Annotated in this window: 45 protein-coding genes and 2 pseudogenes; 22 read left to right on the top strand and 25 right to left on the bottom strand. The window is 68.8% G+C overall.

Annotation, left to right across the window (positions count from 1 at the left end):
* Both NL1_RS26745 and NL1_RS26740 read left to right on the top strand, forming a co-directional pair.
* The coding region (locus NL1_RS26745; protein ID WP_156095066.1) for an amino acid permease at window positions 1-423 on the top strand (423 nt) is incomplete at its 5' end.
* 76 nt (window positions 424-499) lie between these two features.
* Window positions 500-1,858: a serine hydrolase domain-containing protein gene (locus NL1_RS26740; protein ID WP_067844837.1), complete on the top strand. Its 1,359-nt coding sequence runs from the start codon at window positions 500-502 to the stop codon at window positions 1,856-1,858.
* Between the two features lie 89 nt (window positions 1,859-1,947).
* On the opposite strand, the gene NL1_RS26735 is transcribed toward NL1_RS26740, so the two are convergent.
* The 3 genes from NL1_RS26735 to NL1_RS26725 form a co-directional block, all read right to left on the bottom strand.
* On the bottom strand, window positions 1,948-2,559 hold the full coding sequence (locus tag NL1_RS26735) for a hypothetical protein (RefSeq protein WP_067844835.1): 612 nt from the start codon (window positions 2,557-2,559) through the stop codon (window positions 1,948-1,950).
* Window positions 2,560-2,674: 115 nt separating this feature from the next.
* Window positions 2,675-3,709 (bottom strand): aspartate-semialdehyde dehydrogenase, encoded by a 1,035-nt coding sequence (locus NL1_RS26730; RefSeq protein WP_067844833.1) that lies wholly within the window; start codon window positions 3,707-3,709, stop codon window positions 2,675-2,677.
* A gap of 77 nt (window positions 3,710-3,786) precedes the next feature.
* On the bottom strand, window positions 3,787-5,052 hold the full coding sequence (locus NL1_RS26725; RefSeq protein WP_067844831.1) for an aspartate kinase: 1,266 nt from the start codon (window positions 5,050-5,052) through the stop codon (window positions 3,787-3,789).
* 165 nt (window positions 5,053-5,217) lie between these two features.
* Between NL1_RS26725 and NL1_RS26720 the strand changes: the two genes are divergently transcribed.
* Complete coding sequence (locus tag NL1_RS26720; protein WP_067844829.1) at window positions 5,218-5,631, top strand: secondary thiamine-phosphate synthase enzyme YjbQ; 414 nt, start codon at window positions 5,218-5,220, stop codon at window positions 5,629-5,631.
* Window positions 5,632-5,634: 3 nt separating this feature from the next.
* On the opposite strand, the gene NL1_RS26715 is transcribed toward NL1_RS26720, so the two are convergent.
* Both NL1_RS26715 and NL1_RS26710 read right to left on the bottom strand, forming a co-directional pair.
* Entirely contained in the window at window positions 5,635-6,210 is a 576-nt protein-coding gene (locus tag NL1_RS26715) for a dihydrofolate reductase family protein (RefSeq protein ID WP_067844827.1), read from the bottom strand.
* Between the two features lie 47 nt (window positions 6,211-6,257).
* Window positions 6,258-6,833: a dihydrofolate reductase family protein gene (locus NL1_RS26710; RefSeq protein WP_067844825.1), complete on the bottom strand. Its 576-nt coding sequence runs from the start codon at window positions 6,831-6,833 to the stop codon at window positions 6,258-6,260.
* A 70-nt stretch (window positions 6,834-6,903) separates the two neighbouring features.
* Here NL1_RS26710 and NL1_RS26705 point away from each other — a divergent pair, with 70 nt between their 5' ends.
* From NL1_RS26705 to NL1_RS26690, 4 genes are all read left to right on the top strand, one after another.
* Window positions 6,904-7,479: a TetR/AcrR family transcriptional regulator gene (locus NL1_RS26705; RefSeq protein ID WP_067844823.1), complete on the top strand. Its 576-nt coding sequence runs from the start codon at window positions 6,904-6,906 to the stop codon at window positions 7,477-7,479.
* Window positions 7,480-7,538: 59 nt separating this feature from the next.
* Window positions 7,539-7,724, top strand: coding sequence for a DUF1918 domain-containing protein (locus tag NL1_RS26700; protein WP_067844821.1), 186 nt, complete (start codon window positions 7,539-7,541; stop codon window positions 7,722-7,724).
* A gap of 274 nt (window positions 7,725-7,998) precedes the next feature.
* Window positions 7,999-8,454, top strand: a complete 456-nt coding sequence (locus tag NL1_RS26695; protein WP_067844819.1) for an SRPBCC family protein — start codon at window positions 7,999-8,001, stop codon at window positions 8,452-8,454.
* A 105-nt stretch (window positions 8,455-8,559) separates the two neighbouring features.
* Window positions 8,560-9,774, top strand: a complete 1,215-nt coding sequence (locus NL1_RS26690) for a low temperature requirement protein A (protein ID WP_067844854.1) — start codon at window positions 8,560-8,562, stop codon at window positions 9,772-9,774.
* A 13-nt stretch (window positions 9,775-9,787) separates the two neighbouring features.
* Here NL1_RS26690 and NL1_RS26685 read toward each other — a convergent pair whose 3' ends face one another.
* The 5 genes from NL1_RS26685 to NL1_RS26665 form a co-directional block, all read right to left on the bottom strand.
* Window positions 9,788-10,636, bottom strand: coding sequence for an ion transporter (locus NL1_RS26685; protein ID WP_067844817.1), 849 nt, complete (start codon window positions 10,634-10,636; stop codon window positions 9,788-9,790).
* 91 nt (window positions 10,637-10,727) lie between these two features.
* The gene (locus NL1_RS26680) at window positions 10,728-12,371 is read right to left on the bottom strand and encodes a GMC oxidoreductase (RefSeq protein ID WP_067844815.1); all 1,644 of its coding nucleotides are present in this window, start codon (window positions 12,369-12,371) and stop codon (window positions 10,728-10,730) included.
* Between the two features lie 82 nt (window positions 12,372-12,453).
* Window positions 12,454-14,130 carry an alpha/beta hydrolase gene (locus NL1_RS26675; RefSeq protein ID WP_245673541.1) on the bottom strand — a complete coding sequence of 559 codons (1,677 nt, stop codon included), beginning with the start codon at window positions 14,128-14,130 and terminating at the stop codon, window positions 12,454-12,456.
* 93 nt (window positions 14,131-14,223) lie between these two features.
* Window positions 14,224-14,403 carry a DUF1272 domain-containing protein gene (locus NL1_RS26670; RefSeq protein ID WP_067844811.1) on the bottom strand — a complete coding sequence of 60 codons (180 nt, stop codon included), beginning with the start codon at window positions 14,401-14,403 and terminating at the stop codon, window positions 14,224-14,226.
* A gap of 49 nt (window positions 14,404-14,452) precedes the next feature.
* A complete protein-coding gene (locus NL1_RS26665) occupies window positions 14,453-15,220 on the bottom strand; it encodes a sulfite exporter TauE/SafE family protein (protein WP_067844808.1) in 768 nt (255 codons plus the stop codon).
* Window positions 15,221-15,488: 268 nt separating this feature from the next.
* Between NL1_RS26665 and leuA the strand changes: the two genes are divergently transcribed.
* Entirely contained in the window at window positions 15,489-17,282 is a 1,794-nt protein-coding gene (gene leuA / locus NL1_RS26660) for a 2-isopropylmalate synthase (protein ID WP_067844806.1), read from the top strand.
* A 39-nt stretch (window positions 17,283-17,321) separates the two neighbouring features.
* On the opposite strand, the gene NL1_RS26655 is transcribed toward leuA, so the two are convergent.
* Window positions 17,322-17,678, bottom strand: a complete 357-nt coding sequence (locus NL1_RS26655) for a hypothetical protein (protein ID WP_067844804.1) — start codon at window positions 17,676-17,678, stop codon at window positions 17,322-17,324.
* A 177-nt stretch (window positions 17,679-17,855) separates the two neighbouring features.
* Here NL1_RS26655 and NL1_RS26650 point away from each other — a divergent pair, with 177 nt between their 5' ends.
* Window positions 17,856-19,607, top strand: coding sequence for a MinD/ParA family ATP-binding protein (locus NL1_RS26650; RefSeq protein WP_067844852.1), 1,752 nt, complete (start codon window positions 17,856-17,858; stop codon window positions 19,605-19,607).
* Between the two features lie 111 nt (window positions 19,608-19,718).
* Here NL1_RS26650 and NL1_RS26645 read toward each other — a convergent pair whose 3' ends face one another.
* On the bottom strand, window positions 19,719-20,615 hold the full coding sequence (locus tag NL1_RS26645; RefSeq protein ID WP_067844851.1) for a LysR family transcriptional regulator: 897 nt from the start codon (window positions 20,613-20,615) through the stop codon (window positions 19,719-19,721).
* Between the two features lie 123 nt (window positions 20,616-20,738).
* On the opposite strand from NL1_RS26645, the gene NL1_RS26640 reads away from it, so the two are divergent.
* The 5 genes from NL1_RS26640 (at window position 20,739) to NL1_RS26620 (ending at window position 26,576) form a co-directional block, all read left to right on the top strand.
* Window positions 20,739-21,671, top strand: a complete 933-nt coding sequence (locus NL1_RS26640) for an EamA family transporter (protein ID WP_156095065.1) — start codon at window positions 20,739-20,741, stop codon at window positions 21,669-21,671.
* A gap of 258 nt (window positions 21,672-21,929) precedes the next feature.
* A complete protein-coding gene (locus tag NL1_RS26635; RefSeq protein WP_084510969.1) occupies window positions 21,930-23,651 on the top strand; it encodes a hydroxysqualene dehydroxylase in 1,722 nt (573 codons plus the stop codon).
* A gap of 110 nt (window positions 23,652-23,761) precedes the next feature.
* Window positions 23,762-24,394, top strand: a complete 633-nt coding sequence (locus NL1_RS26630) for a pyridoxamine 5'-phosphate oxidase family protein (RefSeq protein ID WP_067844798.1) — start codon at window positions 23,762-23,764, stop codon at window positions 24,392-24,394.
* 258 nt (window positions 24,395-24,652) lie between these two features.
* A complete protein-coding gene (locus tag NL1_RS26625) occupies window positions 24,653-25,873 on the top strand; it encodes a MurT ligase domain-containing protein (RefSeq protein WP_067844850.1) in 1,221 nt (406 codons plus the stop codon).
* Window positions 25,866-26,576: a type 1 glutamine amidotransferase gene (locus NL1_RS26620; protein WP_067844796.1), complete on the top strand. Its 711-nt coding sequence runs from the start codon at window positions 25,866-25,868 to the stop codon at window positions 26,574-26,576. Before NL1_RS26625 ends, NL1_RS26620 begins: the two co-directional genes overlap by 8 nt.
* 11 nt (window positions 26,577-26,587) lie before the next feature.
* Here the strand turns inward: NL1_RS26620 and NL1_RS26615 are convergent, their stop codons facing one another.
* The 3 genes from NL1_RS26615 to NL1_RS37860 are packed head-to-tail and all read right to left on the bottom strand — an operon-like array spanning window position 26,588 to window position 30,388.
* Window positions 26,588-27,502, bottom strand: a complete 915-nt coding sequence (locus NL1_RS26615; protein WP_067844848.1) for a transglutaminase family protein — start codon at window positions 27,500-27,502, stop codon at window positions 26,588-26,590.
* Window positions 27,499-30,231 carry a circularly permuted type 2 ATP-grasp protein gene (locus NL1_RS26610; RefSeq protein WP_067844849.1) on the bottom strand — a complete coding sequence of 911 codons (2,733 nt, stop codon included), beginning with the start codon at window positions 30,229-30,231 and terminating at the stop codon, window positions 27,499-27,501. Before NL1_RS26610 ends, NL1_RS26615 begins: the two co-directional genes overlap by 4 nt.
* Window positions 30,232-30,250: 19 nt before the next feature.
* Window positions 30,251-30,388 (bottom strand): hypothetical protein, encoded by a 138-nt coding sequence (locus tag NL1_RS37860; protein ID WP_156095064.1) that lies wholly within the window; start codon window positions 30,386-30,388, stop codon window positions 30,251-30,253.
* A 232-nt stretch (window positions 30,389-30,620) separates the two neighbouring features.
* Between NL1_RS37860 and NL1_RS36860 the strand changes: the two genes are divergently transcribed.
* Window positions 30,621-30,824 carry a hypothetical protein gene (locus NL1_RS36860; RefSeq protein ID WP_084510968.1) on the top strand — a complete coding sequence of 68 codons (204 nt, stop codon included), beginning with the start codon at window positions 30,621-30,623 and terminating at the stop codon, window positions 30,822-30,824.
* Between the two features lie 48 nt (window positions 30,825-30,872).
* Window positions 30,873-31,517 carry a hypothetical protein gene (locus tag NL1_RS26600; RefSeq protein ID WP_067844792.1) on the top strand — a complete coding sequence of 215 codons (645 nt, stop codon included), beginning with the start codon at window positions 30,873-30,875 and terminating at the stop codon, window positions 31,515-31,517.
* Between the two features lie 99 nt (window positions 31,518-31,616).
* Here NL1_RS26600 and NL1_RS36855 read toward each other — a convergent pair.
* The 3 genes and pseudogenes from NL1_RS36855 to NL1_RS26585 all read right to left on the bottom strand — a co-directional run.
* Window positions 31,617-32,144, bottom strand: a pseudogene (locus NL1_RS36855) (LysE family translocator); the annotation flags it as partial.
* A 74-nt stretch (window positions 32,145-32,218) separates the two neighbouring features.
* Window positions 32,219-32,827 carry a recombination mediator RecR gene (gene recR, locus NL1_RS26590; RefSeq protein WP_067844788.1) on the bottom strand — a complete coding sequence of 203 codons (609 nt, stop codon included), beginning with the start codon at window positions 32,825-32,827 and terminating at the stop codon, window positions 32,219-32,221.
* A 15-nt stretch (window positions 32,828-32,842) separates the two neighbouring features.
* Window positions 32,843-33,184, bottom strand: coding sequence for a YbaB/EbfC family nucleoid-associated protein (locus NL1_RS26585; protein ID WP_084510967.1), 342 nt, complete (start codon window positions 33,182-33,184; stop codon window positions 32,843-32,845).
* A 160-nt stretch (window positions 33,185-33,344) separates the two neighbouring features.
* Between NL1_RS26585 and NL1_RS26580 the strand changes: the two genes are divergently transcribed.
* Genes NL1_RS26580 through NL1_RS26570 form a run of 3 tightly spaced genes read left to right on the top strand, consistent with a single transcriptional unit; the run spans window position 33,345 to window position 35,115 of the window.
* The gene (locus tag NL1_RS26580; protein ID WP_245673540.1) at window positions 33,345-33,884 is read left to right on the top strand and encodes a hypothetical protein; all 540 of its coding nucleotides are present in this window, start codon (window positions 33,345-33,347) and stop codon (window positions 33,882-33,884) included.
* Window positions 33,885-33,930: 46 nt separating this feature from the next.
* The gene (locus NL1_RS26575) at window positions 33,931-34,749 is read left to right on the top strand and encodes a MerR family transcriptional regulator (RefSeq protein WP_067844782.1); all 819 of its coding nucleotides are present in this window, start codon (window positions 33,931-33,933) and stop codon (window positions 34,747-34,749) included.
* 15 nt (window positions 34,750-34,764) lie between these two features.
* The gene (locus tag NL1_RS26570; protein WP_067844780.1) at window positions 34,765-35,115 is read left to right on the top strand and encodes a VOC family protein; all 351 of its coding nucleotides are present in this window, start codon (window positions 34,765-34,767) and stop codon (window positions 35,113-35,115) included.
* Window positions 35,116-35,189: 74 nt separating this feature from the next.
* Here the strand turns inward: NL1_RS26570 and NL1_RS26565 are convergent, their stop codons facing one another.
* Window positions 35,190-35,624 carry an SRPBCC family protein gene (locus tag NL1_RS26565; RefSeq protein WP_067844847.1) on the bottom strand — a complete coding sequence of 145 codons (435 nt, stop codon included), beginning with the start codon at window positions 35,622-35,624 and terminating at the stop codon, window positions 35,190-35,192.
* Between the two features lie 224 nt (window positions 35,625-35,848).
* Between NL1_RS26565 and NL1_RS26560 the strand changes: the two genes are divergently transcribed.
* Both NL1_RS26560 and NL1_RS26555 read left to right on the top strand, forming a co-directional pair.
* Window positions 35,849-37,291 carry an FAD-binding oxidoreductase gene (locus tag NL1_RS26560; RefSeq protein WP_084510966.1) on the top strand — a complete coding sequence of 481 codons (1,443 nt, stop codon included), beginning with the start codon at window positions 35,849-35,851 and terminating at the stop codon, window positions 37,289-37,291.
* A complete protein-coding gene (locus NL1_RS26555) occupies window positions 37,288-38,604 on the top strand; it encodes a class I SAM-dependent methyltransferase (RefSeq protein WP_067844776.1) in 1,317 nt (438 codons plus the stop codon). Before NL1_RS26560 ends, NL1_RS26555 begins: the two co-directional genes overlap by 4 nt.
* A gap of 46 nt (window positions 38,605-38,650) precedes the next feature.
* Here NL1_RS26555 and NL1_RS26550 read toward each other — a convergent pair whose 3' ends face one another.
* Together NL1_RS26550 and NL1_RS26545 are read right to left on the bottom strand one after the other, a co-directional pair.
* Window positions 38,651-42,181 carry a protein kinase domain-containing protein gene (locus tag NL1_RS26550; protein WP_067844845.1) on the bottom strand — a complete coding sequence of 1,177 codons (3,531 nt, stop codon included), beginning with the start codon at window positions 42,179-42,181 and terminating at the stop codon, window positions 38,651-38,653.
* 247 nt (window positions 42,182-42,428) lie between these two features.
* Window positions 42,429-43,070, bottom strand: a complete 642-nt coding sequence (locus tag NL1_RS26545; protein ID WP_084510965.1) for an SgcJ/EcaC family oxidoreductase — start codon at window positions 43,068-43,070, stop codon at window positions 42,429-42,431.
* Between the two features lie 145 nt (window positions 43,071-43,215).
* Between NL1_RS26545 and NL1_RS26540 the strand changes: the two genes are divergently transcribed.
* The gene (locus tag NL1_RS26540) at window positions 43,216-43,656 is read left to right on the top strand and encodes a MarR family winged helix-turn-helix transcriptional regulator (RefSeq protein WP_067844774.1); all 441 of its coding nucleotides are present in this window, start codon (window positions 43,216-43,218) and stop codon (window positions 43,654-43,656) included.
* A gap of 18 nt (window positions 43,657-43,674) precedes the next feature.
* Here NL1_RS26540 and NL1_RS26535 read toward each other — a convergent pair whose 3' ends face one another.
* From NL1_RS26535 to NL1_RS38255, 4 genes and pseudogenes are all read right to left on the bottom strand, one after another.
* The gene (locus tag NL1_RS26535) at window positions 43,675-44,766 is read right to left on the bottom strand and encodes an esterase-like activity of phytase family protein (RefSeq protein WP_245673538.1); all 1,092 of its coding nucleotides are present in this window, start codon (window positions 44,764-44,766) and stop codon (window positions 43,675-43,677) included.
* Window positions 44,767-44,898: 132 nt separating this feature from the next.
* Window positions 44,899-47,049, bottom strand: a complete 2,151-nt coding sequence (locus NL1_RS26530) for a 3-hydroxyacyl-CoA dehydrogenase NAD-binding domain-containing protein (RefSeq protein WP_067844772.1) — start codon at window positions 47,047-47,049, stop codon at window positions 44,899-44,901.
* A gap of 39 nt (window positions 47,050-47,088) precedes the next feature.
* On the bottom strand, window positions 47,089-48,303 hold the full coding sequence (locus NL1_RS26525) for an acetyl-CoA C-acetyltransferase (protein WP_067844770.1): 1,215 nt from the start codon (window positions 48,301-48,303) through the stop codon (window positions 47,089-47,091).
* Between the two features lie 335 nt (window positions 48,304-48,638).
* Window positions 48,639-49,058, bottom strand: a pseudogene (locus tag NL1_RS38255) (DNA polymerase III subunit gamma/tau); the annotation flags it as partial.

Genomic DNA, 49,058 nt, shown 5'->3' with positions numbered 1-49,058 from the left:
GCGGTGGTCGCCGCGGCGGGCTCGCTGCTCGCGCTCGTGCTCGGCGTCTCGCGCACGACGCTCGCCATGGCCCGCGACCGCTATCTGCCGCACGCGCTCGCCGCCGTGCATCCCCGCTTCGGCGTGCCGCACCGGGCGGAGCTGGTCGTCGGCGCGGTGGTGGCGGTTGTCGCCGTGAGCTTCGATCTGCGTGCGGCCATTGGCTTCTCGTCGTTCACCGTGCTGGTCTACTATCTGGTCGCCAATGTCTCGGCGGGCACGCTCACGGCGGCGGAGGATCGGCCCGCGCGCTGGATTCCGGTGGTGGGAGCGCTCGGATGCGTGGTCGTCGCGGTCGCGCTGCCGATCGCGTCGGTGCTCGCCGGAGCCGGGGTCCTCGCGCTCGGCGCCGCGCTCTACGCGGTGACCCGCCGGGCGCGCTGAGCCGCCGCGATTTTCGTGCCGCGTGCCTCCGCCTGTTGGCCGGTCTGCACGGGTCCGGGGCGCTAGCCTCATGTCCATGGGGCGTTTCTGTGGTTTCCTCGCCGGAATCGCGGCGGTGTCGCTCGTCTCGGGAAGTCTCGTGGGCGCGACCGCACACGCGGCCCCGGCGGCGACCGCGAAACAGGTCCGCTGCGAGGTCAGCTCCGGCCGAGACGCGCAGCGCGCGGACCCCGAACAAGCCGGATTCGACCCCGAACTGCTCGCCGCCGCACTGGAGTTCGCCAGTCACCGAAACCGCTTCAACGTCCAGGTCTTTCGCCACAACTGCCTGATCGGTGAGGGACCGAACAACGCGGAGAGCGGCAACGTCGCCTGGAATGTCTGGAGCGTGACCAAGAGCGTGGTCTCACTGCTCGCGGGCATCGCGTGGGACCGCGGCCTGCTCGATTTGGACGCCCCGATCGACAAGTACCTGCCCGCGGGCCTCGGCGACGCGGCGCACCGCTCCATCCGGGTCGAGGACCTGCTCACCGAGACCTCCGGCATGACGGTCGGCGTGCTCACCGAGGGCATCACCGGAGTCATCCCCATCGATCCACACAGCGCGGTGCAGGCACTCGGTGTGCCGCTGGACAATCCGCCGGGCACGGCCTTCAGCTACAGCCAGCGCAACGTCGACCTGCTGACCTTCGTCATCGAACTGGCCATCGGCGAGCCGTTTCAGCAGTTCGCGCAGCGCGAGCTGTTCGACCCGCTCGGCATTCTCCGCAGCGACTACTACTGGGCCAAGGATCGCGCCGGAAACACCTACGGCTACGCGCATCTGATGATCCCGCCGAACGATCTTTCCAAGCTCGGCCTGCTGGTGAGCAACGAAGGCCGCTGGGGCGCAGACCAACTCGTGTCCGAAGACTATCTCCGGATGGCGCTGACGCCGTCGCGGGCGAACCCGTGCTACGGCTACCTCTTCTGGCTCGGCCCCGACTGCGCGGAATCGCCCTCGTTCCTGCCGCCCGACGCGTACATGATGGCCGGGCTCGGTTTGCAGAACGTCTTCGTGCTGCCCTCGCTCGACCTGATGGTGATGTGGACCGGCGTCTTCGGCAATGTCAGCAGCCAGGGCATCTCCGGCATCGTGCAGAACACCGATGAACTGCCGTACGAGTTCTTCCGCAGGCTGTTCGCCGCCATGCCCGACCGCCCCATCCCCGATCCCGGACCGTACGTCGAGCCGCCGCTGCGGTTGGACCCGCGCCGATTCGTCGACGCGAACCTGCTGCTCGCGGTCTTCGGTATCGGCCCGGCCGCCTACCCGGGCTGCAATGTCTTCGCCTGCTTGAACTATCAGCTCGCACCCCCGTTCGCCGATGTGCCCCCCGGCTGCTTCGTCCTGCTCTGCCTCGGCGACAACCCCCGAACGCCCGGCATCCACTGATCTCATCGCCACAGACCATCCACACTCCCCACAGCGGCACCGCCCGTGTACCGCGTGAAAACGCGCTGTGGCCCGGTCGGGGTTGTGGGTCACCACATGTCGAGGAGCAGTCCCCAGCGGCGGGTGTCGGCTTCGTGGACCACCTCGCCCCAGTCGCGCAGGAGGCGCTCGAAGATGGCGGGGGTGGTGATGCGGTGGCGGTGAGCGGTTTCGCGGTCGAGATGCGGGTGCAGGTCGGGGATGCGGGGGGCGATGCGGCCCCACAGGTTTGCCAAGGTGGCCAGGTGGGCCGGGGAGTGGGCGAGCCAGGCGGTGGACCGGATGACATCGCTGTGCCCGCGCCACGGCTGGTGTGCCGCGGGTTCGACGGGGAGGTCGGCGCCGTAGAGACCGCGCAGGAACAGATCGGTGTCGGCGATCAGCTCGGCCGTCTCGGGCGGGGCGTCCCACGGCACGAAGAGGCGGGCGTCGCGCCACACCGCCTCGAATTCGGTGTGCAGCGCGGCGGAACTGTAGGCGTGGAAGCGGTACTCGGCGATCCAGTGCTCGGCGCGGTCCAGCCAGCGCAGGCCGATCGGGTAGTGCTGGCGGTGGTCCTCGTCGGGCCACTCCAAGTCCGCGAACCGCCGCGGCGCCCGCTCGGTCACCGTCCGCGCCAGGCGCGGCCAGTCCGCGATGTGCACGGCGACATACGAACCCACCGGTCACACCTCCACGCCGAACTCGCTTACCGAAGCGATTGTGCCAGCCCCCGAGACGACGACCGGGCCGACCCGATCCGGCGACGGATCGGACGGCCCGGGTCGGCGAACCGGCTCAGCGGTCGCTGAGCAGCACCTCGGCGATCTGAATGGTGTTGAGCGCCGCACCCTTGCGCAGGTTGTCGCCGGAGACGAACAGCGCGAGACCGCGGCCGTCGGGCGCACCGGGATCCTGGCGGATGCGGCCGACGAGGGACTCGTCGGCGCCTGCCGCCTGCAGCGGCGTCGGCACGTCGACCAGCTTCACGCCGGGCGCGCCTGCCAGCAGTTCCTTGGCCCGCGCCACCGACAGCGGGTTGGCGAACTCGGCGTTGATGGACAGCGAGTGGCCGGTGAAGACCGGGACACGCACGCAGGTGCCGCTCACCAGAAGCTCGGGGATGCCGAGGATCTTGCGGCTCTCGTTGCGCAGCTTCTGATCCTCGTCGGTCTCGCCGGATTCGTCGTCGACCAGCGAACCGGCCAGCGGGATCACGTCGAAGGCGATCGGCGCGACGTACTTGTTCGGCGCCGGGAACGCCACGGCGCTGCCGTCGTGCACGAGCTTCTCGGCGTCGTCGATCACCGCGCGCACCTGCGAGGCCAGCTCGTCGACACCGGCCAGACCGGAACCGGAGACCGCCTGGTAGCTGGAGACGACCAGCCGGGTCAGGCCCGCCTCGTCGTGCAGCGGCTTGAGCACCGGCATCGCGGCCATGGTGGTGCAGTTGGGGTTGGCGATGATGCCCTTGACCAGGTTGCGGGTCTGCTCCGGGTTGACCTCGCTGACCACCAGCGGGACCTCGGGGTCCTTGCGCCAGGCCGACGAATTGTCGATGACGGTGACGCCCGCCGCGGCGAACCGCGGGGCCTGCACCCGGGACATGGTGGCGCCCGCCGAGAACAGCGCGATGTCCAGGCCGGAGGGGTCCGCCGTCTCGGCGTCCTCCACCACGACCTCGCCGCCGCGCCACGGCAGCGTCTTGCCCGCCGAGCGCGCGGACGCGAAGAACCGCACCTCGTCGGCCGGGAAGTTACGCTCCTCCAGCAGTTTCCGCATGACGGCGCCGACCTGCCCGGTCGCGCCGACGACTCCTACTCGAATACCCACGTCAGTGTCCTTTCGACATGATCGGGAGCCCTACGTGGCCACGCTCCGCTACCGCCTCCGGGCTTGACCCGATCATGTCAGCGCCCCGTTCCGGCGTGCACCACGGCCACCTCGTCGCCGCCCAGGTCGAAGGCGCGGTGCAGCACCTTCACGGCGTCGTCCAGCTCGGTGTCCTTGACCAGGACCGAGATCCGGATCTCGGAGGTGGAGATCAGATCGATGTTGATGCCAGCGTGGGCCAGCGCCTCGCAGAACGTGGCGGTGACGCCCGGGTGGCTCTTCATGCCCGCGCCGACCAGCGACACCTTGCCGATGTGGTCGTCGTAGAGCACCTGGGAGAAGCCGATCTCGCCCTGGCGCTTGGTCAGCATCTCGACGGCGCGCGCGCCCTCGGTCTTGGGCAGCGTGAATGTGATGTCGGTCTTGCCGGTCTCCACCTTGGAGATGTTCTGCAGGACCATGTCGATGTTGATCTCGGCGTCGGCGATGGCACGGAACACCTTGGCGGCGAAACCCGGCTCGTCCGACAGCCCGACCACGGTCACCTTGGCCTCGCTGCGGTCGTGCGCGACGCCAGTGAGGATTGCTTTCTCCAAGGGGATGTCCTCCATCGATCCGTAAACGTAGGTGCCCAGCTTGTCGGTGTAGGACGAGCGCACATGCACGGGCACGTTGTAGCGGCGCGCGTACTCGACGCAGCGCAGCATCAGCACTTTGGAACCGCAGGCGGCCATTTCCAGCATCTCCTCGTAGGAGACCTGCTCGAGCTTCTGCGCGTCGGAGACGATGCGCGGGTCGGCGGTGAAGACGCCGTCCACGTCGGTGTAGATCTCGCAGACGTCGGCTTCCAGCGCCGCGGCCAGCGCGACGGCGGTGGTGTCGGAGCCGCCGCGACCGAGCGTGGTGACGTCCTTGCTGTCCTGGCTGACGCCCTGGAATCCGGCGACGAGCACGATCGTGCCCTCGTCGAGGGCCTCACGCAGGCGGCTCGGGGTGACGTCGATGATCTTCGCGTTGCCGTGCGCGCCGGTGGTGATCACACCCGCCTGCGAGCCGGTGAACGAGCGGGCCTCCGCGCCGAGCGAGTGGATCGCCATGGCGACCAGCGCGTTGGAGATGCGTTCACCGGAGGTGAGCAGCATGTCCATCTCGCGGGCGGGCGGCGCGGGCGCCACCTGCTGGGCGAGATCGAGAAGTTCGTCGGTCGTATCGCCCATCGCCGAGCAGACGACCACCACGTCGTGGCCCTGCTTCTTCGTTTCGACGATCCGTTCAGCGACGCGCCGGATACGCTCGGCGGTCGCGACCGAGGATCCTCCGTACTTCTGAACAACGAGAGCCACGACTGGGTCCTCCAAGATCGACAATCGGCTGGTAACAGCCACCCAGACTACCGGCCGCCGTCCACGGGATCCGTCGCTACCTCCCAGAGCTGTGCAAAAGCACACACGCCCAGACACTCTCGAATGATCGTCCACGCGCCGCCGCGGACGGGGAATGATGAGGCCATGAAGAGCTCACTGATCGCGGTCAGCACGGGCCGTCGCGAGGTGGTGCACGACCTCACGCCGCAGTGCGCGGAGTTCGCCGCCGCGGCGGGCGGCGACGGGCTGTTGCACGTCTTCGTGCCGCACGCCACGGCCGGTATCGCCATCATCGAACTGGGCGCGGGCAGCGACGACGATCTGCTCGCCGCGCTGCGCGATCTGCTGCCCGCCGACGACCGGTGGCGGCACGCGCACGGCTCACGCGGGCACGGCCGCTCGCACGTGATGCCCGCGCTGATCGCGCCCTACGTCACGGTGCCGGTCATCGGCGGGAAGCTGATGCTCGGCACCTGGCAGTCGATCGCCATGGTCGACCTGAACGTGGACAACCCCGACCGCCAGGTGCGCCTGTCCTTCCTCACCGACGCCGGCTGACCGTCACGCCCTGGTCAGCCAGGTGACCTGGGTGCCGTTGCCGAACTCCTGGCGCCGGGCCGGGGTGAACGACGTCGGCCGGAACGGCCCGTCGAACGCGCGGACGCCCGCACCGGCCGTGACCGGATAGCTCTTGACGACGAGCTCATCGATCTCATCGAGGAGCGCGCCCGCGAGCTTGCCGCCACCGGCCAGCCAGATGTCCATGCCGTCCTCCTTCTTCAACCGGCGGACCAGACCCACCGGATCACCGTCGACCAGCTCGACCGTGGGGTCGTCGATCCGGCCGAGAGTGCTGGAAACGACGTACTGCCGCATATGCGAATACGGGCTGGTGATGCCGACGGCCAGTGCCGGTTCGTAGGTGCCGCGGCCCATCACCAGGGTGTCGAACTTCTTGCAGGGCGCGTCGGCCGCGAGACCGAAATGCGGACGCGCGTGCGTCGGAAGGGTCTCCGGGTACTCGGCGGCGAGCCATTCGGCGAAGTCCGGCGCCACGGGCATGAACTCGATGCCGCCGTCCGGACCGGCGATGTAGCCGTCGAGGCTCATGCCGACGAAGTAGACGAGCTTTCGCATGGGGATCCTGCTTTCTGAGGAAGGTTCGGTTGGCTTCGGCGGTCGATTCAGGCGCGGCTGTACCACGTCACCTGCGCGTTGTTGCTGAATTCCATGCGCCGGGTCGGGGTGAACAGCGTGGGGGTGAACGCACCGGCAAAGGCGGGGATGCCTGCGCCCGCGATCACCGGGTAGCTCTTGATGATCAGCTCGTCGATCTCGTCGGCCAGCTGGGCCGCGAGGTTGCCACCACCGCACAGCCAGATGTCGAGGCCATCCGCTTGCTTCAGCTCCCGCACCAGGGCCACCGGGTCGCCCGCCACGACTTCGACGGCCGGATCACTGCTCGGACCGAGGGTGCTGGAGATGACGTACTGCTTCAGATGCGCATAGGGACTGGTCACCCCCACGGAGAGGGCGGGCTCGTAGGTGCCGCGCCCCATCAGCACGGTGTCCCAGTTCTTGTTCGGCGTATCCACCGGCATCCCCGTCTGCATTCGGACGAAGGTCGGCATCGGCTCCGGGTAGCGCTCATCGATCCAGGCGGACATGTCGTCCGCGAGCGGATAGAAGTCGAACTCCCCGCCGGGGCCCGCGATGTATCCGTCCAGCGAGACGGCGACGTAATAGACAAGCTTTCGCATTGGACCACCTGACGTGTTGTACTCTGACTGAAGTGGTTTGAAGGTAGTACTACGGATGGAGTGGTGTCAAGTGCGGACCAACCCGGAACGACGTCAGGCGCTCATCGATGCGGCGATCGAGGTACTCGCCGACGAGGGCGCGCGCGGACTCACCTTTCGCGCGGTGGACAAACGAGCCGCCGTGCCCGCGGGAACGGCATCGAACTACTTCTCCAGCCGCGACGACCTGCTCACCCAGGTGGGCAGCAGGTTCTACGAGCGATTGCAGCCCAGCGCGGAGACGATGGCCAAGGTCACCGACGGACCGCGCACCCAGGCCAACATCGTCGAACTGATGAAGGAGGTCGTCGCGCGCATCGAGGCCTTCCGCACCGGCTATCTCGCGATGCTGGAACTGCGCCTGGAGGCGACCCGGAGGCCGGAGCTGCGCGCGGTGCTCACCGAGCGGGTGCGCGAGGACCTCGACTTCAACGTGCGCAACCACCTGGAGTCCGGTCAACCCGGCGACGCCGACACCGTCCGGCTGCTCTACCTCGCGCTGAACTGGCTGATCGTGGACCGGCTGACACTGCCGGACATCTTCAGCGAGGAACTGAGCGCACATCTGATCGAGACCGCGGTGCAACGACTCATCCAGAACTCTTGACATTCCGCGAATTCGCCGGAACCTTGTGACCCGCGTCACGCCCATTCGATAATGGACCGATGGAAGCGAACGTTGGAGACCGACTGCTCGTGCACGGACACGTCGTGGGGGAAGGTGATCGCCACGGCGAGATCGTCGAGGTTCGCGGAGCCGAGGGCGCGCCGCCCTACGTCGTCCGCTTCACGGACGGGCACGAATCCCTGGTGTATCCCGGTCCGGACGCGGTGATCGAGCACATGAAGTGACCGCGCGGCGCCTCGCCCCGTCGAGGCGCCGAAGCCGCGCCGCCCGCACAGGCGGCGGGCCAGCCCGCCGACCCCGGCGGGCTGCCGAACCGAACATCGCGCATCTCGACCGCCGCCGATCGACCCACTCCCCCCGGGGCCGACGCGAAAGTCGTTCCCGCCCCGCAAATACCTACTCACCAGTAGTGCGCGCACCATAGACCTCGTTGTTGACGGATCGGAAGAGCGCTGTGCAGAATCGGCGAGTTGATCCACCGGGGGGCGGAGGTATGGCATGCGCACGAAAACCGATATCCGCTTCACCGTCGAGGCAAGTCAGGCCCACGTTCTCGATGCTCTAGCGGCGATCGAAATGCTCCCGGAATGGTCGATGTACCAGGACGCGCGCGTGGCCACCCGCGATGAATACGGCCGGCCGCACCGCGTTTACGTGACCGCCGACGTGCTCGGCAGCTCCGATTTACAGGTGCTCGAATACGAATGGACCAAGAACCGTGCGGCATGGACGGTGGTGGACAGCTCCCGCGGAATCGGCGGCGGCGGCTGGTTCGAGGTCACCGAGGACGCGAACGGAACCAACGTCTGGTACCACTCCGAGTTGTCTTCCCGGCTCCCGCTGCCGGGCCTGCTGATGAAGCGCACCGTGCAACGCTGGAATGAAACGGTGGTGCAGAACTTCATCGAATTCGCGGAGAGCTATCCGGAATCCGAGAGTTTTCATTCCGTATAGCAATAACGAATAATTCGAGCGGCAGAATGACGCCGTCAGCGAAACCCGCGGCCGCGGCCGGTTTTCGAACCGCGCCGAACGCGCGCGGGTGCGACGATGGGCGCCATGATCGGTACCAAACGGGTTCGGTTCCAACCGGTGGCCGAAGGGGCTTCGGTAACCCAGCTCGAGCTGTTCTTCGACCTCGTCTTAGTTTTCGCGTTCACCATGGTGACCTCGCTGGCAGCGAGCGAAACCAGCGCCAAGAACATGCTGCGCGCGCTGCTGGTGATCGGGGTGATGTGGTGGGTGTGGATCGCCTACTCCTGGGTGGCCAATGTGGTCCGCGCCGACGAAGGCCTCACCCGGGTGGCAATGTTCGTCGCGATGGGCGGCGCGTTCCTCGCGGCGCTGACCATCCCCGAGGCCTTCCAGGATAAAGCCGGCGGATGGTTCGGCCCGCTGGTCTTCGCGATCGCCTACCTGATCGTGCGTCTGGTGCACCTGTGGGTGTTCTGGATGGCCAGCGCCGACGACTCCCAGCTGCGCGGGCAGGTCGTGCGCTGGGGATTCGGCTCGATCAGCATCGGCACCACGCTGCTGGTGATCGCCGCTATGACCACCGGCGCGGTGCAGATCGGCCTGTGGATCGCGGCGATCGTCGGCGACATGCTCTGGACGATGCTCGCAGGCGAGGACTGGCGCCTCAATTCGGCCACCCACTTCGCCGAACGGCACGGGCTGATCATCATCGTCGCGCTGGGCGAATCGATCGTCTCCATCGGCATCGGCGTGGCCGGACTGCCGATCTCCTGGCCGATCGCACTCGCCTCGATGCTCGGTCTCGCGGTCTCCGGTCTGCTGTGGTGGGCCTACTTCGACGTCGCGGCGCTCTCGGTGGAACACGAGCTGAAGCGCGCCGAGGGACAACGCCAGATCAAGATCGCCCGCAATTGCTATACGTTCTGGCACTTTCCGATGGTCGTCGGCATCATCGCCCTCTCGCTCGGGCTGAAGAAGGTGCTCTACTACGTCGGCGACTCGTCCGCCCACACCCTGCGCGACGCGCTGTACGGCATCCCGCTCTACACGCTCTACGGCGGCGTGGTGCTCTATCTGATCGCCCTGGTCGGCTTCAAGCACTACGCAACCCGCAGAGTATCCGTGCAGCGAGTGGTCACTGCGGTGCTGCTGCTCGCGCTGATCCCGTTGGCATGCGCGCTGCCCGCGCTGGCCTCGCTCGCCCTGCTCTGCGCGGTGCTCGTCGGGCTGATTCTCTGGGAGACCATCCGCTACGCGCAGCCGCGCGACGAGATCCGGCACGGCGTGCACACCGCCTGACGCTCGGCGCGGTTCAGGCCAGCGGTTTGTCGTTGGCCAGCAGGTAGCGCAGCGTGCTTTCGTGGGCCGTCGGGCCGTAGGCGGCAGGCTCGACGCGCACCCCGTCCCGCACGGCTTGGCGTATCTGATCCACGTTCTCCCTGATCATGTCCGAGACCAGCTCGTCGGTGCGCGGATCGGCGAGCACCTGGAAGACGATGCGGAAGCTGGTGTCGGCGATCAGCCGGATGATGTCGTCGTGGAAGGGGATGTAGCGGACCTTCCCGGCCTGCGGATCCTTCTTGATCAGCTCCAGGATCATCTCGTCCATCTCCGCGCGGTTCTCCTCCAGCGCGGCGGCGATATTGCGGGTGTAGTGCCCGGTGCGCAGCACGTGGGCCACCTCGTCGAGCACCGCGATGGTCATCGGTCGCTTGATCACGTCGACGATGGTCATGACGAACCGGTTGACCACCGCCGCGGTCACCCGGTCGCCGAAAACGCGGTCGGCGACCCGCGCCAGCCGCACCGCGATCACCACCACGCGCAGCAGCCGGAACCCGCGGAACAGCGGGCTGGGCACCGGGATCATGCCGACGACTTCGTACCAGTAGACGAGCGGGAACGTCCACGACCAGTTCGCCCGGCGCCAGCGCCACAGGAACTCCACGGCGAACACCGCGCAGATCGTGTAGTCGACTATCACGATGACCCGATAGGTCTGGTCGGACACCTGGAAGAAGGTGATCCACACGACCAGCGCCACCGAGATCACCGCCAGCGCGAGCATCACGAAATCGGTCCACAGCGCAGGTGGTTTACGCGGGTAGCGGCCCGCGTCCGGCACTCGATCGAGGCCCGGGCTCGTGGTGGGGACTGTCACGGCAAGGATCCCTTCGACGCCGACGGTCCCGCCGAGCGTAATCGGCTCACGGCCCGAAAACGGCCGACCTGACGCAGTTCTCGGCAAATCCTCAGCGGCCGGAGCGGATGATCTCCTCGATATTGCGTTCGGCCAAGGCGGTGATGGTCAGCGAGGGGTTGACCGCGCCCGCGCTGCCCGGCATGGCCGCGCCGTCCATCACGTACAGACCCGGATTCCCGTGCACCCGGCCGTAGCCGTCGGTCGCCGCGCCGAGCACCGCCCCGCCCAGCGGGTGCGCGGTGAACAACGCGTTCGCGTCGTAGCCGAGGGCGCCGTATTCCACCAGCGCGTCGGCGCGTTCGGCGATACGGCGGTCGACGGCGCGGGCGGCGGCGACCACCTCGTCGCGATTGCGCGTCGACCAGGACAGCCCGACCGAATTGCGGGCCTTGTCGTACCCGAAACGGGTGCGCGCCGGGTCGAGCACCATGCCGAGCGAGGCGAGTGCGCCCGTCTCGAAGGGGATGCCGGGGATGTACCAGTTCTCCAGGGTGACCGGCACTGTCGATTGGTCCAGGATGCGGCTGGCGCTCGGTACGCCCTGGCCGTATCCGGCCACCGAACTGGCGCCGCGCGCGAGCACCACGTCGCCGTTGGTGCCCCAGCCCTCGCCGATGTGCTCGTTGAGATCCGGCAGCGTCCCGGTGGCCCTGGCGCGGACCAGCAGCTCGGAGGTGCCGATCGAGCCCGCGCCGAGGAAGAGCCGGTCGCAGGTGAGCGTGCGGGTGCCGAGCACTTCGCCGGTCGGGGCGAGCTTGCTGACAGTGACGGTGTAGCGCTTGCCGGATTCCTTGCCGATGGCGTCGACCCGGTGGCCGGGGAAGATCGCCGATCGTCCGGTGTCCTGCGCGTGGCGCAGATAGTTCTGGTTGAGGTCGAACTTCGCGCCGTTCGAGTTGCCCAGATTGCTGCGCGCCACGGTGGCCGACGGCCGCGTGGCGCCCGCCAGTTCGGCGCGCAGGACGTCCCAGTTGAAGATCGAATCATTGGGCTGGATCTGATATCCGGCCTTGCGCACCTGGTCGTCCCACGCACGGGAGTGCGCGAACGGAGCGGAGCCGTAGATGTCGGCCGGAATCGGGCTGAGCCGCAACATCTGTCGCACCCGCGGGTAGTAGACCCGGTCGAGTTCGTCGTAAGCGACCGAGCCGCGGAAGACCTCGTCGAAGAAGCGGCGCTCCGGCGCGATCATGGCACCGGAGAAGATCACCGAGCCGCCGCCGACCGCCGCTGCCCGCCAGACGTCGATGCCGGGGTATTCGGTGCAGTCCAGCACCCCGCCGAATTTGGAGAAATGCATCGGCACCTTGGTGACGCCCGTGAAATCGGTGCGGTGCCAGAAGCCGCGCCCGTCGGGTAGGTCGTCGCCGGTGAAGATCTCCCGCCACGGGTCGTTCGGCCAGCGCGATCCGCGCTCCAGCACGGTGTTGGCGATGCCCGCCTGGGCCAGCCGCAGCGCGGTGACGGCGGCGCCGAAGCCGGAGCCGATCACGATCGCGGGCGAGTGTTCGGGCGGATCGGGAAGTGGCGCAAAGATTTCCGGGACCCAATCGCGGAACATCGTGTGCCAGACCGGGTCGGCCGCGGCAGGCCGCGTGTCGAGCGTCGAACCCGCAACGCCGAAAAGCGCTGCCAAACCCGCCGCCTTGAAAAAGGCGCGTCTGTGCACCAGGCCACCTCCCTCGTCACGCATGGCCGAGCGCAGAATAGCGCGCTTGACCGGGAGTAGGCCATCTGCTGTGAAACGTCACTGTCTCACGGCGAGACGGCGTGGGTCAGGACGCGAACGGCTGCCGATCGGCGGTGCAGGTCGCGCCGGGCGCGGGCAGTTGCAGGTCGACGAGGTACCGCTCGCGCAGATGCAGGACGCAGTCGCCGTCCGGGGTGTGGCCGTAGCCGTCTGCCACCACGACCAACCTGGCGTTGACCAGCTCCTGCTGCGCCGCTTTGGCGAAGGTCGGCGGCGTCACCGGGTCGAAGCGATTGTTCAGCAGCAGCGCGGGCTTGTCCGAGCCGAGCGTCCACGAGCCGGTGTGACGCTGCGGGTAGCCGTCCTCGGGGGCGGGCCACGCCGCGCACGGCTGACGCAAGGCCAGCCAGAAGGGGCCGAAAAGCGGTGCGGCAGTGCCGATGTCGCGAGAAAGACCCGGCCAGTCGGCGGACCGCCAGCTTGCGCTCTGGTCGGCGCAGGTGATCGCGGTGAAGGCGTCGAGGAAGTCGTAGTCCGGCGCGACCGCCGCCAGGACGTCACGCACCTTCGCCGGATCGCCCGCGGGGCCGCGTTCCAGTTCGACGAGCAGTTCCGCCAGCGCGGGCCAGCCGCGCTCCGGGTCGTAGAGCATCATCGCGTGCAACTGCACGACCTCGCTGTAGCGCACCGGCAACGACTGTTCGCCCGCGCCGACCGTGATCGGTCCTTGCCGCAGGCGCTCGAGCAGGGCGTCGTCCCTGGCGCGCAACCGATCCGCCGCGAGATCGGCGGGCTGGGCGGTGGTGGTCTCGACGCGCTCGGGCCCGGCGCTGCCCGCCTTCTCGGCACGCTCCGGCGGCGCGGCGGGCCGGGTCAGGTCGGACCGCTCGGAGCCACCGGCGAAGGCGCACTTGGCCTTTCCCGCCGCGGCGCACAGCCGCAGGAATTCCGCGCGCACCTCGTCGGTGCCCGCCGCGGTGCCGAAGACGAAGGCGCGGGCGTCACCGGTGTAGGTCCGTGGATCGATCATCGAGGTCAGCTGGAGGGCGCGCACCCGGTCGCCGAACAGCGCGCCGTACACCTGCCCCAGGTAGCTGGCGTAGGACCCGCCCGTGTAGGTCAGCTTCTCCTCGCCGACCGCGCGCCGCAGCAGGTCCATGTCCCTGGCCGCGTCGACCGTGGTGAGGTGTGCCAGCAGCTCGCCGCTGTGCTGCGCGCAGCCCTGCGCGAGGGTGGTCCGTGCGGCTTGCTCGGCGGCGCGTTCCTGCTCGGCGTTCGCGGGCGGGACGAGCGTGGTGTCCCAGAAGCGGCGCTGTTGCTCGTCGTCGGCGAAGCAGCGCACCGGCGCGCTGCGGCCGATTCCGCGCTGATCGAAGGTCACCACGTCGAAACGTTCCCGGAGCTCGCCGGTGAGTATCTCGCCCTGTCGCGCCCAGTCGAGACCGGACTCTCCCGGCCCGCCGACAGCGGCGAACAGGGTGCCGATCCGGCGCTCGGAATCGGTGGCGGGCTGCCGGACCACCGCGAGCTCGATGGTCTTGCCCGCGGGCTCGGCGTAGTTCAGCGGCACCGCGGCGGTCGCGCAGTCGGAACCGCGTAGGTCGTCGTCCGCGCATGGGCGCCACTCGAGGCGCGGCGCCGGGGCCGCGTCGGCCTGCCTGACCAGCTCGGAGACGGCCGACGCCTGCTCGGTCCAGGTACACCCAGTCAGCGACGGCGCCGCCGCGGCGAGCACGATCAGCACGAACTTCCACCTACGCACGTCGACCATCCTGTGCCCCGGCCCCCGCGCGCGTCGTCATCCTTAGTGACGAATTCGCCCCTGAGATCCCCCATTTCGCCGGTCCGCGCCGAGTCATCCGGCCGTCCGCCGCGGCCTGGCCACCAGTTCACCCGAACAGTTCGGGCACACGCCGTCCATCGCACGGCCGCACGCGGCGCAGAACGTGCACTCGTAGCTGCAGATCACCGCCGGGCCGTCCGCGACGAGCGCCGCACCGCAACGCTCGCACGCGGTACGCATCTCGAGCGCCATGGTTCTCCTGTTCGTTCTGCGGGTGTACACGGTTCAGGGCATGCCCGGTTCAGGACGTCAGCAGCCGCACCACCGCGATGCTGCCGACCAGCACGATGACCATGCGCAGCACGTTCGGCGGCATCCGCCTGCCCGCGTGCGCACCGAGCTGCCCGCCGATGATCGAGCCGACCGCGATCACCGCCACGGCCTGCCAGTCCACCTCGGCCACCACGATGAAGATGACCGCGGAGACCCCGTTGACGATGAGCGCGAGCGCGTTCTTCACGCCGTTGAGCCGCTGGATGTCATCGTGCACGAAGATGCCGAGCAGACCGATCAGCAGCACGCCCTGGGCGGCGCCGAAGTAACCGCCGTAGACGCCGGTCGCGTACACCGCGGCGAGCAGGAACGGTCCGCCGTGCTCGGGCACGTCCGCGGTGCCGTTCTCGCGCCGCCGCTTCACCCAGGCCGCCAGCCGCGGCTGCACCACCACCAGGATCAGCGCGACGATGATCAGCGCGGGCACGATCGCCTTGAACGCTGCGGCGGGCAGGACAAGCAGCAGCACCGCGCCGGTGATGCCGCCGAACAGCGAGGCCGTGCCGAGCTGGAGCAACCGGGAACGCTGGCCCGCCAGCTCGCGCCGGTAGCCGATCACGCCGCTGATCGAACCGGGCACAAGGCCGATGGTGTTCGACACGTTCGCGGTCACCGGGGGCAGCCCGAAGGCCAGCAGTGCCGGGAAGGTGATCAGGGTTCCGGAGCCGACGATGGTGTTGATCCCACCCGCGGCGATGCCCGCCCCGAAGACGGCCAATAGTTCGAGCCAACTCATCCGATATGCATCCTTCGACGTCCCGTCGGACCCGCCGGTCCGTACAAGCGTTCAGTACGTCAGGCACGCTATCGGCACCCCGGCATACACCGCGCAATCGGACCGGGCTTCCAGCGGCCCGGCGCGACACGGTAAACTCGCGTCCATCATGCAGCGGGCACTTCTTCTCGGCCGCCGCGACGGGGTCTGATCGGACCGGCTCCCGTCGCGGGGTTTCGCCTGCCGGTCGCCCTATAACTTGGGAACCCCCACACCCTGGAGAAATCGCATGTCCCCTGCTGACGCCTTTGTATCCGGCTCACGCACCATCACCGCGCCGAGCAAGGCGGCGCCTGCCGACCAACCCAGATGGAACGCACAAAAGAACTCCTCGATGCCGACCTTCCGGTACCGTCCGTTCGCCGAGGAGGTCGAGCCGATCACGCTGCCCGACCGCACCTGGCCGGACAAGATCATCGACCGTGCGCCCGGCTGGTGTGCCGTCGATTTGCGTGACGGCAACCAGGCCCTGATCGACCCGATGAGCCCCGCGCGCAAGCGCCGCATGTTCGACCTGCTGGTGCGGATGGGCTACAAGGAGATCGAGGTCGGCTTCCCGTCGGCCAGCCAGACCGATTTCGACTTCGTCCGCGAGATCATCGAGGACGGCGCCATCCCGGACGACGTCACCATCCAGGTGCTGACCCAGTGTCGCCCGGAACTGATCGAACGCACCTTCGAGGCGTGTGCGGGTGCGACGAACGTCATCGTGCACTTCTACAACTCCACCTCCATCCTGCAGCGCCGGGTGGTCTTCCGCGCCGAGCGCGACGCGGTGAAGAAGATCGCCACCGACGCGGCGAAGCTGTGCCTGGAGGTCGAGCAGCGCTACCCCGACACCAACTGGCACTACGAGTACAGCCCGGAGTCCTACACCGGCACCGAGCTGGAGTACGCGCTGGAGGTGTGCGACGCGGTCTCCGAGATCATCGCGCCGACCCCCGAGAAGCCGCTGATCATCAACCTGCCCGCCACCGTCGAGATGGCGACGCCGAACGTCTACGCCGACTCGATCGAGTGGATGAGCCGCAACCTGGCCCGCCGCGAATCGATCGTGCTGTCGCTGCACCCGCACAACGACCGTGGCACCGCCGTGGCCGCCGCCGAGCTGGGCTACCAGGCGGGCGCCGACCGCATCGAGGGCTGCCTGTTCGGCAACGGTGAGCGCACCGGCAACGTCTGCCTGGTGACGCTGGGCATGAACATGTTCTCCCGCGGTATCGACCCGCAGATCAACTTCTCCGACATCGACGAGATCCGCCGCACCGTCGAGTACTGCAACCAGCTGCCGGTGCACGAGCGCCACCCGTACGGCGGCGACCTGGTCTACACCGCGTTCTCCGGCAGCCACCAGGACGCCATCAACAAGGGCCTGGACGCGATGAAGGCCGCGGCCGACGCGCAGGGCGCCGACATCTCCGACATCACCTGGGAGGTGCCCTACCTGCCGATCGACCCGAAGGACGTCGGACGCACCTACGAGGCGGTCATCCGGGTCAACTCGCAGTCCGGCAAGGGCGGCGTCGCCTACATCATGAAGACCGATCACGGCTTGGCGCTGCCGCGCCGCCTGCAGATCGAGTTCTCCCAGGCGATCCAGCGGATCACCGACGGCGAGGGCGGCGAGGTCACGCCGAAGGAGATGTGGGACGTCTTCCGCGAGGAGTACCTGGCCCCGATCCGGCCGCTGGAGCGGATTCGCCAGCGGGTCACCGCGTCCGAGATCGACGGCGGCGTGGACTCCATCACCGCGACGGTGAAGGTGGACGGCGTCGAGCACGAGGTCACCGGCAACGGCAACGGACCGCTCGCCGCGTTCGTGGACGCCATCGCCACCGTCGGCTACGAGGTTCGCGTGCTGGACTACTCCGAGCACGCCATGTCGGCGGGCGACGACGCGCAGGCCGCCGCCTACGTGGAGGTCTCGATCGGCGACAAGGTCGTGTGGGGCGTCGGCATCGCCACCTCCATCACCACCGCCTCGCTGCGCGCGGTCGTCTCCGCGGTCAACCGCGCTCACTGACGCGTTCGACGTGGCCGGGGCCAGCGCGCTCCGGCCACGTCACCAGCGCCACTGGATCCAGCCGTCGAGGAAGTCCAGCGAATACGCCTGGTGCTCCTCCCCATCCGCGGTGACGATCGTCCACGCAGCTGATTCGCAGTGCCGCGCATCGTCGTCCGTCAACCCGAGACGGGCCTGCTCGCGCTCGTATCCCGCGTCGTATTCGTCGTCTGCCAGCAGCTCGGCCTGCTCGCGCGACCACCGCGCCAGCGCACCCGCGCGATCGAATCTGTCGAACTCGCCCGGATCGTCGGCGCGCAGCTCTCCGTTGGCCCACGGGGTCTCGTAGCCGTACCGGACGATCGTGGCGAAAGGTTTGCCGTCACAGCGCAGTAGCATCGGCGCCTCGAAGATCATCGCGCCAGGGTATGGCCGGTACGGACCCGGGCACAGCCTGCGCGGTGGTTTGCTCACCTGCTAGCGTTGGCTTGCATTCAAGCGCCGAGCTCTCTGCTCGAATCCCGAGCAGATGGGGGAACTGTGACAAACAACGACCACAATCCGACCTCGCCGCCCTGGCTGCAGAGTCATTCGGTGGATACGGCCGCAGTCACCGCCGAACCCTCCGGATCGCATGTGGCGCAGGACGAGCCGAACGATACGCCCGCCGAGGCTCCCGAAAAGGACGCCGTAGCAGCGCCCGTAGCCCCGGAAGGGCAGGAGGGCAGTCGCGAACAGGCGCAGGCCGACGCCGCGCCGGAACCGGCACAGCTCATCGGTTATCCGCCCGCGGTGGGCCCCGGCGACCCGACCGGCGTGTACCCGCAGCCCGTGGCCCCGTCCGGCTACGGACCCGCCGAGGGTTTCGCGCCCCCCGGAGTGCCTGAGCAGTACGGTCCGTACAGCACCGGCCAGTTCGCGCAGCAGCCCGGCCCCTACCAGAGCGGGCCGTATCAGCCGGGCCCCGAACACCTTCCGCCGCCGCCCGGTCCCGAGCAGCACGGCGCACCGTACGGCGAGTACCGCCAGGAGATCGGGCCCGATGGTCTGGTTCGTCGGGTTCCGCAGGAAAGCGGGCCGGAAGCCGGTGCGGCACAGGATCAACCGAGCGGCCCGATCTACAGCTGGGCGCCGCCGCCCATGCCGGTTCAGCCGATGCAGCAGCCGCCGCAGCCGATGTACCAGGAACCTCCCGCGCCGATGGGTCAGCCCCCGCTCGGCCCGACGCCGCCTGGCCTCACCGGGCCCGGTCAAACGCCGCCCGGGCTCACCGGTCCCGGCCAGACACCTCCAGGGCTCACCGGTCCCGGACAGCAGTGGCAGGGCGGACCGCCGCAGCAGCCGCAGCACCAGCCGTTCCAGCCGCAGCACATGCCGCAGCCGGGTCAACCGGGTCATTCGGTCAATGACCTGAACCTGCTCAAGCGCGCCCGCCGCGCCCCGCGAAGCGGATGGCGCCGCGCCGTCCACAAGGCTTCCGGCGGCATGATCAACCCCGGCGAATCCTCGGCCGACGTCGTTTTTCGCGATCTCGTCGACCAGGTGAATCAGCCGGTGCGCGGCGACTATCGGATCGCGATCCTCTCGCTCAAGGGCGGCGTGGGCAAGACGACCACCACGGTCGGCCTCGGCTCCACCTTCGCCTCGCTGCGCGGCGACCGGGTCATCGCGATCGACGCCAACCCGGACCTCGGCACGCTGGCGCACCGGGTGCCGCGGCAGACCCGCTCCACCGTGCGCAACCTGCTCGAGGATCAGCAGATCTCCAGGTACTCGGATGTCCGCGCGCACACCTCGCAGGCCCCGAGCCGACTGGAAGTGCTTGCCTCCGAACAGGATCCGGCGGTCTCCGAGGCGTTCAGCGAGGCCGACTACCGCAAGGCCATCGGCATCCTGCAGTCGTTCTACAACATCATCCTCACCGACTGCGGCACCGGTCTGATGCACTCGGCGATGTCCGGCGTGCTCGATATGGCCAGCTCGCTGGTGCTGGTCACCTCGCCGGCCATCGACGGCGCGCGCAGCGCCTCGGCGACGCTGGACTGGCTCGACCACCACGGCTACGGCAAGCTCGTCGAGCGCACGGTGGTGGTGGTCAACGCCTCGCGCCGCGGCGCCTCCACCGTCGACCTGGACCAGCTGCGCAAGCTGTTCCTCGACCGCACCCGCGCAGTGCAGGTGGTCCCGTTCGACGATCACCTGGCCGAGGGCGCCGAGATCGACCTCGAGCTGGTGAGCAAGCCGACCCGGCGGGCACTGCTGGAACTGGCCGCGATGGTCGCCGACGATTTCGGCTACATCGGCGCGCAGCAGTACCAGCATCCCGGGCCGATGGGTATGCGCTGAGTGAAAGTCGCGGCCCGGCAGTCGAACTGCCGGGCCGCGTTCGTTTCCGGAGGCTGCCGCTCGGCCGGTGACCTGAGGCCGCAGTTTCGGCGCCGGTGCCCCGCCGACTTCCTACTCCGCGGTGACCTGCTCCGCCCCGGCCCGGAACGCTGCCAGCACCGTGGCGATCGCGGGACGCTTCTCCGCGTGCGGCCGCGTGACAAGGTCATAGTTGCGGGCGGCCCGGACGCCGGAGAGGCGCAGCATGACGAGATCCGGGTGGGCGACGGCGAAGCGCGGCATCAGCGCGACACCGTAGCCGGATGCGACGAGCGTCTCGATGACGCGGAAATCGTTGAGCCGCTGCGCTATTCGAGGCTGGACACCGGTCACGGTGGCGATCGATTCGAGTACGTCGTCGACCGGGAAGCCGCCGCGCACGCTGAGCCAGGTCTCCTCGGCGAGTTCGGCGGGCGTGACCGAGCGCTGCCCGGCGAGCCGGTGCGTCGGGGCGACGACCACGTCGATGGGTTCGCGCATGAGGAAACGCGAGGTGATGCGCGGTCCGGCCACCGCGCCGGAGCGTTCGTCGCGGTGGGTGAGGACGATGTCGTAGTCGGCGAGCAAGCGCGGCACACCGACCGGTGGCACGTCCTCGTCGCGGGCGACGATCTCGACACCGCTGCCCGCCAGCGCGGGAAGCACCAACGGCAACAGCAGCGCCGCGCCCGACGGAAACAGCGCCACCCGCACCCGCCCGCGCGGCGAGCCCCGATAGTGCGCCATCTCCGCGACCGCCCGGTCCATGGCGGCGAGCACCTCGTCGGCGCGGACGACCAGCGCCTGCCCCGCGTCGGTGAGCCGGATGCGGCGGCCGTCGGGTTCCAGCAGGGCGACGCCCGCCTCTTTCGCCAGCGTCTTGAGTTGCTGCGAGACCGCCGACGGCGTCATCGACAGCGCGTCGGCCACGGCCGAAATGGTTCCGCGGTCGGCGAATTCGCGCAGCACCCGCAGCCGATCCACGGACATCGGCGGCCCCTGCGGCTCGACCGGCACCGGCGCACCCTTCCTCTCGATAGTGAAGCATCTCTACAATATCAGTGCAGATTTATTCGATTGTGCTGATGGTTTCCGCGCTCGACCATGGTGTGCGTGACCAACCGCGACCGCCTGCTCGGCCTCACCGTCGTCCTGCTCTGGGGCCTGAACTTCATCGCCATCCGAGTCGGGCTCGACCACTTCCCTCCGCTGTTCTTCGCGGCCCTGCGCTTCGCGGTGCTCGCGGTGCCGGTGCTGCTGTTCGTGCCGCGCCCGAACGTGCCGCTGCGCTGGCTGCTGTTGTACGGCACAGGTTTCGGCGTGCTGCAGTTCGCGTTCCTGTTCACCGCGATGCGCGAGGGCATGCCGACCGGGCTCGCTTCGCTGCTGTTGCAATCTTCGGCGCCGTTCACGGTGGTTCTCGGCGCGCTGCTGCTGGGTGAGCGGCTGCGGCCGATCCAGCTGGGCGGGTTGTTCGTCGCGGTGGCCGGGATCGTGGTGATCGGCGCCGACCGCATGCACATCGCGCCGCTGCTGCCGCTGCTGCTCACCCTCGCGGGCGGGTTGAGCTGGGCGTTCGGCAATATCGGCTCCCGGTTGGCGGCGGCCTCGGGCGGGGTCGACCCGCTGCACCTGACCCTGTGGATGACGGTGGTGCCGCCGCTGCCGCTGTTCGCCCTTTCCGCGCTGACCGAGGGTCCGGCGGCCGGTTGGCACGCGCTGGCCCATATCGCGTCACCGACCGGGTGGCCCGCGCTGATCGGCCTGGCCTACATCGTCGCGCTGGGCACGGTCGCGGGTTCGGGGTTGTGGACGTTCCTGATGAGCCGCTATCCCGCGGGCGTGGTCGCACCGCTCTCGTTGCTCGTCCCGATCGTCGGTATCGCCGCGGCCTGGGCTTTCCTCGGCGAAACGCCCACCGCCCTGCAGCTGGTCGGCGGGCTGGTCGTGATCACCGGCGCGTTCGTCGCCACCACCGGCGGCCGCCCGCCGCGAGTGGCGAAGGCCACCGAGCCGGATCGGACCGCGGAACCCGCGCTGCGCTGACCGGCCACCGAAGTGCGAGTTTGCGAATTGCGGGTTTCGGGAAGTAGCTCGCGCCGCGCGCGGGCGGCGGTACTCTCGGGGCGCTGTACTCGCCGCGGCCGACGTTCGATACCGGCCGCGATCCGGCGGCGACAGGGGCGGGTGGGATGGTCCCGAGCAGGCGCTTTACAGTGAGTGCGGCGGTGAAGGTAGGGTCCCGAAGGCTAGGCAGCAGAGTCGCGCATGGCAGAAAATCGATGGGTCGTCTCGCGAAGAACGATGCTTCGCGGCACGGCGGCAGTGGGGGTTTCGACAGCGGGTGCGCTGAGACCCGGGCCCGCTCGTGGCGCTCCGGACGGCAAACGCGTAGCGGTGCTCGGTGGCGGGGTCGCGGGCCTCACCGCGGCACACGAGCTGGCCGAACGCGGCTTTCGGGTCACCGTCTACGAGAGACGGGCGCTCGGCGGTAAGGCGCGCAGCATCCCGATGCCCGGCACCGGATCGGGCGGACGTCCCGATCTACCCGGCGAACACGGCTTCCGCTTCTTTCCCGGCTTCTACCAGCACATTCCGGACACCATGCGCCGGATTCCGTTCGCGGGCAACGCCGATGGCGTGTGGAACAACCTGATCGCCATGCCCGAGGCGCGCATGTCCCGCCGCGGCGGTGACGACTTCCGCATCCCGCTCGGCTTCCGCGCCAAACCCAATCCGACACCGGACGACTTCCGCGAGACCGTCGGCGCCGCCCTCGCGACCGCGCTGAAAATGCCCGCCGCCGAAGGACTTTTCTTCGCCAACCGGCTGCTGGTGTTCAACACCAGCTGCGACGCACGCCGCTACGGCCAGTGGGAGCACCTGGCCTGGCGCGATTTCGTCGGCGCCCACCAGCGTTCCCACGAATTCCGCGCGCTGATCTCGCGCACGCTGACCAGCATCATGGTCGCCGCCAAGGACAATCTCGCCAGCGTGCGCACCATCGGCAACATGGGCGAGCAGTTCCTCGGCAATCCTTTCGAGGTCGGCAACGACGGCGCGCTGGACCGGGTGCTGAGCGGACCGACCAACGCGGCATGGATCGAACCGTGGGCGGCGCTGCTGCGCGAGCTCGGCGTCGAGTTCGCGCTGGGTGCGGAGGTGCGCGGGCTGGAGGTGCGCGATCGGCGCATCACCGGCGCCCGCATCGTCGACGGCAGCGGCAGCCGCACCGTCGAGGCCGACTACTTCGTGGTGGCGCTGGCCGCCGAGCAGGCCCGCGCCCTATGGTCGCCCGAGGTGCTCGCGGTGCGCCCCGAGCTGGCCGCGATGGACCGGCTGTTCGTGGACTGGATGACCGGCATCCAGTTCTACCTGCGCAGACCGGCCGAGATTTCCAAGGGCCACACCGCCTATATCGACGCGCCGTGGTCGCTCACCTCGATCAGCCAGAACCAGCTGTGGACGCGCAAGCTCGCCGAATTCGGCGACGGCACCGTGCAGGACTGCCTCTCGGTCGACATCTCCGACTGGAACACCCCCGGCATCCTGTACGGCAAACCCGCCAAGGAGTGCACGCACCAGGAGATCGCGCGCGAAGTGTGGGCGCAGTTGCAGGCCCATCTCAACGACCGCGGCGAAGAGCTCCGCGACGCCGATCTGCACTCCTGGTTCCTCGATCCCGCGATCGTCTGGCAGTCCGAACAGCGCCGCAACACCAACGCCGACCCGCTGCTCATCAACACCGCCGGTTCCTGGGCGTACCGCCCCGAACCGCACGGTGATCTGGAAAACCTTTTCCTCGCAGGCGATTACGTCCGCACCAACGTCGACCTGGCCACCATGGAGGGCGCCAACGAGTCGGCGCGCGCCGCGGTGAACGCGCTGCTCGACGTCGCGGGCTCGGTCGCGCCGCGGTGCCGGACGTACACGCTCTACCGGGCCGCGGAGCTGGAACCGTTGCGGCGCATGGACGCCGACCGCTACGCGTCAGGGCAGCCGAACCTGTTCGACGTGCAGTTCTGACCGTATCGGCCGACGACTTCGTCCGGCGGCGCGCGCGGCTGTGGCGCATCTCCCTGCCGCAACTCGATATTCGGTCGTCCGCGGGGCCGGGACGGTGCTTCAATCGAAGTATGGGCGAGACCACGGAGATCACCGACCCCGCCGACCTGCGCGCACTGCTCGGCGCAGTAATGCCGCGCGCGGCAGCCAAGGAACGAGTCGCGCTGCACCCGCGCGACCGCGAGTGGATCGCCGGCTCCCCCTTCCTGGTGATGAGCACCAGCGACGCCGACGGCAACTGCGACGCCTCACCCAAGGGCGACCCGGCGGGTTTCGTGAAGGTGCTCGACGACCACACCCTCGCCATCCCCGAACGACCGGGCAACCGCAGGGCCGACGGCTACCTCAACATCCTGGCCAACCCGCACGTCGGACTGCTGTTCCTGATCCCGGGCCGCCGCGACACCCTGCGTATCAACGGCCGCGCCCGCCTGGTGCGCGACGCCACGTACTTCGACGACATGGTGATCAAGGGACACCGCCCGATCCTGGCCGTCGAGGTCGCGATCGAACAGATCTTCTTCCACTGCGCCAAGGCGTTCCTCCGCAGCCACCTGTGGGAGCCGGAACAGTGGCCCGCCGATACCCTGCCCAGCGCCGCCTGCCTGACCAAGGACGTGATGCCGGATATCACGGAGACGGTGGAGGAGTTGGAGCGGTACTACTCGCCGGAGAATTACGCCGCGAAGTTGTACCGGGACTGAGTTCGCAGGGTGTACCTACCCAGGTCGCTCTGAGGTGGTGCCGTCGATTTCGTCCACACTCACCCAACACCCGCCGCGACTGCGCCTCCCACACACCCCGCATACGCCGCACAGCGCCACCGCTTGTGTGAGGAGCGTGAACCGTGTGTGGGACCAACCCTCGAAGTGACGGTGAACACAACCCCCTCCCCACCGGCCGACGCTGTCGGAGCACGCCCCGCACCCCGCACATAGACTCTCGGCGTGGCGAAGATATCGATGCGTGGGCGGATCGCCCTGCGGGCCGCGGCGGCAGCGTCGTGGGCCTCGCAGAAGGCGGGTCGCGGCAAGGGTTCGATGATCGGCGGCCTGATCGCGCTGAAGATCGACCCGACGATCATGGATCAGCTCGGACGCGGCAGGCGCACGGTGCTGGTGACCGGCACCAATGGCAAGTCGACGACGACGCGGATGACCACCGCCGCGCTGAGCACCCTCGGCCAGGTCGCCACGCAGGCCGACGGCGCCAATATGGACGCGGGCATCGTCGCCGCGCTGAGCACGCACCAGGGTGTGCCGCTGGCCGCCATCGAGGTGGACGAACTGCATCTGCCGCACGTCAGCGATTCGCTGAACCCGTCCGCCGTGGTGCTGCTGAACCTCAGCCGCGACCAGCTGGACCGGGTCGGCGAGATCAACATGATCGAGCGCAAGTTGCGCGCGGGGCTCGCCCGCCACCCCGACACCGTGGTGATCGCCAACTGCGACGACGTGCTGGTGACCTCGATCGCCTACGACCACCCGAACGTGGTGTGGGTCGCCGCGGGCAGCGGCTGGGCGATGGACGCGACGAGCTGTCCGCGCTCCGGAGAGCCGATCGTGTGGGAAGGCGCGCACTGGCGCAGCACAGGAACGGATTTCCAACGCCCGCAACCGGATTGGCAGCTCGACGGGAACGAGCTCGTCGGCCCCGACGGTGAACGCCACCTGCTCGAGCTGGCGCTGCCCGGCCGGGCCAACCGTGGCAATGCCGCGCAGGCGGTGGCCGCGGCGGTCGCACTCGGCGCGGAGGCGGCCAAGGCCGTCGTGGCCGCGGGGACGGTGCGCGAGATCGCCGGGCGCTACCGCACCGTGCAGGTCGGCGAGCACGCCGCGCGCCTGCTGCTCGCCAAGAACCCGGCGGGCTGGCAGGAAGCGCTGTCGATGATCGAGCCGACCGCGGCCGGACTGGTGATCGCGGTGAACGGGCAGGTGCCCGACGGCGAGGACCTGTCCTGGCTGTGGGACGTGCGTTTCGAGCACTTCGAAGGCGTGCAGGTGGTCGCCTCCGGCGAGCGCGCCACCGACCTCGCGGTGCGCCTCACCTACGCGGGCGTCGAGCACACCACCGTGCCGGATCCCTTGCGCGCCATCGCCTCCTGCCCGCCCGGACAGGTCGAGGTGCTCGCCAACTACACCGCGTTCCGCGACCTCAACCGCGACTTGGAGAATCATGGGTGACTCGACGGTACGGATCGGCCTCGTACTGCCCGATGTGATGGGCACCTACGGCGACGGCGGCAACGCCGTCGTGTTGCGCCAGCGGCTGCGCATGCGCGGCTACGACGCGGAGATCGTGGAAATCACGCTGCCCGAACCGGTCCCGAACTCGCTGGACATCTACACCCTCGGCGGCGCGGAGGATTCGGCACAGCGGCTGGCCACCCGGCACTTGCAGCGCTACCCGGGGCTCCAGGAGGCGGCCGCGAAAGGCGCACCGGTGCTTGCCATCTGCGCGGCCATCCAGGTGCTCGGCAACTGGTACGAGACCTCGTCGGGCGAGCGCGTCGACGGCGTCGGCCTCATCGACGTGACCACCGCACCCCAAGCCAAGCGCGCCATCGGCGAGGTGACCACCAGCCCCATGCTGGCCGGTCTCACCGCGCCGCTTACCGGCTTCGAAAATCATCGCGGCGGAACGAAACTCGGCTCCGCGGCGACCGGATTGGCACGAGTCACCCGCGGCGTCGGCAACGGCGTCGGCGACGGCCTCGAGGGCGTGGTCCAAGGCTCGGTGATCGGCACCTATATGCACGGCCCCGCCCTCGCCCGCAACCCTGAACTGGCCGACCTGCTGCTCACCCGAGCCCTCGGCATCGACACGCTCGAGCCGCTGAACCTCCCCGAGGTCGACCAGCTCCGCCGCGAACGCCTCCGCGCCTGAGGCCCGGGGCATCACAACTCCACCGGGGCGACGTCCACCGACACGGTGATCGTGCTCTCCTTGGCCTCGGTGTAGATGATGCCGCGCAGCGGCGGCACGTCCGCGTAGTCGCGACCCCACGCGGCGACGACGTAGCGCTCGTCGGCGAGTTGATCGTTGGTGGGGTCGAAGCCGATCCAGCGGCCCGCACGTTCGGCCGGGCTCTCCGCCGGTATCCACACCGCCGCCCAGGCGTGCGTGGCATCGGCGCCGACCATGCGCTCCTTGCCCGGCGGCGGGTCGGTGGCCAGATAGCCGGACACGTACCGCGCGGCCAGCCCGTGCGACCGCAGGCAGGCCGCGCCGATCCTGGCGAAATCCTGGCAGACGCCCGCGCGCGCGGCGAACACGTCGATGACCCTGGTCGAGACGTTCGTCGAGCCGGACCGGTAGGTGAAGTCGCGGTGGATGCGGGTGGTCAGCTCGGTCACCGCGGCCAGCAGCGGACGGCCCGGGGTGAGCGATTGCGCGGCGTACGCGGTGATCTCGTTGGTGATCTCCGGCGGGTGCAGGTCGAGGGTGAATTCCACGGCGAGCGGACCGTTCGCGCCGCCGGGGCGGGCGGACTCCCACGGCTGCATCGCCGGGCCGTCGGTCAGCTCGCCGGGCGGGTCGACCTCGACCGTCGACTCCGCGCTCACCACCAGCGCCCGATGTTCGGCCGTGACGTGGAAATAGCAGGTGGTGTTGCCGTAGACGTCGGTGCCGATGGACCGGTCCGAGGGCACCGGGTCGATGTGCACGTCGTGCGTGAGCAGCCGCTGACCGGGGAACTCCCGCGGAGTCAGGTAGGCGCGCCCGTAGGAGTTGGTGACATCCTCGGAGTAGGAGTACGTGGTGCGATGGGCCACCCGATACCGCCGGGTCACGCCGTTGCCGCCGATCATCCGACCACCCGCGTGCTGCCCCACAGCGGCTGAATACCCACCGGCAGCGAGAGTTTCGTCGTCTCGAAGGATTCCGCGACCTTGCACAGGCGCAGGTGCACGCCGTCGAGCAGCTCGGCCAATTCGGTGCGCCTTCCGCTCTCGTCGGTGACCTCCAGCTCGTCCGGGTCGAGGCGGCGCAGCATGCGCTGTGCGTCGGCGAGCAACCGTTGCGGCCGTGAGGATCCCGAAGCGCCGGGCAGCGCGGCGAAATCGGCCGCGAGCCGTTCCAGCTGGTAGGCCAGCGACCGCGGATTGGCCGCGTCGAACAGCAGCAGGCCCGCGACCGCTGATACCCGCACCGAATCCCGGTGTCGCCGACGGTAACTCACCGACGACTCGGCCGCCTCCAGCACCGCCTCGGTGACCACGCGCTCGGCCTCCGCGGGGTAGGTCTCGGTCAACGCCGCGGACAGCAGCGCCGTCACCGCCAGCCCGCGCTCGATGCGCTTGCCGATATCCATGACGCACCAACCGATGTCGCGCACCACGGATTCGGCCCAGATGCCGGACAGCGAGAGCAGGGCGGCGAGCGTCAGCGAGTGCACCGCCGAGAGCGCCGTCTCCTGATCGCCTCCGCTGCCACGGTATTCGGCGAGCGCCCGGTCCACCGCGCTGAGGATCATCCAGGTGTCCTGCGAGAGCTGGTCGCGCACAGCGCGGGCCGACGAGCCGTACCGGTCGATCGCGAAGGCCAGCGATCCGGACAGCTCACGGTCGATGGTCAGCGATTCGAGATAGTCGTGCCCCTCGCGGGACGCGCCCGCCACGGCGGACACCCAGCCGTTGCCGTGCTGCGAGCGCTCCGAAACCGGGAAACCCGTTGCCGCGCCAGGTGACTCAGCGGCGGGAGGATGCGCGTCGTCGCCGTGGATCACCGCGTCCGGCGCGACGGTGCAGGTCATCGCGGCCAGCGCGGACATCAGCACGGGCACCGCCTCCGCGCCCTCCATCCATGGCCGGTAGCGATAGTCCTGGTAGCGATCGTGGGTGGCGATGAGCAGGCGCACCGCCGCCTCGGCACGTTCGCCGTAGCGACCCATCCAGAACAGATCGCTGAGCACGCGCGGCGAGCTGATCGCCTCGACGACGGGCGCGGTCCGCCGCTCGCGGGCCTCGTGCGGAGCTTCGGCGCTGACGGCCGTCGTCGCCGCGGGTGCCGCGCGGACCCAGACATCCTTGGCGGCAACCTTGATCACCACCCCGTCCGGCCGGGTGCGCTGACGCAGCTGGCCGAGGCCGCCCGCCATCGCGGTGTATCCGCCGCGGCGGGCCAGCGAGAACAGCCGCATGCCCACCGGCGCCGCGGCCAAGCCGCCGTACCCCTGCACGGCCGGGGCCACCGAGAACTGGGACGGTTCCTGGCCCACCCATTTCCAGCCGTTCGCCTCGATGCGCCGCCGCAACTCCTCGCGCATCGTCGTGGAGAGATCCGGACCGAACAGCGTCGCGCCGTCCACCGCCGAACGGATGATCAGGTTGTCCAGATTGGCGAGCAGATGGGAACGCTCGCTCGGGTCGCCGCCCCAGTACGAGGGCGCGCTGTCGAGCAGCAGGTCCTCACCGAGCAGCGCGCGGGAGATCCGCGGCAGAAACCCTGTCAGCGCCGGGTTTTCCAGCAATCCGCTGCCCAGCGTGTTCACCACCGTGACGGCGCCGCGGCGCAGCACCTCGACCAGGCCGACCACCCCGAGATGCGAATCCGGCCGCAAGTCGAGCGGATCGGAGAATTCCGCGTCGACCCGCCGCAGCACCACGTCCACCCGCCGCAACGTGCCGAGCGAACGCATCCACAGCGCGCCGTCGCGCACCACCAGATCGGCGCTCTCCACCAGCGGGAAACCCAGCGTCGACGCGAGATACGCCTGATCGAAGGCGGTTTCGGAATGCACGCCAGGGCTCAGCACCACCACCACCGGATCGTCGTCGGCCACCGGCGCCGCTTCGATGAGCAACAGCCGCATCGCCCTGGCGAACGGTGTCAGGGGGCGCGGGCTGGAGTGCTCGAACGCCTCCGGGATCGCGGTCGAGACCACGCGCCGGTCGGCCAGCGCGTAACCAGCACCCGACGGCGCCTGCGCCCAGTCGGCGATGGCGCGGAATTCGCCGTCACCCCACCGGCTGATGTCGCAGGCGTGCAGGAACAGCTGGTGCCGTCCGGGAATCGTGATGCCGTGCGCGGCGCGCACATAGCCCGCGTTGCCGAACACCACCTCCGGCGGCAGCAGGCCGGAGGTGATGGTGCGGCGCGAACCGTAGACGTCGGTGAGCACCTCGTCCAGCACCCGGGAGCGTTGCACGAGCCCGGCCTCCAGCCGGGTCCAGTCGTCGGCGGAGACCAGCAGCGGGATCGGGTCCAGTCGCCACGGGGTCGGAATCGCGGCCTCGCCCGCCCGTACCACCTCGGTGTAGGTGATGCCGTCGTCCTCGATCAGCCTGCGCACCCTGGTGTCCAGCCTGCCGAGCCCGGCGATGCCGATCTCGACGAAATCGGCCGAGAGCTCCGACCACATCTGCCGCACGGCGCCGTCGGCGTCGACCAGTTCGTCGTAGTAGTCGCCGGTCGGCCTGCCGCATTCGTCGTAAGCCCCGCTGTGCCCGCCCTCGGCCCGGTACCGCGCGAACTGCGCGGCGATCTGTTCCCGCACGTCGGCGGTGGTCGCCGCCGGGGGCCCCGCATCGGCGACCATGCCGACCTCACCTCCGCTGTCAGACGTTGCGCGTTCGGCCGTGACGGACGTGCGTCCGGTCCGCGCCGCACCGGTCGCCGACCGGTCCCCAGACGGTGCGGGTCCGGCGTGAATCCAGCTCGCCTTGCGCGCCGACATCGGTCGACTGTGCTGCCATCTTCGCATGTGAATCCGCGCGATCGCCCCGAGTCGCGGTGTGTCCACCCCCCTCGACGCAGCGATTGCGACGCGATTGCACGACCCTCGCGGGACTCCCGAGCTTGGCGCGCAACGTCTTCGGCCAACGATCCCGCGCCGAGCAAACCGCCGACACGCCCGTCCCGCCTCCCACCACCGGGCCGAGGCGAGTGCTAAGACCGAATCACCAACCGATCTCGTCAGGAGGTCCCATGCGCGTGACCTGTACATCCTGCGAATCCGCGGTAGACCACTGCCACGGCACCTTGATCGTCCACGCGGGCCGCGACCCCGAATGCACCGACGCCGCCTGCACCGCCTTCTGCCACGCCCGCCACACCTTCGTCGTCGACTGCGCCGTCATAGCAGGCGGCTGCGCCTGCGCGACCGAAACCTCAACCCGCCGCCACGCCTGACCCCGCCTGACCCGGTGGCCCCACAGTAGCTCCCCGTACGCTGGCCGGGTGAACTACGACCACGTGTTGTTGCCGTCCGGTGTTGCTGCGAACCCGACCGAGGTGGAGGCGTATCTGGTCGGGCAGCAGGGGGTGGCCGAGGCCGAGGTGGTCGCGGTGATGGCGGCGGAGATCAACGAGCGGAATCTGGAGCTGCCGGAAGAGGACAGCTTTCTCAGCGAGGAGTCGGTGGGTGGGGCGGCGAACGGGGCCGTGCTGCACGTGGCATGCCCGTACGACGCGATCGGCTACGTGCGGCACCTGCTGTTCGAGATCGCGACGCCGCGCGGCTACGCGATCTACGACCCGCAGCTGGCCTGGTTGATCGATCCGGCGGGGCACGTGCCGGTCACCGTCACCCACGGCGGCGCGGGCGCGTTCCCGTATCTCACCGAAGCGCTTGTGCGGCAGTGGGTTCCGGAGCTCGCGGCGCCGAACCCGTACCTGATCGTGGAACGGGGCGACCACGACTACATCCAGACCTACCGCGGCAAGCCCAGCGAATACACGATCGAATATCGCGACGGCGGACCCGATCGGCACTACGGCACCACGGTCAGCGACCCGTCCACGGTCGCCGCCCTGATCTGGGCGTGGACCACCGGCGAGCGGGACGAACTCGCGCGCGTCCCGTGGACCCGCGTGGAGTTCTGACCGGCGGCTACTGGTTCTGCACGGCCAGCCGCCCGGGAGCGCCACGAACGACGCCCCGAACACCCGCCGCATCCACGTCACCACCATCGGCCGCGCGATGACATACGTGCGCACCGCCGCCGCGCACGCGCCGTAGGCGGCGAACACCACCAGGGTGGCCAGCATGAAGATGCCGCTCAGCTCGAGCATGCGGGGCAGCGCGTTCGGCGCGCCCGCCGGCACGAACTGCGGAAGGAATGCGAAGAAGAAGATCGTCAGCTTCGGATTCAAGATATTGAGCAACACCGCCGAGGTGATCACCTTGCGGGCGCTCGGCGCGGGCCGGTCGGTTTCGGCGTCGGGAATGGCGAGCGCGCCCTTGTCCCGCACCGTGTTCCACGCCATGTACAGCAGGTAGGCGACGCCGAGGTACTTCAACGTCTGGAAGGCGACGGCGCTGGTGTTCAACAGCGCCGCGAGACCGGTGATCGCCGCGATCATGTGCGGGACGATGCCGAGGGTGCAGCCGAAGGCCGCGACGATGCTGGCGCGCACACCGCGAGACAGTCCGGCCGCGAGAGTGAACAGGACGCCGGTGCCGGGGGTGGCGACGATGACGAGCGTCGTCAGCAAGAATTCGATGCTCATCCCCCGCACTGTAATCGGCAGGGCCGGTAGAAAGCCGCTGATTCCGCGTTCGGGAGCGAAAGGCGCAGGCGCGCTTACAGCGCGCGCCTGCCGGAAAGGGCTCGGCCCAGCGTCAATTCGTCGGCGAATTCCAGGTCGCCACCCATGGGCAGGCCGGAGGCGAGCCGCGTCACCGCGAGACCGGGGAAATCACGCAGCATCCGCACCAGGTAGGTGGCCGTCGCCTCGCCCTCGGTGTTCGGGTCGGTCGCGATGATCACCTCGCTGACGTCCACACCGTCCTGTTGATTGCCGATGCGCGCCAGCAACTCCCGTATCCGCAGCTGGTCGGGCCCGACGCCGCTCAGCGGGTCGAGCGCCCCACCGAGCACGTGGTAGCGGCCACGGAACTCGCGGGTGCGCTCGATCGCCTGGACGTCCTTGGGCTCCTCGACCACGCAGATCATGGTGCGGTCGCGGCGCGGGTCGGCGCAGATGCGGCACAGTTCGCCGTCGGAGACGGTGCCGCACACCACGCAGAACTGCACGCCGTCACGCACCTTCTGCAGCGCGGCCTGCAACCGGTCGATCTCCGGCGGCTCCACCTGGAGCAGGTGAAACGCGATGCGCTGCGCGCTCTTCGGACCGACGCCGGGCAGCTTGCCCAGCTCGTCGATCAGATCCTGTACCGGACCCTCGTACAACCGTCCCGTCCTCGATCAGAAATCCGGCAGCCCGGGCAGCGAACCGCCGCCGAGTCCGCCGGAGAGCGGGCCGAGGCGCTCGGCCGCCAGCCGCTGCGCGTTGCTCATCGCGTCGTTGACCGCACCGATCACCAGATCCTGCAGGCTCTCGACGTCCTCGGGATCGACCACCTTCGGGTCGATCGTCAGCGCGACCACCTCGCCCGTCGCCTTGATCCGCACCTGGACCAGACCGCCACCCGCCTGGCCCTCCACTTCGGAAGCCGCGATCTCGGCCTGCGCTTCCATCACCGCCTGCTGCATCTGCTGTGCCTGGGCGAGTAACTGCTGCATGTCGAACTGACCACCGGGCTGCAAGGCTCGTCCTCTCTCGGGGAGATTGTCACGGTTCAGACTAGTCCTCCCCCATACGCCGAGACAGCCAGCCCCGACCGCTTAAAATCGATGTGGGTCGGAGACCGGTTCGTGAATTCTGGAGACAGCAATGAGCACAAACCGCGTACTTCTCGTGGGCGCCATGGCGGTTTCTGCCCTCTTTCCGACCTTGTTCCCAGCTCCTGCCGCGGCGGAGGATCCCGACGTGACCCCGGCGGTGTCCGATTACGGCGGCGGATGCGTGCTGTATCCCGATAACAAGGCGGCCACGCTGAACTCGCTGCGCAACCGGTGCTCACCCGAGCAGCAGGACGCGATCTTCCACGACGCGTCGGCCGGTGCGGTGCCGATGGGCGTCAAGGACGGCTGGGTGGTCCGGCCCGCCTACATCCAAGGCATCACGCCGAGCCTGTGGATCGGCAAGACCTTCTACACCGGCCCCGACGGCGGCTATCTGCTGAACCGCCTGACCAGCGAGGGCATGGAGGGCTGGCGCGCCGATGTGTACCGCGCCCCCGCGATCATGGACGGCGGCCCGGCGTGGGCGCTGAACTACAACCCGTCGCCGACCCCGCCGGTCTACGACGAGATCCGCGAGGTGACCCCCGGCGTGTGGCTGGGCTACTCGTGGTGGCGCGGCGCGGTCCAGACCACCCTGTTGCTGACCTTCGCGCTGGCCTGACCGAGGCGCTTGACTCTCCCCTCACTGGAGGGTGTTCGCTGAACGTATGACCGCGACCGTCTCGATCGGTGAGTTCGCCAGGCTGACCTACCTGAGCGTGAAGACGCTGCGCTACTACCACGACATCGAGCTGCTCGAGCCGGTGGCGGTGGACCCGGGCTCCGGCTACCGGCGCTACTCGACCGAGCAGGTGGAGCAGGCGCATCTGATCCGGCGCCTGCGCCGGCTCGACATGCCGCTGCCCGAGATCAAGGCCGTGCTCGCCGCGCCCGACATCGCCGCCCGCGACAGCGCGCTGCGCGCGCACCTGGAGCGGATGGAGGCGGAATTGCAGCGGACGCGGGAGGTGGTGACCTCGCTGCGTTCGCTGCTGACCGAGCCTGCGCCGATCTCGGTGAGCTACCGCTCGCTCCCGGCGTTTCCGGCGCTGGCCGTCATCGACTTCGTCGAGCGCGACGGGATCGATTCCTGGTGCAGCCGTTCGTTCACGCTGCTCTACGAGACCTTGGCGGCCGCGGGTGTGGCGCCCGCGGGGGCCGGCGGCGCCACGTACGCGATGGAGTTCTTCGAAGACGACGCGGGCGAGGTGGTCGCCTTCGTGCCGATCGCGGCGCGCGACGCCATCGAACCGCCCGAAGGACTTTCGGTCATCGAACTCCCCGCGCGCCGCTTCGCCGTCGCCGTGCACAGCGGCGCATTCGAGGACTTCGACCGCACCTACGGCGCGCTGGGCAGCTACGTCGCCGAACACGACACCGCGCTGTCCGAGCCGGTGCGCGAGCTCTATCTGGTGGCCCCGAACGACACCGACGACCCGGCCGAATACGTCACCGAAGTCTGCTGGCCCATCGGCGGACACCGATAACAGGAAGGAACGACAATGACACTGTCCATTGCCCACGTCACCTTCGATTGCGAGAACGCCGCGGCGCTCGCCGGATTCTGGGCCGAGCTGCTCGAACTCCGCGTCGACGCGGAGGCCAGCGAGTTCTTCGCGACCGTCGGGCGCGAGTCCGGGCACTCGCCGGTGCTGATGTTCATCAAGGTGCCGGACAAGACGCCGGGCAAGAACGTCGTGCACCTGGACATGCACGCGCCCGACTGGCGCGAACACATCGAGCGCGCCGTCGCCCTCGGCGCCAAGCACATCGGCGATTTCGACGAGTACGGCGGGAAGTGGGCCACGCTGGCCGACCCGGAAGGCAACCTCTTCGATATCGGCGCCGTCTGACGGCCGCCGAACGCACCGTGGGCCGGGTCCTGTTCGAGGACCCGGCCCACGGCGTCATTCGGCTCGCTTCGAGCTCAAGCCAATTCGCGCTTCAGGTTCTCCAGCACCTCGGCCTGGATCTTCTTCAGCCCCAGCGGCGCGAAGATGCCCTCGAAGATGCCCGAGATGCCACCCGCGCCCTTCCAGGTCGTGCGCAGCGTGACCTGCGCGCCCGTGCCCTCGGGCGTCACGGTCCAGGTGTTCACCATGGTGGAGTTCGCATCACGCTCGGTGACAATGGAATCCGACACCGTCACGACGGCGTGCACATTGCGCGACCGCTTCTCGGTGGCCTGCAGAGTCCATTCCGCCACGGTGCCCGCGCCCTTGCCGCCCTCGACGACCTTGTAGTCGCGGTAGTGCGGGGAGAGGATGCGCGGACGCACCGTCTCGTAGTCCGCGATGGCCTCGAGCGCGCGCTGCGGATCCGCGTCGACGGTGATCGAACTGCTGGCGCTGACCTGTCCCACAATGAGCTCCTTGTCCGAATGCGGTGTTTCGACCGTCCCTATCCTGCCTTGCGCCACTGTCTGCTCGCGCTCCAGCCCGATCTTGTTCCGCATCGTGTCCGATAACGCGACTGCCACGCCGAACACCGGGTATTCCCGATGCAACATTCCCGTGACATTTATCCCGGCTCGATCGAATCTCGGTGGCTGTAGGTCACGGTGCGTACTAGCGTCGAGGGGTGGCAGTGAGTCTGTTGGGGAAGGCCGGTCACGGTCCGGCCGCACGCGAATCAGGGTTTGCCGCGCACCGAGCGGGTGTGGATCGCCTTCTGGCGAGTTACCGCGCCATACCCGCGGACGCCAACGTGCGGCTTGCGAAGAAGACGTCGAATCTGTTCCGGGCCAGGGCCGAGACCACCGCACCCGGCCTGGACGTCTCGGGCCTGACCGCGGTCATCGCGGTGGACGAGAACGCCAGGACCGCCGACGTCGCGGGCATGACCACCTACGAGGACCTGGTGGCCGCGACCCTGCCGTACGGGCTGGCGCCGCTGGTGGTTCCGCAGCTCAAGACCATCACCCTCGGCGGGGCGGTGACCGGTCTCGGCATCGAGTCCACCTCGTTCCGCAGCGGCCTTCCGCACGAGTCCGTGCTGGAGATGGACGTGCTGACCGGGGCGGGCGAGCTGATCACCGCGCGGCCGGACGGCGAGCACGCGGACCTGTTCCGCGGCTTCCCCAATTCCTACGGCACGCTCGGCTACACCGTCCGGCTGAAGATCGAGCTCGAGCCGGTCCTGCCCTACGTGGCGCTGCGCCACGTGCGGTTCCGCGACCTGCCAGAGCTGGAGGCCGCGATCGTGCGGATCATGGACGAGAAGTCCTACGACGGCGAGCGGGTCGACTACCTCGACGGCGTGGTGTTCACCGCCGACGAGAGCTACCTGACCCTCGGCAGGCAGACCGACGAGCCCGGCCCGGTGGGCGATTACACCGGGATGGACATCTACTACCGCTCGATCCAGCACGACTCCGCCGAACCCAAGCGCGATCGCCTGACCATCCACGACTACCTGTGGCGCTGGGACACCGACTGGTTCTGGTGCTCGCGGGCCTTCGGCACGCAGAACCCGAAGATCCGCCGGTTCTGGCCGAAGCGCTACCGGCGCAGCAGCTTCTACTGGAAACTGGTCGCCCTCGACCGCAAATACGACATCGGCGACAAGCTGGAGGCCCGCAAGGGCAACCTCCCGCGCGAACGGGTGGTGCAGGACATCGAGGTCCCGGTGGAGCGCACCGCGGATTTCGTCGAGTGGTTCCTGCGCGAGATCCCGATCGAGCCGATCTGGCTGTGCCCGCTGCGTTTGCGGGACACGGGCGCACCCGCCGCGCCGAGCGGACGCCCCTGGCCGCTGTACCCGATCGAGCCGGACCGGACCTACGTCAACGTGGGATTCTGGTCGGCCGTGCCCACCGTGCCCGGGCAGCGGGAGGGTGCGGCCAACCGCGCCATCGAGCGCACCGTCACCGATTTCGACGGGCACAAATCGCTGTACTCGGACGCCTTCTACGGCAAGGACGAGTTCGCGGCGCTCTACGGCGGCGAGACCTACACCGAACTGAAGAAACGCTACGACCCGGACCAGCGCTTGCTGGATTTGTATTCGAAGGCGGTGCAACGGAAATGACGACATTCAAGGACCGTTCCGACGTGTTCGCAGATCTGGGAACCAAACTGAGTATTGCCGAGATCTTCGAGACCCTCGTCGACGGCGAGGTCCCGATTCGCCTGACCGCCTACGACGGCAGCGCGACCGGGCCGGAGGATTCGGACTACACCCTCGACATCAAGACACCGCGCGGCATCAACTACCTGGCCACCGCGCCCGGCGATCTCGGCATGGCGCGCGCCTACATCGCGGGCGACATGATCGCCGAAGGCGTCCACCCCGGCGACCCGTACCCCATCCTGAAGGCGATGCAGGACTTGAAGTTCCGCCGCCCCTCGGCGCTCGCGCTGGTCACCATCGCGCGCTCGCTCGGGTGGGAGCGACTCAAGCCGGTCGCGCCGCCGCCGCAGGAGACGCTGCCGCGCTGGCGCCGGATCGCGTTCGAGGGCCTACGCCACTCCAAGATTCGTGACGCGGAGGCCATCCACCACCACTACGACGTCTCGAACACCTTCTACGAGCACGTCCTCGGTCCCTCCATGACCTACACCTGCGCGGTCTACGGCGACGAGAACTGGACGCTGGAGCAGGCCCAGGAGAACAAGTACCGCTTGGTCTTCGACAAGTTGCGCCTGAAGGAGGGCGACCGGCTGCTCGACATCGGCTGCGGCTGGGGCGGCATGGTGCGCTACGCGGCGCGGCGCGGGGTGCGGGTCATCGGCGCGACGCTCTCGGCGGAGCAGGCCGAATGGGCGCAACGCAAGATCGCCGAAGAAGGTCTCTCCGATCTGGCCGAAGTGCGGCACTCGGACTACCGCGACGTGCCGGAGGGCGAGTTCGACGCGGTGTCCTCCATCGGCCTCACCGAACACATCGGCGTGCACAACTACCCCTTCTACTTCGAGTTCATCAAGAGCAAGCTGCGCGACGGCGGCCTGTTCCTGAACCACTCCATCACCCGGCCGGACAACACCCGCACCACCAAGGCGGGCGATTTCATCGACCGGTACGTGTTCCCGGACGGCGAACTGATCGGCTCGGGCCGCATCATCTCCGAGATCCAGAACATCGGGCTCGAGGTACTGCACGAGGAGAACCTGCGCGAGCACTACGCGCTGACCCTGCACGAGTGGTGCAAGAACCTGGTCGCCAACTGGGACGCCTGTGTCGAGGAGGTCGGCGAGGGCACCGCCAAGGTGTGGGGTCTGTACATGGCGGGATGCCGGCTCGGCTTCCAGCGCAACGTGGTTCAGCTGCACCAGGTGCTCGGCGTCAAGCTGTCTGCCGACAGTGCGTGGACGGTCCCGCTGCGCCCCTGGTGGGAGGCGTGACCCGCTGACGCTCGTTCGCGACCGGCATCGCGGCGCTACCCGCTGCTCAGTCCAGCAGTTCTTCCAGGAAGAGGGCGGGTATCGCCGCTTGCTCGGCCTCGTCGGGTGCTGCGTGCATCTCCGTGCGCAGCACCCGCAGGATGCCGACCACGCCGGGGCCCGCGTCCAACAGCGGACGGGTCCAACCCAATTCCGCGCAGGTCGCGGCGGCGGGAAGCAGCAGGCCCGCCGCCTCGCCGACCCACCCTGAGGCGGCGAGGCATTCGGCGAGCAGCAGCGCCGTGTCCAATTCCGCTCGGGGACGGTCCTGTTCGAGCATCCGGCCGTGCAGGGCGCGGGCGCGGCGCACCGGGGTGTCGTCCGAGTGCAGGTCCTTGCGTGCGAGCAGGCCGCGAATACCGGCGATCTCCTCGGCTTCGGCGGTGAGCGCGGCGGAGCCGATCAGACGGTGATGGACGACGCCGAGCGACTCCGCGTGCCCGTCGCCGCGCACCTCGATGTCCACGGGCAGACCGAGTCGCAGCCGTTCGGCGCGAATGTGCGCGGCCAGCCGGACCAACCGCTGCTCGGCGGCCACGCGGGCGCCCTCGTCCAGCCGGGCCGCCGCGGTGGCGAGGTCGCCGCGCACCGCCTTCACCCTCGCGCCGGTGACGAACGTCGAGATCAGGAAGTCGACCGACCCGACCTGGGTGACCAGCTGGTGGCTCTCGTCCAACAGCCGGTCGGCGGAGTCGAGATCGCCTCGGCGATAGTTCAATTCGCCGAGCAACGCCGAGGCCACCCGCACCGCGTCGGTCCGCGGACCCGAGCGGAGCCTGGCCGTCTCCCATGCCTGCTGGAAACACTGCATCGCCGTGGCGATGTCGAGCTGCTCGTAGGCCGCGGCGCCCTGCACGCACAGACCGAACACCGCGCCGAGCGGGTCCTTCGAGACGGCGTGGTACTCGGCAGCCCAGTCCTGGACCGCGCGGGCACCATCGAAATCGAACTCGCACAACCGCACGAACGAGATCACGTTCGCCGCGGTGGACACGGTCCAGGCGGGCAGCTCGTCGGCGTGCTCCAGACATTCCTCGATCCGGTCGAGCACGCCCTCGGTGTGGTCCCGCGCGATCTGGTCGGCGGCGGCGAGCACCGTGGCCTCCCACCGCTGCCGGACCACGTCGGCGTCGCCCGACGAATCGCGGGCGAGCATGTTCGACAGCCTGCCGAGTGCGCTGCGCGCCGCGCTGGACTGCTGCATATTCACATTCGCCCGCGCCACCGCCATCAGCAGCTTGGATCGCGAAGCCACCTGCTGCACCGGCAGTTTCGACACCGTGCCCAGCAGGGTGGCCAACCGGGAGGCATCGATCAGGTCCATGCCGCCGCCCTCGAGCAGGTCCAGCGCCATCTTCAGATCGGCCGCGGCCAGCGCGTGGTCCACCGACTTGCGCAGCAGCTGATGTTCGGCGTACCAGCGGGAGGCCTTGCGGTGCAGCGACTTCAGCTTGCCGGGTTGGGTCCGCTCCAGCCGCGCCCGCAGATGCTCGGCGAACAGCGGCTGCATCCGGTACCACTCCGGGTCGTGCTCGATGCGCCGCAGGAACAGCTCGCGCTGCTCGGCCTGGGCGAGCAGTAGCTCGGCCTCGCTGTCGTCGGACAGCGCGGCGGCCAGCGGCGCCGAGACCCGCTCGGTCACCGAGATCGCGGTGAGGAAATCGAGCATCCGCGGCTCGAGCGCATCGAGCACGTTCTCGGCGAGATATTCGCGGATGCCGTGACTGCCTTCCGACAGCGTCGCGATCAGCTGGTCGGCGGCGATGTTGCCGCGCAGCGAAAGGCTGATCAGCTGGATGGCGGCGGGCCAGCCGTCGGTCGTCTCGTGAATCTGCTCCAGCTGCGCTTCGGTGAGCGCGAAACCGTTGCGCTCGACCAGGATCTGCTTCGTCTCGGCCAGTGTCAGCCGCAGCGCCACCGAACCGATCTCGACCAGTTCGTCGTGCACCCGCATCCGGCTGGTCGGCAGGCCGGACTGCTCCCTGCTGGTCACCACGAAACGCAGGTGGTGGCAGCCGTTGTCGAGCAGCGACTCCATCACGCGGTGCGTGCCGGGATCGCTGACGCGATGCCAGTCGTCGACCACCACCACGATGGTCTCCCTGCTCGCGTGGATCTCGTTGATGAGCGTGGTGATGGCATAGGGAACCGCGTCGCCCGCGCGTTCCTCGAGCGCCCGGTCGAGCCCGGCGCCGATATCGGGCCGCACCCGGTGGATGGCCTGGATGAGATGGGCGAGGAACCAGATCTCGTTGTCGTCGTCCTGGTCGATGCCGATCCACGCGACCGGCACGCCGCCGCCCGCCAGCTCCGCGCGCCACTGGGCAGCCACCAGGCTCTTGCCGAATCCGGCGGGGGCGTGGATCACCGCGAGCCTGCGGCGCCCACCTGCGCGCAGGATGTCCAGCAGGCGGGGCCGCGGCACCGGTTCGAGGACGGGAGTGGGCGGGCGGAACTTCGTCGCGGCGGTCGGCGGCAGGGTGATCGAGCCGCTCGCGTGCCGCGAGACGGTGGGACGCAGCGTCATCGGCCAGCTGCGCCGGGTCACCGCCTGGCGCGTGCGCGTGGACGGTTGCGCCTCCATGGGACGCTCGCCATCGAGTTCCTCGAGCAACGCGGTGGTGTCGAGCAGTGCCATCTCATCCGGCAGCTGCCCGTGCTCCTGCTGCACCGAGCGCAGCAGCATGCCGAATTCGAACGCCGACTCCGGTCGCTCGACCGGGTCGGGCGCCATGGCCCGCTCGATCGCGTCGGCCACGTCGGGCGGGATGTCCTGCTCGCGCAGATCCGGCACCGGCTGGGTGGTGATCCGCAGAAACTGCGCAACCACCTTCTCCCCGGCTTGCCTCTCGAACGCGGCGTGGCCGGTGAGCAGCGCGAACAGCGTCGCGCCGAGACCGTAGATGTCGGAGCGGACGGTCGGCTCGTCGCCCTTGAGCACCTCGGGCGCGGTGAACGCGGGAGAGCCGGTGATCAGGCTGCTCGAGGTGCGGAACCCGCCGGGAATCCTGGCGATGCCGAAATCGGTGAGCTGCGGTTCGCCGTAACCACTGAGCAGCACGTTGGCGGGCTTGACGTCGCGGTGCAGGATCTGGGCCCGGTGCGCGCTCTCGATCGCGCCCGCCAGCTTCACCCCGGCGCGCAGCGAATCGCCCCAGGTGAGCGGGCCCTGTTCGCGAATGAGCTGTTCCAGCGAGCCGTGCGTGCAGTACGGCATCACGATGATCGGCATCCCGCTGGCCGTGACGTCCACCTGCAGGATGTCGACGATGTTGGGGTGGCCGGAGAGCCTGCCCATGGCCTGTTCCTCGCGCAGGAAGCGTTCGCGGCTCTCGACGTCGATCTCGGAAGACAGCACCTTGACCGCGACGACTCGTTCCAGCGCGGTTTGCAGGCAGCGGTACACCACGCCGAATCCGCCCCTGCCGATTTCGACGGCACCCGAGAGCCCCATGGCCTCGAGCTCGTCGGCGATGCCGATCAGTTCGCTGCGCCGGGTATCTCCGCGTTGGGTATCCCCGACGCGTTGCGTTTCCATGCCGCGCTGGGTGTCCGAATCAGCCTGGGACGCTTCGGGACTCATCTTGCCCGAACCCGTCTGTGGATTCACGTGACCACCTCGAGTTCACATCGAATCGGCGTCACCGGCGATCGTGGAGCATGCCGACGTCGGGCACCGGGGGTCCGGTGTCCGGATCGTCTGCGCATACTCCAACGTAGCGCGGCGTACGGCCGGTTGGGTGGAGATTGCCGCAGTGTCGTCCCCACCTGCGACGGCCGTGCGATCAGCGCTCGGCGGCCGGCCTCGTGTCGGGCGCGAACAGGAACGAGATCCGCTCCATGACGTTGCCGCGCTTGGTGTTGTGGAAGGCCGCGATCAGCCAGCGTCCGTCCTGCTTGACCAGGGTGTAGGTCTGGGTTTTGGTCAGCTCGTCGGCGCTCTTGCGGTCGCCCTTGTAGGTGTCGCCGCGGCTGGTGACCACCGCTGTGTCGGGACCGTAGAACCGGATGCCGAGGTAGGAATCGGCGAGCTCGGTGCCCTTCAAGAAACCGTCGAACAGCGCGCGATGGGCTTCGATGAGATCGGTCTTGCCCTCGTAGTAGGTGCCGACGTAGGTGGTGTACGTGGCGTCCTCGGTGAAGACGCTGCCGAAGGCGTCCGCGTCGCCCGCGGCCCACGCGTCGGTGAGCCGGTCGAGGACAGCGCAGATCTCCGCGACGGCCTCCGGCGTCGCGGCCGCCCCGGACGGGACGACGGCCGCGCAGTCCGAGGTCCCCAGATTGCGGACCTCGGCGGTCTTGTCCAGCCAGAGGTATCCGCCGCCCGCGGCGAGTCCGAGGACCAGGGCCGACGCGGCGAGGATGCGGACGGCCTTACGGCGACGCGGGTGCGCGGTGCTGGTTGTGGCCGAATCGATGGTGGTCATGACGCCCTCCGTGATAAGTTTCTGCTTAGAAGAACTTTCTTCGTCGAAGATTTCTCTTCGTTGAAGAAGAGATTAGGAGAGGGAGGTAGTCGTGTCAATGGGGCAATCGGACACAGAGCGATCGGACAAAGCGCAACCGGGGGCAATGACGCAATCGGAGGCGAGTGCGATCTATCGCCGCTACCTCAGCGCGCTCATGTTGCACGGACAAGCCGGAGCGCGGACGGTGGATCTGGGCGCCACCGACCTCTACGCGCTCAACATCCTGGAACTCAGCGGCCCGATGACGCCCGGCGAACTCGGCGCGCGCGCGGGACTCACCACCGGCCCGACCACCCGGCTGGTCGACCGCCTGGAGGCGGCCGGGTACGTGCGGCGGGTTCCGGTCCCCGGCGATCGGCGCAAGATCACCGTCGAACTGGTCGGCACCCCGGCCGGACTGGATCGCGCGCTGGCCCCCGCCCGGCGGCACATCGGCGAGATCATCGCCGGATACGGGCCCGAACAGCGCGAGCTGCTGTTCGACTACTTCCGCAGAGCCGCCGACGCGTATGTCGAAGCGACGGAAGAACTTCGCACCGACTGAGCTGAGTTTTCCAAAAGCTCAGCGCACCGCGAGCGCGACGATCTGGGTGATCTGGCTCGCCGCGAAGTTGTCGTCGCTGACCAGCACCAGCGTCCGCTCGCCCGAGGGCAGCCGCGGTCCCCAGGTCATGCTCTCGATGTTGTCGATATCGGTCAGCCCGACCTCGGCCAGGTCGATGAGCAGCCGCTTTGCGACCGGGCGGGCGTCGCCGAGCGGAGCGCCGAGCACGTTGGTCGCGCCCGCGGTGTCGGCCTCGTAGATGCGGATCTTGTTGCCGACGCCCTCCACGAACGCGCGCTCCAGCACCAGGAGCTTCGCCGGATCGAGCGGATCGGCGGCCAGGATCGAGGCGACACCGTTCCCGCCGCGACCCGGCTCCGGCCGCGACTCGGCGAACACCGGCTCCATCGGATACGCGTACTGCGCGAGCAACGGCCCGAAACGCGCCTGCACGGTGATCCGGGAGATCGCGCCCGAGCTCACGGTCGCCTCGGGGCCGTCCTGCAACAGCGGGCCCTCGACGGCCGTCACGAACAGCACGCCGCCCGCGGCGAAGGTCGCGGCCTCCAGCGCCGCATTGCGGCGCGGCCCGGAGTCCGGCCGCATCCGCTGGTCGTCCGGGATCGGCAGTTCGGCGACGAACGTCCCGTCCGGCCGCGCGACGCGCACGGCCGGGTCGGCGAGCACGTCGCCCGCACGCTCACCCTCCTGAGTCCAGAAGTAGTCGCCGGTCCACGGATCGACGCGAATCTCCTCGGGGTCAACCGATTTCGGCGGGTAGAGGCCTCCATCGGGGGTGCGCAACGGACGGGTTCCGGTCAATGTCACCGGGCCGACGCCGTTCGCGTCGACGGCGAAGCGGGCGGTGTAGGTGCGGGCAGGCGCCCGCTCCGAGCGGTCGTCGCTGATCAGCACATACTCGCCCGTGCCAGGCAGATAGTCGATGCCCGACAGACCACCGACCGTGGTGCCCTCGAAATCCATGGCGTGCGGCAGGATCTGCCGGCCCAGCAGCCGCACTCCCGGCTCGGCGTCCGCGGTGGGCGCCGCGGCCAGTCCGACGCCGACCGCGAGGGCCAGGAGTAATCCGGTCTGTCTGCGCACTGCCACGAGCGACACCGTATAGCCACCGGCGAACCGTGCGGTGAACGCTGTCGGAACTCCGTCCGGAGACGGCGAAAGCCCGCCACCGCGAAAAGCGGTGGCGGGCTTTGCCGTTGCGTAACTAGTTACGCGCTGCGATCACTTGCGCAGCGAGGCGGGAGCCTCGAAGCGGTCGCCGTACTTGGCCTTCAGCTCGTCGGCGCGAGCAACGAAGGCCTCCTGGCCGCCCGGGTAGCCGACGATGAACTGGTGCACGCCACCGGTCCAGGCCGGGTAACCGATACCGAAGATCGAGCCGATGTTGGCGTCGGCGGTGGTCTCGAGCACACCCTCGTCGAAGCACTTCTGGGTCTCGATCGCCTCGATGAACAGCATGCGGTCGATCAGGTCCTGGAGCGGCACGTTGAAGTCGGTGACCGACTTGAAGTGCTCGCGCAGGCCGCCCCACAGGCCGGTCCGCTTGCCGTTCTCGTCGTACTCGTAGAAGCCGGCCTTCTCCAGGCGACCCGGACGACCCTCGGTCACCATGTACTCGATGACGTCGATGGCCGGGTGCCGCTTCTTGCCCATGGTGGCGTCACCGCGGGCGATGGCCTCTTCGGTCTCCTTGGCGATCTTCAGCATGAGCTTCATGTTCAGCTCGTCCGACAGCTGCAGCGGCGCGGCCGGGTAGCCCGCCTGCGAGCCCGCCTGCTCGATGGTCGAGGGGTCGATGCCCTCGCCCAGCATGGCGATCGCCTCGTTGACGAAGGTGCCGATCACGCGCGAGGTGAAGAAGCCGCGGCTGTCGTTGACGACGATCGGGGTCTTCTTGATCGCGAGGGTGTAGTCGAACACCCGGGCCAGTGCCTCGTCCGAGGTCTTCTCACCCTTGATGATCTCCACCAGCGGCATCTTGTCGACCGGCGAGAAGAAGTGGATGCCGATGAAGTCCTCCTGGCGCTTCACGCCGGCCGCGAGACCGGTGATCGGCAGGGTGGAGGTGTTCGAGCCGAGCAGCGCGTCCGCGTCGACGATGTCCTCGATCTCCTGGAACACCTTGTGCTTGAGCTCGGTGTTCTCGAAGACGGCCTCGATGACGAAGTCGACACCGGCGAAGTCGGCCGCGTCGGCGGACGGCGTGATCCGGTCCAGCAGCGCCTTGGACTTCTCCTCGGTGGTCTTGCCACGGGAGAGGGCCTTGGCCTCGATCTTCTCGGAGTAGTTCTTGCCGCGCTCGGCCGCCTCGATGGTGACGTCCTTCAGCACGACCTCGTAGCCCGCCTTGGCGGAGACGTACGCGATGCCCGCGCCCATCATGCCCGCGCCGAGCACGCCGATCTTCTTGATGTCCTTCTTCGGCACGTCCTTCGGACGCGAGCCACCGTTGTTGATCGACTGCAGGTCGAAGAAGAACGCCTGAATCATGTTCTTCGCGACCGGGCCGGTCAGCAGGTGGACGAAGTAGCGCGACTCGATGAGCGAGGCGTTGTCGATGTCGACCTGCGCGCCCTCGACCGCCGCGGCCATGATGGCACGCGGGGCAGGCATATTGGTGCCCTTGAGCTGCTTACGCAGGTTGGCCGGGAACGCGGGCAGGTTCGCCGCGAAGGCCGGGGTGGACGGGGTGCCACCGGGGATCTTGTAGCCCTTCTTGTCCCAGGGCTGCACGCCGCCCTCGGGGTTGGCCTTGATCCACGCCTTGGCGGCCGGGACCAGCTCCTCGATCGAGCCGACGACCTCGTTGATCAGGCCGATTTCCTTGGCCTTGCCCGGGCGGTACTTCTGGCCCTGCAGCAGCAACTGCATGAGCGCGCCCTGGAGGCCGAGCATGCGCACGGTGCGAGTGACACCGCCACCGGCGGGCAGCAGGCCCAGGCTGACCTCGGGCAGGCCCAGCTGCACACCCGGCACGTCGGCCGCGATGCGGTAGTGGGTCGCGAGGGTGATCTCCAGGCCGCCGCCGAGCGCGGCGCCGTTGATCGCGGAAACGACCGGCTTGCCCAGCTGCTCGAGACGACGCAGCGCACCCTTGATGGTGCCCAGCTCGTCCATGAGGGCCTGGCCGTCTTCCGGGCCGACCTTCATCATGTTCTTCAGGTCGCCGCCGGCGAAGAAGGTCTTCTTCGCGGAGGTCAGCACCACACCGGTGATGCTTTCCTTCTCGGCCTCGAGCCGCTCGACGGTCGCGGTCATCGACTTCTTGTACAGCTCGTTCATGGTGTTGGCGCCCTGGTTCGGGTCGTCCATCGTCAGCACGACGATGCCGTCCGAATCCTGCTCCCAACCGATCATGTTGGTTTCGCTCACAGCTCTGTGTCTCCTTGAATTCTCAGCTGCCGGTTGGGGTCAGACCCGCTCGATGATGGTCGCGACGCCCATGCCGCCGCCGATGCACAGGGTGATCAGCGCGTAGCGGCCGTTGCGGCGCTCCAGCTCGTCGACCATGGTGCCGGTGATCATCGCGCCGGTGGCGCCCAGCGGGTGGCCCATCGCGATGGCGCCGCCGTTGACGTTCAGCTTCTCGTCCGGGATGTTCAGGTCCTTCTGGAACTTCAGCACCACGGAGGCGAACGCCTCGTTGATCTCGACCAGGTCGATATCGTCGAGGGTCAGACCCGCCTTGGCCAGCGCCTTGTTGGCGGCCGGGGTGGGACCGGTCAGCATGATGGTGGAGTCGGCGCCACTGGTGGCGGTCGCAACGACGCGCGCACGCGGGGTCAGGCCGGAAGCCTTGCCTGCCTCCTCGGAGCCGATCAGCACCAGCGCGGCGCCGTCGACGATGCCCGAGCTGTTGCCGCCGTGGTGCACGTGGTTGATCTTCTCCACGAAGTGGAACTTCTGCAGCGCCACCGCGTCGAAGCCGCCCATCTCACCGATCACGGCGAAGGAGGGGTTCAGCTTGGCGAGGTCCTCGGTGGTGGTGCCGGGACGCATGTGCTCGTCGCGGTCCAGCACGACCAGGCCGTTCTGGTCCCTGACCGGAACGATGGACTTGGCGAAGTAACCACCGGTGGTGGCCTTGGCGGCCAGGTCCTGCGAGCGCACCGCGTAGGCGTCGACGTCATCGCGGCTGAAGCCCTCGATGGTGGCGATCAGGTCGGCGGAGACACCCTGCGGGACGAAGTAGGAGTCGTAGTTGGTGGCCGGGTCGAGGGCCCAGGCGCCACCGTCGGAGCCCATGGCGACGCGCGACATCGACTCGACGCCACCGGCGATGACCAGGTCGTCGAAGCCGGAGCGCACCTTCTGGGCGGCGATGTTGACGGCCTCGAGACCGGAGGCACAGAAGCGGTTCAGCTGCACGCCGCCGACGGTGTCGGGCAGGCCCGCCACGGTCACGGCGGTGCGCGCGATGTCCATGCCCTGGTCACCGACCGGGCTGACGACACCGAGGACGATATCGGAGATCCGGTCCTCGTCGAGGTTGGGGAAGCGGTTACGCAGCTCCTGGATCAGACCAACAGTCAGGTCGATCGGCTTGACCGAGTGCAGCGAACCGTTCTTCTTGCCGCGGCCGCGCGGAGTGCGGATGGCCTCGTAAATGTAGGCCTCTGTGGTCATATCGGAGTGTTTCCTTCCTTGGGGTGCGCCTGCACCGCGTTGTGCGGCACGGCCGCGGGTAACCTCGCCGACCGGCCATGAGACCGACCGTCCGTATTCAGTTTGCCGTGCTCCCGAGGCCCAGCGAGGTGACGCGAGGTTCCGTCTCCGAGCCCGTCGCTCGCACCGCATAACGCTGTACAAAACTCGGCAAGCACCGGCGGACGCACGTTCCGGACACGCCCATACGCCTGCGCATACCATAGAACGACGCCACACCGGAGCTCACGGCTACCCGTTCATACTACCGTCGTGTGCGAACTCCGGTTAACTTAACGTCCTCGAGGCGGTGGTTGTCAACCGTCCAGCCGTGTGGCACCCAGCTCACTGCGGAGCAATTCCAGAGCGACCTCGTCGGGGTCGTGGCGGGCCTCCGGCGCCACCGGCTTGGCGGCCTCTGCCAGCATTTCCCGCTCCTCTTCCGGCGTCGAGGGGCCAGGCACCCCGCCCTGGCCGAATCCGGCCGCGCTCGACGGCGACTCGTACCCGGCGGGATCGGGCGGCGGGAAGTCGCCGGGGCCGGGATCGTCCGGTAGGTCGGGGTAGTCGGGCGGCGGGATGTCGTCGTCGCCGGACCGGGTGGGCGCGGCAGGCCGCTGCGCGCGACTCGGCGCGTCACCCGCCGCGTTCGCCCTGGTCTGACTGGGTCGCGAGAACCGAGGCTGGCCCGCCTCCCCGCGTCCACCTTGACCGCTCGCGCCGCGCCCGGCCGCCCC

Origin of the sequence: Nocardia lijiangensis NBRC 108240 (genome assembly GCF_001613045.1) — a bacterium.
GTDB classification, from domain to species: domain Bacteria; phylum Actinomycetota; class Actinomycetes; order Mycobacteriales; family Mycobacteriaceae; genus Nocardia; species Nocardia lijiangensis.
Note: the sequence above shows the minus strand (reverse complement) of the source record. Positions and strands in the feature narration are given on the sequence as shown.

Bases quoted from the DNA above. Each gene is read 5' to 3' on its own strand.
- NL1_RS26615 (WP_067844848.1), bottom strand. From the start codon at position 27,502: ATGATCGGCGGCAACGGCGTGACCCGGCGGTATCGGGTGGCCCATCGC.
- NL1_RS26580 (WP_245673540.1), top strand. From the start codon at position 33,345: ATGGCGGTTTCTGCCCTCTTTCCGACCTTGTTCCCAGCTCCTGCCGCG.
- NL1_RS26620 (WP_067844796.1), top strand. From the start codon at position 25,866: ATGGGTGACTCGACGGTACGGATCGGCCTCGTACTGCCCGATGTGATG.
- NL1_RS26610 (WP_067844849.1), bottom strand. From the start codon at position 30,231: ATGGTCGCCGATGCGGGGCCCCCGGCGGCGACCACCGCCGACGTGCGG.
- NL1_RS26545 (WP_084510965.1), bottom strand. From the start codon at position 43,070: ATGACCACCATCGATTCGGCCACAACCAGCACCGCGCACCCGCGTCGC.
- NL1_RS26695 (WP_067844819.1), top strand. From the start codon at position 7,999: ATGCGCACGAAAACCGATATCCGCTTCACCGTCGAGGCAAGTCAGGCC.
- NL1_RS37860 (WP_156095064.1), bottom strand. From the start codon at position 30,388: ATGGCAGCACAGTCGACCGATGTCGGCGCGCAAGGCGAGCTGGATTCA.
- NL1_RS26710 (WP_067844825.1), bottom strand. From the start codon at position 6,833: ATGCGAAAGCTTGTCTATTACGTCGCCGTCTCGCTGGACGGATACATC.
- NL1_RS26740 (WP_067844837.1), top strand. From the start codon at position 500: ATGGGGCGTTTCTGTGGTTTCCTCGCCGGAATCGCGGCGGTGTCGCTC.
- NL1_RS26575 (WP_067844782.1), top strand. From the start codon at position 33,931: ATGACCGCGACCGTCTCGATCGGTGAGTTCGCCAGGCTGACCTACCTG.
- leuA (WP_067844806.1), top strand. From the start codon at position 15,489: ATGTCCCCTGCTGACGCCTTTGTATCCGGCTCACGCACCATCACCGCG.
- NL1_RS26625 (WP_067844850.1), top strand. From the start codon at position 24,653: ATGCGTGGGCGGATCGCCCTGCGGGCCGCGGCGGCAGCGTCGTGGGCC.
- NL1_RS26680 (WP_067844815.1), bottom strand. From the start codon at position 12,371: ATGCGTGACGAGGGAGGTGGCCTGGTGCACAGACGCGCCTTTTTCAAG.
- NL1_RS26665 (WP_067844808.1), bottom strand. From the start codon at position 15,220: ATGAGTTGGCTCGAACTATTGGCCGTCTTCGGGGCGGGCATCGCCGCG.
- NL1_RS36860 (WP_084510968.1), top strand. From the start codon at position 30,621: ATGCGCGTGACCTGTACATCCTGCGAATCCGCGGTAGACCACTGCCAC.
- NL1_RS26645 (WP_067844851.1), bottom strand. From the start codon at position 20,615: ATGTCCGTGGATCGGCTGCGGGTGCTGCGCGAATTCGCCGACCGCGGA.
- NL1_RS26670 (WP_067844811.1), bottom strand. From the start codon at position 14,403: ATGGCGCTCGAGATGCGTACCGCGTGCGAGCGTTGCGGTGCGGCGCTC.
- NL1_RS26630 (WP_067844798.1), top strand. From the start codon at position 23,762: ATGGGCGAGACCACGGAGATCACCGACCCCGCCGACCTGCGCGCACTG.
- NL1_RS26700 (WP_067844821.1), top strand. From the start codon at position 7,539: ATGGAAGCGAACGTTGGAGACCGACTGCTCGTGCACGGACACGTCGTG.
- NL1_RS26690 (WP_067844854.1), top strand. From the start codon at position 8,560: ATGATCGGTACCAAACGGGTTCGGTTCCAACCGGTGGCCGAAGGGGCT.
- NL1_RS26525 (WP_067844770.1), bottom strand. From the start codon at position 48,303: ATGACCACAGAGGCCTACATTTACGAGGCCATCCGCACTCCGCGCGGC.
- NL1_RS26655 (WP_067844804.1), bottom strand. From the start codon at position 17,678: ATGATCTTCGAGGCGCCGATGCTACTGCGCTGTGACGGCAAACCTTTC.
- NL1_RS26555 (WP_067844776.1), top strand. From the start codon at position 37,288: ATGACGACATTCAAGGACCGTTCCGACGTGTTCGCAGATCTGGGAACC.
- NL1_RS26635 (WP_084510969.1), top strand. From the start codon at position 21,930: ATGCTTCGCGGCACGGCGGCAGTGGGGGTTTCGACAGCGGGTGCGCTG.
- NL1_RS26720 (WP_067844829.1), top strand. From the start codon at position 5,218: ATGAAGAGCTCACTGATCGCGGTCAGCACGGGCCGTCGCGAGGTGGTG.
- NL1_RS26715 (WP_067844827.1), bottom strand. From the start codon at position 6,210: ATGCGAAAGCTCGTCTACTTCGTCGGCATGAGCCTCGACGGCTACATC.
- NL1_RS26540 (WP_067844774.1), top strand. From the start codon at position 43,216: ATGACGCAATCGGAGGCGAGTGCGATCTATCGCCGCTACCTCAGCGCG.
- NL1_RS26570 (WP_067844780.1), top strand. From the start codon at position 34,765: ATGACACTGTCCATTGCCCACGTCACCTTCGATTGCGAGAACGCCGCG.
- NL1_RS26550 (WP_067844845.1), bottom strand. From the start codon at position 42,181: ATGGAAACGCAACGCGTCGGGGATACCCAACGCGGAGATACCCGGCGC.